Annotated in this window: 52 protein-coding genes and 1 pseudogene (1 of these 53 cut by a window edge); 32 read left to right on the top strand and 21 right to left on the bottom strand. The window is 70.3% G+C overall.

Going from position 1 to position 56,955, the window contains the following annotated elements; translation table 11 throughout:
* Positions 1-224 carry the beginning of a GntR family transcriptional regulator gene (locus JYK17_RS14655; protein WP_108010780.1) on the bottom strand. Its footprint begins 478 nt before the window's first position, so the window shows 224 of its 702 coding nt (coding positions 1-224); it begins with the start codon at positions 222-224; the stop codon falls past the left edge of the window.
* 164 nt (positions 225-388) lie between these two features.
* Positions 389-1,744 carry an aspartate aminotransferase family protein gene (locus tag JYK17_RS14650; RefSeq protein ID WP_128802497.1) on the bottom strand — a complete coding sequence of 452 codons (1,356 nt, stop codon included), beginning with the start codon at positions 1,742-1,744 and terminating at the stop codon, positions 389-391.
* Between the two features lie 235 nt (positions 1,745-1,979).
* Between JYK17_RS14650 and JYK17_RS14645 the strand changes: the two genes are divergently transcribed.
* The gene (locus JYK17_RS14645) at positions 1,980-3,968 is read left to right on the top strand and encodes a serine/threonine-protein kinase (protein ID WP_128802498.1); all 1,989 of its coding nucleotides are present in this window, start codon (positions 1,980-1,982) and stop codon (positions 3,966-3,968) included.
* Positions 3,969-3,986: 18 nt separating this feature from the next.
* Here JYK17_RS14645 and JYK17_RS14640 read toward each other — a convergent pair whose 3' ends face one another.
* Positions 3,987-4,766: a hypothetical protein gene (locus JYK17_RS14640; RefSeq protein ID WP_146191719.1), complete on the bottom strand. Its 780-nt coding sequence runs from the start codon at positions 4,764-4,766 to the stop codon at positions 3,987-3,989.
* 100 nt (positions 4,767-4,866) lie between these two features.
* On the opposite strand from JYK17_RS14640, the gene JYK17_RS14635 reads away from it, so the two are divergent.
* Complete coding sequence (locus JYK17_RS14635) at positions 4,867-6,414, top strand: PstS family phosphate ABC transporter substrate-binding protein (protein ID WP_128802500.1); 1,548 nt, start codon at positions 4,867-4,869, stop codon at positions 6,412-6,414.
* A 309-nt stretch (positions 6,415-6,723) separates the two neighbouring features.
* Here the strand turns inward: JYK17_RS14635 and JYK17_RS14630 are convergent, their stop codons facing one another.
* Complete coding sequence (locus JYK17_RS14630) at positions 6,724-7,473, bottom strand: SLATT domain-containing protein (RefSeq protein WP_108010789.1); 750 nt, start codon at positions 7,471-7,473, stop codon at positions 6,724-6,726.
* A 267-nt stretch (positions 7,474-7,740) separates the two neighbouring features.
* Between JYK17_RS14630 and JYK17_RS14625 the strand changes: the two genes are divergently transcribed.
* The 3 genes from JYK17_RS14625 to JYK17_RS14615 are packed head-to-tail and all read left to right on the top strand — an operon-like array spanning position 7,741 to position 9,396.
* Positions 7,741-8,085 (top strand): YbaB/EbfC family nucleoid-associated protein, encoded by a 345-nt coding sequence (locus JYK17_RS14625; RefSeq protein WP_108010791.1) that lies wholly within the window; start codon positions 7,741-7,743, stop codon positions 8,083-8,085.
* Positions 8,086-8,144: 59 nt separating this feature from the next.
* On the top strand, positions 8,145-8,744 hold the full coding sequence (gene recR / locus JYK17_RS14620; protein ID WP_108010793.1) for a recombination mediator RecR: 600 nt from the start codon (positions 8,145-8,147) through the stop codon (positions 8,742-8,744).
* A complete protein-coding gene (locus JYK17_RS14615; RefSeq protein WP_108010795.1) occupies positions 8,737-9,396 on the top strand; it encodes a DUF5063 domain-containing protein in 660 nt (219 codons plus the stop codon). Before recR ends, JYK17_RS14615 begins: the two co-directional genes overlap by 8 nt.
* Before the next feature lie 195 nt (positions 9,397-9,591).
* Here the strand turns inward: JYK17_RS14615 and JYK17_RS14610 are convergent, their stop codons facing one another.
* Positions 9,592-10,311 carry a sulfite exporter TauE/SafE family protein gene (locus tag JYK17_RS14610; RefSeq protein WP_234547991.1) on the bottom strand — a complete coding sequence of 240 codons (720 nt, stop codon included), beginning with the start codon at positions 10,309-10,311 and terminating at the stop codon, positions 9,592-9,594.
* Positions 10,312-10,582: 271 nt separating this feature from the next.
* Here JYK17_RS14610 and JYK17_RS14605 point away from each other — a divergent pair, with 271 nt between their 5' ends.
* The 4 genes from JYK17_RS14605 to JYK17_RS14590 all read left to right on the top strand — a co-directional run bounded on the left by JYK17_RS14605 (position 10,583) and on the right by JYK17_RS14590 (position 15,199).
* Positions 10,583-11,875: an aspartate kinase gene (locus tag JYK17_RS14605; RefSeq protein ID WP_108010797.1), complete on the top strand. Its 1,293-nt coding sequence runs from the start codon at positions 10,583-10,585 to the stop codon at positions 11,873-11,875.
* Positions 11,876-11,900: 25 nt separating this feature from the next.
* Positions 11,901-12,959, top strand: a complete 1,059-nt coding sequence (locus JYK17_RS14600; protein ID WP_108010799.1) for an aspartate-semialdehyde dehydrogenase — start codon at positions 11,901-11,903, stop codon at positions 12,957-12,959.
* Positions 12,960-13,475: 516 nt separating this feature from the next.
* Positions 13,476-14,081, top strand: coding sequence for a SigE family RNA polymerase sigma factor (locus JYK17_RS14595; protein ID WP_234547990.1), 606 nt, complete (start codon positions 13,476-13,478; stop codon positions 14,079-14,081).
* Positions 14,078-15,199: a hypothetical protein gene (locus tag JYK17_RS14590; protein WP_128802501.1), complete on the top strand. Its 1,122-nt coding sequence runs from the start codon at positions 14,078-14,080 to the stop codon at positions 15,197-15,199. Before JYK17_RS14595 ends, JYK17_RS14590 begins: the two co-directional genes overlap by 4 nt.
* Positions 15,200-15,269: 70 nt before the next feature.
* Here the strand turns inward: JYK17_RS14590 and JYK17_RS14585 are convergent, their stop codons facing one another.
* The 4 genes from JYK17_RS14585 to JYK17_RS14570 form a co-directional block, all read right to left on the bottom strand.
* Positions 15,270-16,052, bottom strand: coding sequence for an SURF1 family protein (locus JYK17_RS14585; RefSeq protein ID WP_128802502.1), 783 nt, complete (start codon positions 16,050-16,052; stop codon positions 15,270-15,272).
* Between the two features lie 44 nt (positions 16,053-16,096).
* Positions 16,097-16,465, bottom strand: a complete 369-nt coding sequence (locus JYK17_RS14580) for a nuclear transport factor 2 family protein (protein WP_108010807.1) — start codon at positions 16,463-16,465, stop codon at positions 16,097-16,099.
* 108 nt (positions 16,466-16,573) lie between these two features.
* On the bottom strand, positions 16,574-16,951 hold the full coding sequence (locus JYK17_RS14575; protein WP_108010809.1) for a nuclear transport factor 2 family protein: 378 nt from the start codon (positions 16,949-16,951) through the stop codon (positions 16,574-16,576).
* Positions 16,948-17,946 carry an alpha/beta hydrolase family protein gene (locus JYK17_RS14570; RefSeq protein WP_222810510.1) on the bottom strand — a complete coding sequence of 333 codons (999 nt, stop codon included), beginning with the start codon at positions 17,944-17,946 and terminating at the stop codon, positions 16,948-16,950. Before JYK17_RS14570 ends, JYK17_RS14575 begins: the two co-directional genes overlap by 4 nt.
* A 90-nt stretch (positions 17,947-18,036) precedes the next feature.
* On the opposite strand from JYK17_RS14570, the gene JYK17_RS14565 reads away from it, so the two are divergent.
* Both JYK17_RS14565 and JYK17_RS14560 read left to right on the top strand, forming a co-directional pair.
* A complete protein-coding gene (locus tag JYK17_RS14565; protein WP_234547989.1) occupies positions 18,037-18,648 on the top strand; it encodes a TetR/AcrR family transcriptional regulator in 612 nt (203 codons plus the stop codon).
* Between the two features lie 60 nt (positions 18,649-18,708).
* The gene (locus JYK17_RS14560) at positions 18,709-20,526 is read left to right on the top strand and encodes a S9 family peptidase (protein ID WP_108010813.1); all 1,818 of its coding nucleotides are present in this window, start codon (positions 18,709-18,711) and stop codon (positions 20,524-20,526) included.
* 57 nt (positions 20,527-20,583) lie between these two features.
* On the opposite strand, the gene JYK17_RS14555 is transcribed toward JYK17_RS14560, so the two are convergent.
* On the bottom strand, positions 20,584-22,461 hold the full coding sequence (locus JYK17_RS14555; RefSeq protein WP_108010815.1) for a potassium channel family protein: 1,878 nt from the start codon (positions 22,459-22,461) through the stop codon (positions 20,584-20,586).
* A 187-nt stretch (positions 22,462-22,648) separates the two neighbouring features.
* Here JYK17_RS14555 and JYK17_RS14550 point away from each other — a divergent pair, with 187 nt between their 5' ends.
* The 3 genes from JYK17_RS14550 to JYK17_RS14540 all read left to right on the top strand — a co-directional run bounded on the left by JYK17_RS14550 (position 22,649) and on the right by JYK17_RS14540 (position 25,078).
* Positions 22,649-23,713: a permease gene (locus JYK17_RS14550; RefSeq protein ID WP_128802506.1), complete on the top strand. Its 1,065-nt coding sequence runs from the start codon at positions 22,649-22,651 to the stop codon at positions 23,711-23,713.
* Positions 23,710-24,465 (top strand): TIGR03943 family putative permease subunit, encoded by a 756-nt coding sequence (locus tag JYK17_RS14545; RefSeq protein WP_128802507.1) that lies wholly within the window; start codon positions 23,710-23,712, stop codon positions 24,463-24,465. The genes JYK17_RS14550 and JYK17_RS14545 overlap by 4 nt, the downstream gene beginning before the upstream one ends.
* Before the next feature lie 130 nt (positions 24,466-24,595).
* Complete coding sequence (locus tag JYK17_RS14540; protein ID WP_234547988.1) at positions 24,596-25,078, top strand: hypothetical protein; 483 nt, start codon at positions 24,596-24,598, stop codon at positions 25,076-25,078.
* A 223-nt stretch (positions 25,079-25,301) separates the two neighbouring features.
* Here the strand turns inward: JYK17_RS14540 and JYK17_RS14535 are convergent, their stop codons facing one another.
* Both JYK17_RS14535 and JYK17_RS14530 read right to left on the bottom strand, forming a co-directional pair.
* Positions 25,302-29,339 (bottom strand): nSTAND1 domain-containing NTPase, encoded by a 4,038-nt coding sequence (locus JYK17_RS14535; RefSeq protein ID WP_222810508.1) that lies wholly within the window; start codon positions 29,337-29,339, stop codon positions 25,302-25,304.
* 349 nt (positions 29,340-29,688) lie between these two features.
* Positions 29,689-30,366, bottom strand: a complete 678-nt coding sequence (locus JYK17_RS14530) for a DUF4232 domain-containing protein (protein ID WP_222810507.1) — start codon at positions 30,364-30,366, stop codon at positions 29,689-29,691.
* Between the two features lie 221 nt (positions 30,367-30,587).
* On the opposite strand from JYK17_RS14530, the gene JYK17_RS14525 reads away from it, so the two are divergent.
* Complete coding sequence (locus tag JYK17_RS14525) at positions 30,588-30,821, top strand: DUF8825 domain-containing protein (RefSeq protein ID WP_108010825.1); 234 nt, start codon at positions 30,588-30,590, stop codon at positions 30,819-30,821.
* 44 nt (positions 30,822-30,865) lie between these two features.
* Entirely contained in the window at positions 30,866-31,090 is a 225-nt protein-coding gene (locus JYK17_RS14520) for a hypothetical protein (protein ID WP_222810506.1), read from the top strand.
* Positions 31,091-31,137: 47 nt separating this feature from the next.
* On the opposite strand, the gene JYK17_RS14515 is transcribed toward JYK17_RS14520, so the two are convergent.
* From JYK17_RS14515 to JYK17_RS41000, 6 genes and pseudogenes are all read right to left on the bottom strand, one after another.
* Positions 31,138-31,575: a M23 family metallopeptidase gene (locus JYK17_RS14515; protein WP_222810505.1), complete on the bottom strand. Its 438-nt coding sequence runs from the start codon at positions 31,573-31,575 to the stop codon at positions 31,138-31,140.
* A 249-nt stretch (positions 31,576-31,824) separates the two neighbouring features.
* Positions 31,825-32,601, bottom strand: coding sequence for a hypothetical protein (locus JYK17_RS14510; protein WP_108010830.1), 777 nt, complete (start codon positions 32,599-32,601; stop codon positions 31,825-31,827).
* Between the two features lie 167 nt (positions 32,602-32,768).
* The gene (locus tag JYK17_RS14505) at positions 32,769-33,473 is read right to left on the bottom strand and encodes a nucleotidyltransferase domain-containing protein (protein ID WP_222810504.1); all 705 of its coding nucleotides are present in this window, start codon (positions 33,471-33,473) and stop codon (positions 32,769-32,771) included.
* Positions 33,474-33,564: 91 nt separating this feature from the next.
* Positions 33,565-36,231, bottom strand: a complete 2,667-nt coding sequence (locus tag JYK17_RS14500) for a hypothetical protein (RefSeq protein ID WP_222810503.1) — start codon at positions 36,229-36,231, stop codon at positions 33,565-33,567.
* Positions 36,224-37,747: a hypothetical protein gene (locus JYK17_RS14495; RefSeq protein ID WP_222810502.1), complete on the bottom strand. Its 1,524-nt coding sequence runs from the start codon at positions 37,745-37,747 to the stop codon at positions 36,224-36,226. The genes JYK17_RS14500 and JYK17_RS14495 overlap by 8 nt, the downstream gene beginning before the upstream one ends.
* A gap of 256 nt (positions 37,748-38,003) precedes the next feature.
* Positions 38,004-38,516, bottom strand: a pseudogene (locus tag JYK17_RS41000) (choice-of-anchor P family protein); the annotation flags it as partial.
* A gap of 121 nt (positions 38,517-38,637) precedes the next feature.
* On the opposite strand from JYK17_RS41000, the gene JYK17_RS14485 reads away from it, so the two are divergent.
* The 3 genes from JYK17_RS14485 (at position 38,638) to JYK17_RS14475 (ending at position 42,173) form a co-directional block, all read left to right on the top strand.
* Complete coding sequence (locus tag JYK17_RS14485; protein WP_128802512.1) at positions 38,638-40,737, top strand: nuclease-related domain-containing DEAD/DEAH box helicase; 2,100 nt, start codon at positions 38,638-38,640, stop codon at positions 40,735-40,737.
* Positions 40,738-40,920: 183 nt separating this feature from the next.
* Positions 40,921-41,466 (top strand): SigE family RNA polymerase sigma factor, encoded by a 546-nt coding sequence (locus tag JYK17_RS14480; protein ID WP_128802513.1) that lies wholly within the window; start codon positions 40,921-40,923, stop codon positions 41,464-41,466.
* Positions 41,463-42,173, top strand: a complete 711-nt coding sequence (locus JYK17_RS14475; RefSeq protein ID WP_128802514.1) for a SecDF P1 head subdomain-containing protein — start codon at positions 41,463-41,465, stop codon at positions 42,171-42,173. The genes JYK17_RS14480 and JYK17_RS14475 overlap by 4 nt, the downstream gene beginning before the upstream one ends.
* A 153-nt stretch (positions 42,174-42,326) precedes the next feature.
* Here JYK17_RS14475 and JYK17_RS14470 read toward each other — a convergent pair whose 3' ends face one another.
* Positions 42,327-43,109, bottom strand: a complete 783-nt coding sequence (locus tag JYK17_RS14470) for a phosphotransferase enzyme family protein (protein WP_222810501.1) — start codon at positions 43,107-43,109, stop codon at positions 42,327-42,329.
* 1,221 nt (positions 43,110-44,330) lie between these two features.
* On the opposite strand from JYK17_RS14470, the gene JYK17_RS14465 reads away from it, so the two are divergent.
* A complete protein-coding gene (locus tag JYK17_RS14465; protein WP_222810500.1) occupies positions 44,331-45,095 on the top strand; it encodes a hypothetical protein in 765 nt (254 codons plus the stop codon).
* Positions 45,096-45,141: 46 nt separating this feature from the next.
* Here JYK17_RS14465 and JYK17_RS14460 read toward each other — a convergent pair whose 3' ends face one another.
* Together JYK17_RS14460 and JYK17_RS14455 are read right to left on the bottom strand one after the other, a co-directional pair.
* A complete protein-coding gene (locus JYK17_RS14460; RefSeq protein ID WP_222810499.1) occupies positions 45,142-46,389 on the bottom strand; it encodes an NsdA family TPR-like regulatory protein in 1,248 nt (415 codons plus the stop codon).
* 158 nt (positions 46,390-46,547) lie between these two features.
* Positions 46,548-46,883 (bottom strand): GntR family transcriptional regulator, encoded by a 336-nt coding sequence (locus tag JYK17_RS14455; RefSeq protein WP_234547985.1) that lies wholly within the window; start codon positions 46,881-46,883, stop codon positions 46,548-46,550.
* Positions 46,884-47,391: 508 nt separating this feature from the next.
* Here JYK17_RS14455 and JYK17_RS14450 point away from each other — a divergent pair.
* From JYK17_RS14450 to JYK17_RS14395, 12 genes are all read left to right on the top strand, one after another.
* The gene (locus tag JYK17_RS14450) at positions 47,392-47,679 is read left to right on the top strand and encodes a hypothetical protein (RefSeq protein ID WP_222810498.1); all 288 of its coding nucleotides are present in this window, start codon (positions 47,392-47,394) and stop codon (positions 47,677-47,679) included.
* Positions 47,676-48,680, top strand: a complete 1,005-nt coding sequence (locus tag JYK17_RS14445) for a DUF2637 domain-containing protein (RefSeq protein WP_234547984.1) — start codon at positions 47,676-47,678, stop codon at positions 48,678-48,680. The genes JYK17_RS14450 and JYK17_RS14445 overlap by 4 nt, the downstream gene beginning before the upstream one ends.
* On the top strand, positions 48,680-49,051 hold the full coding sequence (locus tag JYK17_RS14440) for an RRQRL motif-containing zinc-binding protein (protein WP_141206197.1): 372 nt from the start codon (positions 48,680-48,682) through the stop codon (positions 49,049-49,051). The genes JYK17_RS14445 and JYK17_RS14440 overlap by 1 nt, the downstream gene beginning before the upstream one ends.
* Positions 49,052-49,140: 89 nt before the next feature.
* Positions 49,141-51,366: a cell division protein FtsK gene (locus JYK17_RS14435; RefSeq protein WP_222810497.1), complete on the top strand. Its 2,226-nt coding sequence runs from the start codon at positions 49,141-49,143 to the stop codon at positions 51,364-51,366.
* Positions 51,367-51,507: 141 nt separating this feature from the next.
* Positions 51,508-51,762: a hypothetical protein gene (locus JYK17_RS14430; protein ID WP_222810496.1), complete on the top strand. Its 255-nt coding sequence runs from the start codon at positions 51,508-51,510 to the stop codon at positions 51,760-51,762.
* 158 nt (positions 51,763-51,920) lie between these two features.
* The gene (locus JYK17_RS14425; protein WP_222810495.1) at positions 51,921-52,115 is read left to right on the top strand and encodes a hypothetical protein; all 195 of its coding nucleotides are present in this window, start codon (positions 51,921-51,923) and stop codon (positions 52,113-52,115) included.
* Between the two features lie 11 nt (positions 52,116-52,126).
* Positions 52,127-52,606, top strand: coding sequence for a hypothetical protein (locus JYK17_RS14420; protein ID WP_372465117.1), 480 nt, complete (start codon positions 52,127-52,129; stop codon positions 52,604-52,606).
* Positions 52,607-52,766: 160 nt separating this feature from the next.
* On the top strand, positions 52,767-53,657 hold the full coding sequence (locus tag JYK17_RS14415) for a bifunctional DNA primase/polymerase (protein WP_222810494.1): 891 nt from the start codon (positions 52,767-52,769) through the stop codon (positions 53,655-53,657).
* Positions 53,654-54,010, top strand: a complete 357-nt coding sequence (locus tag JYK17_RS40520) for a hypothetical protein (RefSeq protein ID WP_261995726.1) — start codon at positions 53,654-53,656, stop codon at positions 54,008-54,010. Before JYK17_RS14415 ends, JYK17_RS40520 begins: the two co-directional genes overlap by 4 nt.
* Positions 54,007-55,182, top strand: a complete 1,176-nt coding sequence (locus JYK17_RS14405; protein ID WP_222810493.1) for a DUF3631 domain-containing protein — start codon at positions 54,007-54,009, stop codon at positions 55,180-55,182. Before JYK17_RS40520 ends, JYK17_RS14405 begins: the two co-directional genes overlap by 4 nt.
* Positions 55,183-55,399: 217 nt before the next feature.
* Positions 55,400-55,609, top strand: a complete 210-nt coding sequence (locus tag JYK17_RS14400) for a helix-turn-helix domain-containing protein (protein ID WP_222810492.1) — start codon at positions 55,400-55,402, stop codon at positions 55,607-55,609.
* A gap of 73 nt (positions 55,610-55,682) precedes the next feature.
* Positions 55,683-56,888: a site-specific integrase gene (locus JYK17_RS14395; protein WP_222810491.1), complete on the top strand. Its 1,206-nt coding sequence runs from the start codon at positions 55,683-55,685 to the stop codon at positions 56,886-56,888.
* Positions 56,889-56,955 lie beyond the last annotated feature (67 nt).

The raw sequence follows: 56,955 nt of genomic DNA, 5'->3' as shown, positions 1-56,955 counted from the left end.
AAGCCGCGGTGCTGGTCGGCGTCGAGGAGGCCCTGCGCGGACAGGTCGACCAGCGCCTCGCGCACCGGTGTGGCGGAGACGCCGTACTGCTCGGCGATCTCCTTGACCGTGAACTCCTGCCCGGGTTGCAGCCGCCCGGCCAGCACCTCGTCGCGAAGGGCGTCGGCGATCTGCTGCCGCAGGGTGCTGCGGGTCACGGAGCCGTTGCGACTGCTGCCGGGCATGGGTCGGGCGTCTCCTCGTGGCGGTCGAGTGGCGTGCACGTCCATATCTACGAGCACGCCACCTTACGCGTTCGGGTTCCCCGCGATGACCCGTGCGGCGGTGACCGGCCACGAGGCCGCCGCGGGGCGGCTACGCCGTGTACTCGCCCCGCCGTGTACTCGCCCTACGCCGTGTACTCGTCCGCCACGAAGAGCGCGGCGTCCAGGGCCGCGAGCCCCTCCTTCAGCTCGGCCTCGCTCACATTGCACGGGGGCACCACATGGGTGCGGTTCATGTTGATGAAGGGCCACAGGCCGTGCTTCTTCGCGGCGGCGCCGAAGGCGGCCATCGGGGCGTTCGCCTCGCCGGTCGCGTTGTAGGGGACCAGCGGTTCGCGGGTCTCCCTGTCCTTCACCAGCTCCAGCGCCCAGAACATGCCGACGCCGCGCACCTCGCCGATGCTCGGGTGCCGCTCGGCCAGCTCGTGCAGCGCGGGCGCGACGACGCTCTCGCCGAGCCGCCGCGCGTGCTCGACGACGCCCTCCTCCGCCATCACCCGCAGCGTGGCGACGGCGGCGGCGCAGGCGAGCGGGTGCCCGGAGTAGGTCAGGCCGCCGGGGTAGGGGCGGCGGGCGAAGGTCTCGGCGATCGCGCCGGAGATGGCGACGCCGCCCAGCGGTACGTATCCGCTGTTCACGCCCTTGGCGAAGGTCATCAGGTCCGGTACGACGCCGGACAGGTCGGCCGCGAACCACTCACCGGTGCGCCCGAACCCCGCCATCACCTCGTCCAGCACGAAGACGATGCCGTACTTGTCGCAGATCTCCCGCACCCCGGCGAGATAGCCGGGCGGCGGCACCATGATCCCGGCGGTTCCCGGGATGGTCTCCAGGACGATCGCGGCGATCGTGCCGGGCCCCTCGAAGGCGATCGTCGTCTCCAGGTGCTCCAGCGCCCGCGCGCACTCCTGCTCCTCGGTCTCGGCGTAGAAGCGGGAGCGGTACAGGAACGGCGCCCAGAAGTGCACGACACCGGCGGCACCGGTGTCGGAGGCCCAACGCCTGGGATCGCCGGTGACGTTGACGGCCTGCTGCGTACCGCCGTGGTACGAGCGGTACGCCGACAGCACCTTGGCCCGCCCGGTGTGCAGCCGCGCCATCCGCACGGCGTGCTCGACGGCGTCGGCGCCGCCGTTGGTGAAGAAGATCTTGTCCAGGTCCCCGGGCGTCCGCTCGGCGATCAGCCGGGCCGCCTCCGAGCGCGCCTCGATCGCGAAGGCGGGCGCGAACGTCGTCAGGTGTGCGGCCTGCTCCTGTATCGCCGCGACGACCTTCGGGTGCTGGTAGCCGATGTTGGTGTAGACGAGCCCGCTGGAGAAGTCCAGGTAACGCCCGCCGTCGTAGTCCCAGAAGTACGACCCCTCCGCGCCGGCGACGGCGAGCGGGTCGATGAGTTCCTGCGCGGACCAGGAGTGGAACACATGGGCACGGTCCGCGGCCTTCACGGCGGCGCCGGCCTCGGGGTGTGGCTGAGGGGTCATGGCCGCGAGCGTAGAAGCCCGCGCCGGACCCGCGGTATGGGCGTCCTGTCTGCGCTCGTGGGGTTTTAGCGACAGGTTGTCGCATCCAGGTACTGGAACGGCTGTCCAAGATGCTGGACCAGCCGGGTCCGCCTGTTACGGAACCGTAGACACCGCTCCGCCCCTCCCCGCCCTGCGCCCGCACTATCGTTGGGCCGTTGCACAGTGCGTATCGGGGGATTTCGGGGGACCTGCGATGGAGAAGCTCGGGGCCGGTGATCCGCAGCGGATCGGCGCGTACCGGCTGCTGGCCCGGCTCGGCGCCGGCGGCATGGGGAACGTCTATCTCGCCCGGTCGGAGCGCGGCCGTACCGTCGCCGTGAAGCTGGTGCGCGAGGAGCTGGCCGCGCAGGAGGAGTTCCGGGCCCGGTTCCGGCAGGAGGTGCAGGCCGCGCGGCAGGTCGGCGGGCACTGGACGGCGCCCGTCCTGGACGCCGACACCGAGGCCGCCGTGCCCTGGGTCGCCACCGGGTACGTCGCCGGGCCGAGCCTGCAGCAGGTCGTCGGGCACGACCACGGGGCGCTGCCCGAGCGGTCGGTGCGCATTCTCGCGGCCGGGCTCGCCCACGCGCTCAAGGACATCCACGCCGCCGGGATCATCCACCGCGACCTCAAGCCGTCCAACGTCCTCGTCACCATCGACGGGCCGCGGGTCATCGACTTCGGCATCGCGCGGGCGCTGGAGACCGTGACGGACGGCGGGCTGACCCGCGCGGGCGCGCTGGTCGGATCGCCCGGGTTCATGGCCCCCGAGCAGGTGCGCGGCGACCGGATCACCCCCGCGTGCGACGTCTTCTGCCTGGGCTCGGTGCTGGCGTACGCCGCGACCGGCGCCCTCCCCTTCGGCACCGCCAACAGCGGTGTGCACGCGCTGATGTTCCGTATCGCCCAGGAGGAGCCCGATCTGGAGGGGGTGCCGGAGGGCATCGCCGACCTGGTGAGCGATTGCCTGAAGAAGGACCCGGCGGTCCGGCCGACGCTGGAGCAGGTCCTTGAGCGCACGGGCGCCGAGGACACCGTGCTGGGCGGACGCTCGCGCGACCCGTGGCTGCCGAGCGCCCTGGTGGCCCAACTCGGCCGCCACGCCGTGCAGTTGCTGGACACCGAGAACCCCGACAACTCCGAACCGTCGGGCGAGATCTCCCTGCGGAAACCGGCCCCCACGGCCCCCGCGGCCACCCCGGAGCACGCCCCCGCCGCCGAGGCGGGCAACGACGCCTCCGCCGGTCCGCCGCCGCCCGGACAGCCGGGTACGGGACAGTTGGGGGCGGGTCAGTCGGGGACGGGCCAGCCGGGTACGGGCCAGTCCGGTTCCGGAGCCCCGCTGAACCATCTGCCGACCATGGTCCCGGGCCACGGCACCCCGCCGCCCGCCCCCGCCCAGACACCTCCGTCCGGCCCTCCCCAGACACCCCCGTCCGGCCACCCGGCCTACGGCTATCCGCAGCAGCACCCCCCGCAGCAGCCCGGCTACGGCTACCCCCAGCAGCATCAGCCGCCGCAGCCCGGCCCCTACGGCCCGCCCCAGCAGCCCGGACCGTACGGCGCCCTCGGCGCCACCCCGCCCTACGGCCCGCCGTACCAGGGCCCTGTCCCCGGCGCGCCCCAGCCACCCCGCCGCGACAGCCGCTCCACCGCGCTGCTGGTCGGCGTCGCCCTGATCGTCGCGCTGGGCGCGGGCGGTTCGGTCTACGCCCTCATGAACGGCGGCGGAGGCTCCTCGGACGACAAGGCCGGCTCCGACCCCTCCACCAGCGCGCCGGTGACCTCCGGACCGACGACGCCCGCCCCCGATCCGACGACCGCGCGGCCCAGCACCTCGACGCCCTCAAACGGAGCGATCCCGGCCGGCTACCTCGGCACCTGGACCACCACCATCACCAACGCCGACGGTGACAACACCCGCAGCCTCACCATCCAGCAGGGCAAGGTGGGCGACACCGTCATGTCACTGGTCGCCGACGGACCCACCAGCAACGGTTCCTACCACTGCGTCTTCCAGGCCCGGTTGACCTCGGCACCGAGCGACGGCGGCAGCGTGGAGCTCGGTCCGTCCACCGTGACCTCGGGCGACGCCGGGTACTGCAAACCGGGCGACCCCACCGAGATCACCCTGCTGCCGGACGGCAGCCTGCAGCGCGTGAACACCAGCAACGGCGAGAAGCTGACGTACACCAAGCAGTGATCTCACCAAGCAGTGATCTCAGCGGCCGGAGGCGGCCGCCCTCGGCGGGTCCCGGCGGTAGATCACCACGGCCGCGACCGCGACGATCAGCGTGCTCAGCCCCGGCGTCAGCCACCAGGCCACACCCGTCCACACACAGATCAGGCCGACGACGAAGCACACGGTCAGGACGGTGGTCAGCAGCCTCATGCCGTAGGGCCGCCAGCGCACGGCGGCCTGCAGCCGCGATCCGCCGACGCCGGTCAGCACGATCGCGCCGAACACGAACGTGAGGACGGCGAGCAGGGCGGCGAACGTGCCCGCGACGGCCACCATCTGGGGTTCGTCGCGCGGCTCGTCGATGCTGCTCTGCCGGGCCCCGCCCCTGGCGAGCGTCATGACCGAGCCGTGCCAGACCGTGCCGGTGACCCGGTCGCCCTTGTGCAGGGCGGTCAGCAGCGGATCCCAGTCGCCGAAGTCGACGGTGCCGTTCCAGAAGGGCGAGCCGGTGACGGTCGCCGAGTGGTCGCCCTTCGACCCGGCGTTGGCGTGCACGTCCGTGACGGTGAACCGGACGGTGCGCACACAGTCCTCGTACGCGTGCGTGGGCGGACCGGCGGGGCAGGGCGGCGCCGCCTCGTAGTCCTGGTACCGCCCGATCTCGCGGGGCAGCCAGGTGCTGAACGCGCTGCGGCAGCCCAGCACCGCGGCGCACGACACGGCGATCAACACCAGACCCGTCAGCACCCGTCGCAACGGCCGCAGGACGGACGGCCCGTCCACCGCAAGCCCCGCCGTCGCAAGCGTCCTGTTGGCCATCTCGCATCCCCCCGTTCACCCCGACGCACCAGTATCGGACACCTGATCGTCCGTATGGTGTTCGCCCAGTCGAACTGCGGGAGTGGCGGGGGCGCCCACGGTGCAGTGGTTCAGCGCAGAGAACGTCGTGGCCGTCGGTACCGCGGTCCTCGGCATCGTCGCGTCCGGCGTCATGGTCTGGTACGAACGCCGGGTGCCGCGCCGCAAGAGGATCGGCTACCGCGTCCAGATGGACAACCCGATCGGCGACGACGTACGGCTGGGGCGGGCCAACGTACGGCTGGGCCTGTTCGACGAGGCACCCGGCATGACCGACGCCACCCTCGTGCTGCTGCGCATCGAGAACGACGGCTCCCAGGGCATCGACCGCGACGACTACACCAGCCCCGAAGTCCACGGCCTGACCGCGGTGTTCGGCGCCCGCACCATCCGCGGCGTCTCGGTCACCCAGCCGTCCGACACCGACCATCTGATGGACCACTTCACCGCCACCCGCGGCTTCGGCTACGACGGCAACACGCTGCGCATCCCGCGTGTCCCGCTCAACCGCGGTGAGCACTACAAGCTGCTGGTGCTGCTGTCCGGCGGCGACGTGGGCACGCCGATACGGCTGCGGGGCGGCATCCGCGAGGGCGAGGTGCACCCCAACCGCAGTGCCACACCGGACGACAAGCCGCCGCTGTTCAGCCGCGCGGCCCGGCTGATCACGCTGATGCTCACCCTGAGCGTCCTCACGCTCGCGGTGATCGTCGTGGCCCGCGACGACAGCCCGCCCCCGATCGAGTGCGAGCAGGGCAGGCTGAGGGTCGTGGGGTCGACGGCGTTCAAGCCGGTGGTGCAGGAACTGGCGAAGCAGTACGAGCGGAAGTGCCCGGACGCCTCGATCGCCGTGGACGCACGGGGCAGTTCGGCCGGGGTGAACGAACTCGGCTCGCTGGGCGGCCGGTCGAAGAAGGCCGCCCGCAATGTGATCGCCTTCTCCGACGGCCCCGCCGTCGGCGGTCCGGGCGACCTGGTCGGCGACCGTGTGGCGCTCTCGGTCTTCACCCTGGTCGTCAACGACGGCATCCGGCTGCCGGCCGGCGGGCTGTCCCTCAAGGAGGTGCGCCGGATCTACCGCGGCGAGGTGACGCGCTGGAAGCAGCTCGATCCCTCCCTCCCCGACGTCCCGATCGTCCTCGTCAGCCGCAACGCCGACTCCGGGACCCGGCAGATCTTCCAGGACCGGGTGCTCGGAAGCTGGGAGCGGGTGCCCAGCACCTCGCTGGACTGCGTCCACAAGGACGACGTGTCGGCGCCCGTCATGCGCTGCGAACTCGACGCCACCGAGGACGTACTCGCCAAGGTGGCCGACATCCCGGGCGCCATCGGCTACTCCGAACTCACCCTCGCCAAGGGCCACCGGGGCCTGCGCACCGTCGCCCTCGACGGCGCGGCCCCCTCGGCCGGGGACATCGAGTTCGGCCGCAGCGAGTACCCCTACCGCGGGGTGGAGTACGCCTACACCTACGACCACCCACCCACCGGCTCCCTGACCTCCTCCTTCCTGGCCTTCATCGCCAAGGGCGAGAGCGAGAACGTCATCCGGGAACACGGCCACCTACCGTGCTCGGCGGCGGGGGCGTCGGGACTGTGCGCGGGGGAGTGACGACGGTCCTCACCGCTGCCGGAGTCGTAGCCGCCGCTACTGGGCCCGGGCCCCGGTCTTCATTTGGGCTCGGGTGGTGCTGGCGCGGCATGTTCGGGCGAGCTCCCGCGCTCGGGGAGTGATGGCCGACTCCGGGCTGTCGCAGTCGTAGCCGCCGCTACCGGCCCGGGTCCCGGTCCTCACCTCTGCCCGGGTGGGCGCTGGCGGGCATGTTCGGGCGGGCGCCCGCGCTCGGGGGCGCGGGAATCGCCTCCGCATGCCGCCGCAGTCGCAGCCGCCGCTACCGGGCGCCGGGCCCTGGTCCGACCCTCACCTCGGCTCCGGTGGGCGCTGGCGCGGCATGTTCGGGCGGGTGCCTGGGGCCGGGGGGAGTGGGAAGCGGCCCTGGGCGTTTGTGATCTCCGGTCGGCCGGGGGCGGAGCCGGTGGAGTGGATGCCCATGGGTGCCGAGCCCGTGCGGAACTCCACCATCCAGTCCGCAGTCTCCGTGCGCACCAGCTCGGTGACGTCCTCGGAGAAGCGGCGCAGCACGCCCAGGCAGCGCTCGGCGGCCTCGCTCGCGGTTCCCTCCGTGGGGCCCAGCACCTCGCGCACGCTCTCCGAGGCCCACTCGAACTGCAGCACCTGCAGCCGGCGCTGCACGGCCTGCGCGGTGGCCACGTCCCTTATCCAGCCGGAGGTCACGCCGAAGAACCGGTCGACGGCCACGCAGGCCACCGCGAGCAGCAGCGCCAGATACCCCCACGCGGCCAGCCCGGCGGCCACGTCGGTCAGATCCAGCAGGGGCAGCGCGGCCGCGGCGACGGCTCCCGCCGCGGCCCCCGTACGCAGCACCCGGGCGCCCCGCCGCTTCCACACCCGGTCCGAGAGATACCAGGCGGCCGTCTCCAGCGCCCCGTCCTCCACCCACCGGTACAGCTCGTGCAGCCGCTCGGCCGGCTCGCCCCAGTCGCCGAGCGGGAACGTGCGCCCGGTCAGATCGCCCGGCCGGAGCCCGGCGGCACCCTCGTCCCGCCCGTCCTGAGGCGGACCCTCGGGCTGCATCTCCGGCTGACCCACCCGCACTCCTTCTGATCACGACCGTTCACGTTGCGTGACACCTGATGCTGATGTGCCCGCCCCTTCCTACCGCCCAATGGGTGGCGAAGCCCATGGATTCACCTCTTTTCCGCCCGGAAGGGGGTCTTGATCAGGTATAGGACTCGGCGAAGCCTCACTCGAAAGAGTGGCGGGGCGATGGCCGACGCGACCACGTAGGCTCGTGCCAGGCGGGAAAACCTCGCCGACGAAGCCCTACCCGTAGCCGTACGAAACCAGGAGCTGATCGTGATTCCCGGTGGTGGCCAGCCCAATATGCAGCAGCTGCTCCAGCAGGCCCAGAAGATGCAGCAGGACCTGCAGCAGGCACAGGAGGAGCTGGCGCAGACGGAGGTCGACGGACAGGCGGGCGGCGGCCTGGTGAGGGCCACCGTCACCGGCTCCGGCGAGCTGCGCGCGCTGAAGATCGACCCGAAGGCGGTGGACCCGGAGGACACCGACACCCTCGCGGACCTGATCGTCGCGGCGGTCCAGGCGGCCAACGAGAACGCGCAGACCCTCCAGCAGCAGAAGCTCGGCCCGCTCGCGCAGGGCCTGGGCGGCGGCAGCGGTATCCCCGGTCTGCCTTTCTAAGACGGGCGTCGGCCAACTACCGTACGTACTGAAGGAACCCCAGGAAGGACGGCAGTCCGTTGTACGAAGGCGTGGTGCAGGACCTCATCGACGAACTGGGGCGGCTCCCCGGCGTCGGTCCCAAGAGCGCCCAGCGGATCGCCTTCCACATCCTGCAGGCGGAACCGACGGACGTACGGCGGCTGGCGCAGGCCCTGATGGAGGTCAAGGCCAAGGTCAGGTTCTGTGCGACCTGCGGCAACGTCGCGCAGGAGGAGCTGTGCAACATCTGCCGCGACGCACGCCGCGACCCCGCCGTCATCTGTGTGGTGGAGGAGCCCAAGGACGTGGTCGCCGTCGAGCGCACCCGTGAGTTCCGCGGCCGCTATCACGTCCTGGGCGGAGCGATCAGCCCGATCGAGGGTGTCGGACCGGACGACCTGCGTATACGAGAACTTCTCGCGAGGTTGGCCGACGGTACGGTCACGGAACTGATCCTGGCCACGGACCCGAATCTGGAGGGCGAGGCCACCGCTACCTACCTCGCCCGCATGATCAAGCCCATGGGCCTCAAGGTCACCCGCCTGGCCAGCGGCCTCCCGGTGGGTGGCGACCTGGAATACGCGGACGAGGTCACCCTCGGCCGCGCCTTCGAGGGGAGACGACTCCTAGATGTCTGACGCCAAGCTGCACGCCACGTCCCCGGACCCGGACGACTTCGCGGTTCAGATCGCGGACCAGGTGGAGAGTTTTCTCGTGTCCGTGAGTGAGGTGGCCAAGGGCGACGAGCCGGACTCGGCGGTCCCCTTCCTCCTCCTGGAGGTCTCCCAGCTGCTGCTGGCCGGCGGCCGCCTCGGCGCGCACGAGGACATCGTCCCGGACGAGCGCTACGAGGCCGACACGGGCCCCGACCCCGACGTGGACGAACTGCGCGAGAACCTCGCCCGGCTCCTCGAGCCGATCGACGTCTACTCCGAGGTCTTCGACCCCTACGAGGTGCGCAAGGCCCCGGTCCCGGCGCGCATCTCCGACGACCTGACCGACGTCATCACCGACCTGCGCCACGGCATGGCCCACTACCGCGCGGGCCGCACCACGGAGGCCCTGTGGTGGTGGCAGTTCTCCTACTTCTCCAACTGGGGCTCCACCGCCTCCGCAACCCTGCGCGCCCTCCAGTCGGTCGTCGCCCACGTCCGCCTCAACCAGCCCCTCGCCGAACTCGACGGCCTCGACACCGACCAGGGCATGGGAGACGAGACCCTCGAGTTCGAGGCGGGCAAGGTCATGCAGGAGGAGATCGCGGGACCGCTCGGGGTCCAGACGAGCAACTAGCGATCCCCCCCCGCTCAAACAGCCGCCCTCGGAAACCGCCCGGTCTGCCCCAGCAACGGGAAGAGCTGCAACTGCCCTGCCCCGTAGGCATTGTTGGAGGGGCTGTCGTCGACCCAGAGCAAGCTGTGCAGCTCATCTGGAACAAGACGCCTCATTGGCAGAGGAGTTGGCGGATCCCGACCGTACGTGGCGGCCTCACAGGCCCCAAATACCCTTGCCCAACGCCGTGATACCCCCCGCCAGTGCCAGTGTCAGCACCAGTAGGCGGGCCCGTTTCTCGGGGATTCGGGTGGACAGGGTGCGGCCGGTGAGGGCTCCTGCTGTCAGGGCTGTGGCGATCCAGGTCCAGCGGGTGGCGGTGAGGTGGGGCAGGCCGTTGGCTGTTATCGAGAAGGCGTTCACTACGACGCCGTAGAACTGGGCGTTGGGGACGAACTCCCGGATCGTCCAGTCCGCGTTGACGGCGTAGAGGGAGATCGGCGGGCCGCCCACCCCGGCGGCGGAGTTCATGAAGCCGCCGACCGCGCCCGCCGCGACCGCCCCCCTCGTGCCGCGAAGGGCGGGCACCCGGGTGCCGCGCATGACCAGCAGTACGGCGAGCGTCACCAGCGTGCCCATCACCAGCATCAGGTCGGGCTCGGGGAGCCGCCGGGTCAGCCACACCCCCGCCGGCACCGTGCACGCCGCGGCCACACACAGCGGCACCATCGCGCCCGGCCGCACGCGCCGCCAGCCGCCGCTCAGCCCGACGAAACTGATCGCCCCCGCAGCGCAGTTGGCGAGCACGACCCCCTCGGCCGGACCGAGCAGCAGCACGAGCGCGGGGACGCAGACCAGCGCGAACCCCATCCCGGTCAGCCACTGCACACAGGAGCCGAGCAGCACGATCCCCGCCAGCAGTACGTCCGTCGTCACGTAGGCAGCCTGCACGCTCCGGCCCGCCAGGGGGAGTGATGCGGCGACGGCGACTCCACGTCACCACGCCGCTACGCAGAACGGCAGCGGGTGACCTGGCGCACTTTACGGAGTGATCACCGGCAGGGCGGGCAGGGACCGTGCTGAGCGCCGGATCTCACCATGTGGTTCCACTCGGGTCGATTTCGGGCGCTCGATAGACTGAAGCGACCGCGGTGCGCATGCGTATCGACGGTCTCCGAGAGCACAGACGGACGAGCGAGGAGCGCACGTGGGCCTTGTCGTGCAGAAGTACGGAGGCTCCTCCGTAGCCGATGCCGAGGGCATCAAGCGCGTCGCCAAGCGGATCGTGGAAGCGAAGAAGAACGGCCACCAGGTGGTCGTCGTCGTTTCCGCGATGGGCGACACTACGGACGAGCTGATCGATCTCGCCGAGCAGGTATCCCCGATGCCTGCCGGGCGCGAGTTCGACATGCTGCTGACCGCCGGAGAGCGGATCTCGATGGCCCTGCTGGCCATGGCGATCAAGAACCTGGGCCACGAGGCCCAGTCGTTCACCGGCAGCCAGGCCGGCGTCATCACCGACTCGGTCCACAACAAAGCCCGGATCATCGACGTCACGCCGGGCCGGATCCGGCAGTCGCTGGACGCGGGCAACATCGCCATCGTCGCCGGCTTCCAGGGCGTCAGCCAGGACAAGAAGGACATCACGACCCTGGGCCGTGGCGGCTCGGACACCACCGCCGTGGCGCTCGCCGCGGCCCTCGACGCCGAGGTGTGCGAGATCTACACCGACGTCGACGGTGTGTTCACCGCCGACCCGCGGGTGGTGAAGAAGGCGAAGAAGATCGACTGGATCGCCTTCGAGGACATGCTGGAGCTCGCCGCGTCCGGCTCCAAGGTGCTGCTCCACCGCTGTGTGGAGTACGCCCGCCGCTACGACATCCCGATCCATGTGCGCTCGTCCTTCTCGGGACTGCAGGGCACCTGGGTCAGCAGCACACCACTCGTCCGCAAGACGCAGCAGCAAGGGGAACAGCAGGTGGAGCAGGCCATCATCTCGGGTGTCGCCCATGACACCTCCGAGGCCAAGGTGACGGTCGTCGGCGTCCCGGACAAGCCGGGCGAGGCCGCCTCGATCTTCCGCGCCATCGCGGACGCGGAGATCAACATCGACATGGTCGTGCAGAACGTGTCCGCCGCCTCCACCGGGCTGACGGACATTTCCTTCACCCTCCCCAAGACCGAGGGCCGCAAGGCCATCGACGCTCTGGAGCGGGCGCGGACGGCCATCGGCTTCGACTCCCTGCGCTACGACGACCAGATCGGCAAGATCTCGCTCGTCGGCGCCGGGATGAAGACCAACCCGGGCGTCACGGCCTCCTTCTTCGAGGCCCTCAGCGACGCCGGCGTGAACATCGAGCTGATCTCGACCTCCGAGATCCGTATCTCGGTGGTCACCCGCGCCGACGACGTGCCCGACGCCGTGCGCGCCGTGCACAGCGCCTTCGGTCTCGACTCCGACAGCGACGAGGCCGTGGTCTACGGAGGCACCGGGCGATGACCGGCACCGCGGGGCGGGCCGGAAGGTGACGGCCGGCGCTGGGCCGACGCTCGCGGTCGTGGGTGCGACCGGAGCCGTCGGCACGGTGATGCTCCAGATCCTGTCCCAGCACGCGGACATCTGGGGCGAGATCCGGCTGCTCGCCTCACCGCGCTCGGCCGGCCGCAAGCTGGCCGTGCGCGGCGAGGAGGTCGAGGTGGCGGCCCTCACGGAGGACGCCCTCGACGGTGTCGACGTCGCCATGTTCGACGTGCCCGACGAGGTCTCCGCGCACTGGGCGCCCATCGCCGCCGCCAAGGGCGCGGTCGTGGTGGACAACTCGGGCGCCTTCCGGATGGACCCCGAGGTGCCGCTCGTGGTGCCCGAGGTCAACCCGCACACGGCGCGGCTGCGACCTCGCGGGATCATCGCCAACCCCAACTGCACGACGCTGTCCATGATCGTGGCCATGGGCGCGCTGCACGCCGAGTTCGGGCTGCGTGAGCTGGTGGTCTCCTCGTACCAGGCGGTGAGCGGGGCCGGACGGGCCGGCGTCGAGACCCTGCGCCGGCAGCTGTCGCTGGTGGCGGGCACGGAGCTGGGCACCAGCCCCGGTGACGTACGCCGGGCCGTGGGCGACGACACCGGGCCGTTCCCGGAGCCGGTCGCGCTGAACGTGGTGCCGTGGGCCGGGTCGCTGCGCGAGGACGGCTGGTCCTCGGAGGAGATGAAGGTGCGGGACGAGTCCCGCAAGATCCTCGGCCTGCCCGACCTGCCGGTCGCCGTGACCTGCGTACGGGTTCCGGTGGTCACCACGCACTCCCTCACCGTCCACGCCCGCTTCCAGGGCGAGGTCACGGTCGACCGGGCCCGTGAGATCCTCGCCACAGCTCCCGGTGTGGTCCTGTGCGACGACCCGGCGGCCGGGGAGTTCCCCACCCCCGCCGACGTCGTGGGCACCGACCCCACCTGGGTGGGCCGGGTGCGGCGCGCGCTCGACGATCCGACGGCGCTCGAACTCTTCGTATGCGGCGACAATCTGCGCAAGGGCGCGGCCCTGAACACCGCTCAGATCGCGGAGTTGGTGGCGACCGAGTTCCGGTGACACCTCGTGTCCGTGGTCGCGCTCCCATCACGCGGCGTGTCAGGTTCGTCACACCCGCGGGTAAGGGGTTACTGCCGGATATCCCCTGGCCAAGGCTGGTGTGGTTTGTAGAATCTGTGAAGAGCATGTGACCCGGTTGATGGTCCGTACCACTTGCCCCGGGACCGTTCGGCATTCGAAGATTTCCCTCCCCGTTCTCCGCAACCGCGCGGAGGGCGGGGAGCGTCTTTGCGAACACCCTCCGGGGGTGCGGGGATGCGTGACGAGACGTGGGGACGTCTCGAACATTCAGGACATAGGGGAAGAGCGGGTAGGCATGAGGGCGTTTGACGCACGGTCGATGATGGTGCCCGACGCGAGACGGCCGGTGGCACCACGCGACGCAAAAGTGACGCCCGGCACGTACAACCCTGACGGGGGTAAACGTGTCCAACTGGCGTGGCTGAGGTACTCGACTTCCCTGCGGCAGGGCGCGGCGCGGCTCTACGCCCGCCCCGTCCGCCCCTTCGACCCCGCATGCCCGGCGCGCCCGGTGGCATGCCGGTGATCGCGCCCATGCCCGCAGCGCGACCCACCCGCATCCCGAGCCAGCGCGACGGCGCCGAGTACGCCGAAGACGCCGCGGCCGCCGGGACCACCGTCGACCACCTCACCGAGACCTACCGCGCGCACTACCGCTCGCTGCTGGGCCTGGCCGCCCTGCTGCTCGACGACACCGCCTCCTGCGAGGACGTCGTCCAGGAGGCCTTCATCCGGGTGCACTCGGCCCGCAAGCGGGTCCGCGACCCCGAGAAGACGCTCGCGTACCTGCGCCAGACGGTCGTCAACCTCTCCCGCTCCGCGCTGCGCCGCCGCATCCTGGGCCTGAAGCTGCTCTCCAAGCCGATGCCCGACATGGCGAGCGCCGAGGAGGGCGCCTACGACCAGCTGGAGCGCGACTCCCTGATCAAGGCGATGAAGGGCCTGCAGCGCCGCCAGCGCGAGGTGTTGGTGCTGCGCTACTTCGCGGACATGACCGAGGCGCAGGTCGCCGAGACGCTCGGGATATCGCTGGGCTCGGTGAAGGCGTACGGGTCCCGCGGCATCGCGGCGCTCCGTATCGCGATGGAGGCGCCGGCATGAGCAAGGACGTCCCGGGACGCGAGTCCCACGAGCGCCACGAGCAAGAGCACACGCAACCGCACGCTGGGAACGGAACTGTGAACGACGGCCCCGACGACCAGAGCCCCGACAGCGGGTTCGACTCGGACGAGCTGGCCCTGCGCAGGATGTTGCACCAAGCGGTGCAGACGGTCGAGCCGCGGGACGGCACGCTGGACCACCTGCGGCGGGCCGTGCCCGCCAGGCGCGCCCGCAAGCGGCAGGCAGCCGTCGGCATGGCGGCCGCCGCCCTGTTCATCGGCACCGCCGTCCCGGCCCTGCTGCATGTCTCCGGTGCCACCGGTTCCGACGTCAACCCGTCCGTGGCCGGGCAGGCCTCGCAGGCACAGGGCGGGGCGAGCCAGGGAAAAGCCGACGGCAGTGAGGGCACCGCCGCGGGCGGTTCGGGCAAGGCCACGGGCAAGGGCAAGGGCGACCACAAGGGCGACGGTCAGGGCAAGGGCAGCTCCCCGGGCACGGGCAGCGGCGCGGGCACCGGCCCGGCGGCCAGCAGTGCGGCGGGCGCCTCCGTGTGCGCCGCCGAGCAGCTCGGCTCGCCCACGCGGACCGTCGACGCCCCCGACTCCGGCGGCACGGTCTACGGCACCTTCCGGGTCGTCAACATCTCCACCACCCCGTGCAGCGTCGGCGGACCCGGGTCCGTGAGCGTGCTCGCACAGGGCAGTGCCGACGCCACCAAGATCGGTGCGCAGCGGCATGTGTCGGGCGACGCGGCGGCCGGACTGCCCGACCCGTCCACCGAGGTCACCGGTCTGCTGCTGCAGCCGGGCGCGGCGTACGAGGTGAAGTTCGCCTGGGTCCCCTCGGCGTCCTGCACTCCCGCGGGCGGCGACGGCGGCACCGGCGACGGCGGCCCCACCAGCTCACCGACCCCGACCGAGGGCACCGGCAGCACGGCAGGCTCCACCTCCACCGGCACCGACAACGGCGTCACCACGCAACTGATCCGGGAGGACGGCGCGGACGGCAGCGTGGTCGTCTCCCACACAACCGAGGCGGGCTCCCCCACGGTCTCGGCCCAGATCTCCGGAGCGTGCGCGGGGACGGTCTACTACACCGGGGTACTGGCCGGGGCTTGAGCCCCGACGGCCGACCCCTGGCGCCGGCGTGACCAGGCCCGGCCCGGCGCCAGCCGGGCCTCAGGCACCGTCAGACGGTGACGTTCTCCGGTTCCTCTGGCACCAACCCCATTTCGGCGTCCCGGGCGAACTCGACCTCGCGGCGCAGCAGGCGGAACCACATGAACACCACGAAGCCGGCGAAGACGAACCACTCGCCGGTGTAGCCGAGGTTCTGGAACGCCTTCAGGTCGAGGCCGGAGTTCGCGGGTGCCGTGGCGGGGACGGCCTTCATTCCGCTGTCGGCCTTGTCCAGCGTGATCCAGGCGTCGTACAGGTCGTACGGCACGAGGTTCACCAGGGACGCCGTGCTGATCGCCGCGGTCTGCCCGGCCGGCAGGCCGCCCTCGGCGCTGACCCCGTTGTCCCCGGGGGTCTCGGAGGCCTGCAGCGCGCCCGTGACGGTGACGTCACCGGTGGGCGGGGCGGGCGCCTTCGCGGCGTCGGCGGAACCGGGCAGCCAGCCGCGCACCACGGGCAGCGCCTTGCCGCCGTCGGTGCGCAGCAGCGTCAGGACGTAGAACCCGTGCCGGTCGTCGAGTTCGCGGCCCGGGACGAGCAGCTGCTTGCCGTAGTGCCCGGTGGCGGTGACCTGGCTGCCGGAGGTGGCCTTGTCGACCGGCAGCATCTCGCGCAGCGGACGGGCCGCCTCGTGCCGGTCGGTGGTGACCTGGTCGTCGGCCTTGCGGTGGTCCTGCACCCGGCCCTCGAACCGGCTCAGCTGCCAGGTCCCCATGAAGATGCAGAAGGGGATGGCGAGCAGCACGAAGACGTTGATCCCCCACCAGCGGCGCGTCAGCAGAAACCGGTACACACCAACAAAGGTACGGCGCGCCCCCGCGCGGGCGGCCCGCGGGGTCAGTACCGCTCGGTGAGGTGGTCCCGGCCCGCCGGGGGCTCGTACGGCTCCGGCCAGAAGTCGGTTATGGACGTGATCCGGTCCTCGCCGGTGAAGAACGAGATCCCGTACATCTCCTCCAGCCCGACCGTGAAGTGGACCCAGCTGACCACCTGGCCCGGCTCGGCGACCATGCGCTCGATCCTCAGGTGCCAGTCGCCCGGATACTCGCGGTTGAACTCCACATACCGCTCACGGCCGGTGATCCGCTCGCGCGTCTGCGGCAGGGTGTAGACGACGTCCTCGGCCAGCGTGTCCGCGAAGGTGCTCCAGTCCCGGGCCTCGGCGGCGGCCCAGAACCTCTCGACTGTCTTGCGCAGATCGGTCATGTCGCCAAAGTCTGCACCCCACCACTGACAATCGGCTCCCACCACCACTGACAATCGGCTCCCACCAGGCATCGGCCCGGCCCAGGACGTCGGCGGGGCCCTGGCCGTCTACGGGCGGGGCATCGCGTAGTCACGGATGTGGGAGACCCGCCCGTTCTTGTGGGTGATGAACCAGACGTAGGCGAGCCGCAGTGGCTCGTCGCCGGGGATGCGGGTGCCGGTGCCGGTGAACTCGGCGATCAGTACGTCCTCGCTGACATGCGTGCGCACGTCGGTGAAGACGTCGAAGCGGGCGACACGGGGCAGCTGGGCCGTGTACTGCGTGATCGCGTCCTTTCCGGCCAGGACGCTGGGGCGCCCCTTGGGGGCGAGGGGTACTTCGTGGACCGCGTCGGTCGTGTACATCGACATGAAGGCGTCGGTGTCGCCGCGGCGCAGCGCGTCGAGCGCGTCGGTGAACCAGGCCGGAGCGGGCGATCCGGTCACTTGCTCTCCAGGCGGCCGATGGCCTGGAGGTCACCGAAGGCGGATGCGGCCGACCTCCACGCCTCGCTGTCACCGGCGAGGGCACCGCGGAGGAAGGCCCAGGTCATCCGCTGGATGACGGCAACACGTTCGGGGTTCTCGTCGGTGGTCTCGGTGGTGTCGTAACCGGTGATGCCACCGAGCATGTGCTCGCCGCCGTGGAGGGTGAGCAGCGACTTAGGGCCGGGGGCCTGATGGTAGGCGTCGGCGTGGTAGGCCGCGCCGCGAGAGGTCAGCTCGGGCGCGTGGTCCTGGTCGCCGACAACGACGAGCGTGGGTGTCGCCATCTCGTCGAAACGAGCGGTGCGCAGTGCCGTGAAGCGTGCGGCCATCTCGGTGAGGTGGTCGCCTCCGGCGCCGGTCGCCGCGAGGAGGACTCCGGCTTTGATCCGATCGTCGACGCGTCGCACCTTCTCGCCGTTCTCCTCGACGCCGGCGCCCAGGAGCATGCTCGCGCTCTGGCCGCCCATGGAGTGCCCGGCGACGGCGACCCGGCTGAGGTCGGCGCGTCCGGCAAGGCCCGGTACGGCAGCCTCCACTCGGTCGAAGTGGTCGAGGACGGCCGTGAGGTCCTCGACGCGGGACTCCCAGTAGGCGCGGGCGTCGGGAGCGGTGCGCGGCAGGCCCAGGGACTTCGAGCTGAGGTGGGTGGGCTGGACGACCACGAATCCGTGGGCCGCCCAGAAGTCCGCCAGGGGCGAGAAGCCCCGGTTCGAGGCGATGTAGTTCGTGAAGCCGCCCCCGTGCGAGAACAGGACGATCGGCAGTTCTTCGCCCGTGGTCGGGGCGGACACGCGTACGTGGAGGGGGGCGGGGCGTCCGGGTGCCGGCAGCACGACGGGGTTCACCGACATGAAAGGTGTCGCCTCGGCGACCGGGATGGTGCGCGCCGAGCCCTGGAGCGCGTCGGCCTCGTCCCACAGGTCGTGGGGGGCGGTGGTGGAGTGATCGGTCATCGCGGGGATCCGCCTTCGCTATGTGGAATCCGATTCCATTTCGTCGTCCCATAGTATGGAACCCGATTCCGTTTAGCCGAGGGGGTGCTCATGGACGGCAGGCAGGGCGGCGGGCGCGAGCCTCGGACACCGATGCGGGCGGACGCCCGCCGCAGCGTGGACGCGCTGGTCGAAGGCGCCCGCGCCGTCTTCGCCCGCGACGGCGTGGACGCGCACGTCAAAGCCATAGCCCTACAGGCCGGTGTCGGAGTCGCGACTCTCTACCGGCACTTCCCCAGGCGGTCCGACCTGATCCTCGCGGTGCTCGAGAGCGACGTGGACGCGTGCGTGGAAGCGGCCCACGAGCTGGCCGCCGCGCACCCGCCCATGGACGCTCTCGACCTGTGGCTCGACCGTTACTGCGCCTTCGTCCTGACCAAGCACGGCCTGGCGGCGGCGCTGCACTCCGACGCGGAAACCTTCGCCGGCCTCGGCGAGCAACTGCTCGAACGGCTGGAACCCGCACTGGACGCACTGCTGCAGGCCACCCGGGCCGCCGGAATGACGACAGATGCGGCGAGCGCGATGGATCTCCTGCGCGCCGTCGCGCACTTGTGCACCCCCGGGCCCGCCCATGCCGCGTACACCCGCCGGATGATCGGGCTCCTTCTTGCCGGACTGCGGTACGGCCCCCTCCCGCGACCTCGACGGACCTCCCCATGACCGGCTTTGTCGGGTCACCGACTGTGCGTGGCAGGTCACCCGATCAGGTTGGATAGGGGCATGACGACTGACGCAGCCATGCCCGACTGGGAGAAGCGGTTCCGCGCACCTCGCGTCTCGCTGCCCGACTGGGCGGAGGACGCCCCCGACCGTTCGTTGTTCACGTCGAACGCGACCGGCACGTACGAGCTGTACGCGTGGGACCGGAAGACCGGTGACCAGCGACAGGTCACGAACCGCCCGGACGGGACCACGGACGGGGTCCTCTCACCCGACGGTGAGTGGATCTGGTGGTTCGATGACGGCCGTAGCTCCTCCGATCCGGACGCGCCGTCCTACGGCGACGAGTTCGGCGTCTGGCGCAGGCAGCCCTTCGAGGGCGGCGCCGACGACCTCGCCGTTCCCGGCCTGGACGCCTCCTACCCGGCGGGCCTGGCGCTCTCCCGGGACGGCCGCACGGCGATCGTGGGCCGCTCCACCGACGAGGACGGCACGACGATCTATCTCGCCCACGCCGGCGAGGACCCGGTGGAGATCTACCGCCACCGCGAGTCCGCGGGCGTCGGCGACCTCTCCCGCGACGGCTCGCTGATCGCGATCGAGCACACGGAGCACGGCGACGCGATGCACTCCGCGCTGCGCGTCCTGCGCCCGGACGGCACGACGGTCGCCGAGCTGGACGACACCGAGGGCGGCAAGGAGGAACTGGGCCTGGAGGTCCTGGGCTTCGCACCCGTCGACGGCGACACGCGTCTGCTCATCGGCCACCAGCGCCGCGGCCGCTGGGAGCCCCTGGTGTGGGACGTGGCCACGGGCGAGGAGACCGACCTCGCCCTGGACCTGCCCGGCGACGTGAGCGCCGAGTGGTACCCGGACGGCTCCGGCCTGCTCGTCGTGCACAGCTTCGAGGCCCGCAGCGAGCTCTTCCGCTACGACATCGCAGGGCGCGCCCTGGAGAAGGTCCCCACCCCGCCCGGCTCGGTCTCCGGCGCCACGGCCCGCCCCGACGGCAGCGTGGAGTACCTGTGGTCCTCGGCCGCCGAGCCGTCGGCGGTGCGCTCCACGACCGGCGTGGTCGTCCTCGACCCGCCCGGCATGAAGTCCCCCGGCTCGGTGCCGGTCGAGGACGTCTGGGTGCAGGGCCCCGGCGGCCGTATCCACGCCCTGGTGCAGAAGCCGGCCGGTGCGAGTGGCCCGCTGCCGACGGTCTTCGACATCCACGGCGGCCCGACCTGGCACGACAGCGACTCCTTCGCCGCGGGCCCGGCCGCCTGGGTCGACCACGGGTACGCGGTGGTGCGCGTCAACTACCGCGGCTCCACGGGCTACGGCCGCGCCTGGACCGACGCCCTCAAGCACCGCGTCGGCCTCATCGAGCTGGAGGACATCGCGGCGGTACGGGAATGGGCGGTGGACTCGGGCCTCGCCGATCCCTCCCGGCTGATCCTCACCGGCGGTTCCTGGGGCGGCTACCTCACCCTCCTCGGCCTCGGCGTCCAGCCGCAGGCGTGGACCCTGGGCATCGCGGCGGTCCCGGTCGCGGACTACGTCACGGCGTACCACGACGAGATGGAGGCCCTGAAGGCGATGGACCGCACCCTCCTGGGCGGCACCCCGGAGGAGGTCCCCGACCGTTTCGCGGCCTCCTCCCCGCTGACCTACGTCGACGAGGTCACGGCCCCGGTCTACATCTCCGCCGGTGTCAACGACCCCCGCTGCCCCATCCGCCAGATCGAGAACTACGTCAAGCGCCTCGAGGCCCGCGGCGCGACCCACGAGGTCTACCGCTACGACGCGGGACACGGCTCACTGGTCGTGGACGAGCGGATCAAGCAGGTGCGGCTTGAACTGGAGTTCGCGGAGCGGCACTTGGGGTGAGGTTTTGGCGCCGGGCGGGCTTGTGGTTCCGGCCCGCCCGTTGAAAGCACCGCAGGCTCAAGCCCCGGCCCGCGTCCGGGGCCTGTGCCCCAGCAGCTCCGCCAGTCCTGTCCGCGTGGCGGCCAGCACCACGCGGTCGGAGCCGCGCAGCACATACGAGTCCGGCAGATCCCACACCAGGCCCGACCCCGGCGCGTCCTCGTACGCCTCCTCCGTGGCGGGCTCGCCCGGCCGGTTGCCGGAGGCCGCCGTGTCGAGGGCCAGCACCCGCCAGGCCCCGGCGCGGAACGCCTCCGCGACCGTCCTGCCCTCCAGCTGCGCATGCCCGCTCACCTGCACGGCGGCGAACAGCAGCACCCGCCGCTCCACCGGGATCGCGCCCAGGATCTGGCGGCCCATCATCGCCCCGGCGAACGCGGGCGCGGCCAGATGGGAGACGCTGCGGCTGCGGGTGGACGCCCGGGGGTGGGCGGCGCGCAGCGTGCGGTACACGGCGGTGGCGAAGTCGTCGTCGTACAGCCGCAGTACGACCCGCAGATCGGGCCGTACGGAGCGGGCGTAGAGCGCGGCTTCGAGGTTCGTCGTGTCGGCGCTGGTCACCGCGAGCAGTGCGTGCGCCCGGTTGATCTTGGCGGCCTCCAGGACGCCCTCCTGGGTGACGTCGCCGAGCACGACCGGCACCCGCAGCCGCCGCGCCACGGCCAGTCCCCGCGCGTCGGGGTCGGACTCGACGCAGACCACGGGGATCTTCAGTTCGCGCAGCCGGGTCAGCACGCGCGTCCCGATCTTGCCGAGCCCGAGGAGGACCACATGCCCGCCCAGTCCGCGCGGCGGCTTGCGCAGGGCGGACGTGGTGCGGAAGGTGCCCAGCGCCTCGAGCACCGCGGCCAGCAGGACCGGCAGCAGCAGCAACCCCATGAGCCCGGACAGGAGTTGCAGGACCTTGCGCCCGACGGACGCCCCGATCGCGGGGTCGTCGATGGCGAACAGATCGAGCAGCGTCAGATAGAACGCGCTCAGCGGATGCATCCCCGTCACCAGCCACAGGGCCACCGCGAGCGCGAGCACGCATCCCGCGACACCGGCCAGCGACCAGCGCAGCCGCCGCGAGAACAGTGAGGCGAAGGCCACCGCGCCGCGCGCGGGCGGCAGTTCGGGGCCGGCGTAGGACACCTGCTCCAGGACGACGGTCCCGCGGCCGGTCGCGGCCCGCACCGCCGCCGCGTCGGGCAGCAGATCAGGGCCCTGCTCCGGGCCGTTCTCGGCGCTGTCCGCGGACAGCAGCGCCAGCGTGGCCAGCCCCGGCCGGGCCAACTGGCCCACCATCGGCGTCCGTTCCACCGCGCGCAGCATCAGCCCGTCGGTCTGGACGACCTTGCTGGTACCGGCGACGGCGGTGGCGACGAGCGCGGGCGCGGCCGTGTCGGCGTCGGACAGCACGGTCGTGGAGGCGTCGGTGCCCGCGCCGTCCGTACCGTCCCCGTCGCCCGCGGCCAACGCCGCTGCCTGGTCGAGAAGTTCCTCGATGTGCTGGCCGAGCCGGCGATTGTAGAGCCGCAGGACCAGCCGCAGGCGGGGGTTGAGCCGGCGGGCGGTGAGGGCGGCGCGGATGTTGGTCTCGTCGTCGTCGTACACCAGCGCCAGCGCGGCGGCCCGCCCCACGCCCGCCGCCCCGAGCACCTCCTCGGTCGGCTCGGCGGCCGCCATGACCTGGGCGGTTCCCACGGGTTCGGTGGTGGTGCCGCTCGCGCGGTTGACGGCCGCGCTCACCACCCGGTCGAGCAGCGCCGCGGTCGTCGCACGGGCCCGCCCGACCACCGGCGTGCGCACCCCGCGCTCCGAGGGCGGTACGACGAGCGTGACCTGTTCGCCGTAGACGCCGCGCAGTTCGGCGGCGAGCCGGTGCGCCAGTCCGTCGTCGCCGCACACGATCATGCGCGCGGAACCGTCGTCGCCCGGCTGCCCTTGATTCGGAACGCTCCCCACGAGGGAGAAGACTGCCCCACTGGGACAGGTGGTTCCAGCGACCGGGCTGCAGGGTCACTGAACGTTCACGGCGGTCCCGTCGTACTGAAGGGGAGGGAAAGCAGCGCCCTTCCGTACCACCGGAGGTACCTCGCACGTGGCCATCACCAAAGCAGCCCCGCCGACGGCGGACAGCCCCGAACCGGTGGCCACCCCACCCCAAGGCGAGCCTGTCGACGCGAAGTCCGCGGACGCGAAGTCCGTCGACGCGAGGTCCGCCGACAGCAAGTCCCTCGCCCTGATCGTGCTGCTCCTCCTGCTGGTCGTGCTGCAGGGCCCCATCCGCAGCGCGCTCTCCGTGCCTGTCATGCAGAGCTGGATGACGGTGTTCGTGGCCGTGCTCGTGCAGGCGCTGCCCTTCCTCGTGCTCGGTGTGCTGCTCTCGGCGGCGATCGCCGTGTTCGTACCGGCGTCGTTCTTCGCCCGCGCCCTGCCCAAGCGCCCCGCTCTCGCGATCCCGGTCGCCGGGATGGCGGGCGCGGTGCTGCCCGGCTGCGAGTGCGCGTCCGTGCCGGTGGCCGGGGCGCTGGTCCGGCGGGGCGTCACACCGGCCGCCGCGCTGGCCTTCCTGCTCTCCGCCCCGGCGATCAACCCGATCGTGCTGACGGCCACCGCGGTCGCCTTCCCGCGCAACCCGGAGATGGTCCTCGCCCGGTTCGTCGCCAGCCTGCTGGTGGCCTGCGTGATGGGCTGGCTGTGGCAGCGCCTCGGCCGCACCGACTGGCTGCGCCCGCCCGAGCGCCCGCACTACGAGGGCCAGAGCAAGGGCGCCGCCTTCTGGGGCTCGGTCAGCCACGACGTGATGCACGCGGGCGGCTTCCTGGTCATCGGGGCGATGGCCGCCGCGACGCTCAAGGCGGTCGCCCCGGCCGGCTGGCTGCGTACGGCCGCGGACAACCCGCTGGTCGCGATCCTGGCGCTGGCCGTCCTCGCCGTACTGCTGTCGATCTGCTCGGAGGCGGACGCGTTCGTGGCGGCGTCGCTGACGCAGTTCTCGCTCACGGCCAAGCTGGCGTTCCTGGTCGTCGGGCCGATGATCGACCTGAAGCTGTTCGCGATGCAGGCGGGCACCTTCGGCCGCGGCTTCGCCCTGCGGTTCGCGCCCGCCACCTTCGTCCTGGCGATCGCGGGCGCGGTCCTGACCGGGGCGGTGCTCCTGTGAACCGCCAGGCACAGGCGGCCGTCCTGTTCCTGCTCGGCGCGGCCCTGCTGCACGCGGGCTTCACCAACCTCTATCTGCGCTACGTCAAGGCGGGACTGCAGCCCCTGTTGCTGCTGTCCGGCGCGGTGCTGATCGCGGCCTCGCTGGCGACGGTCTGGTACGAGTGGCGGGGCCGTAGGAAGGCCGACGACGCGGTCGAGCACGGTCACGACGCGGGCGACGACCACGGCGACGGTCACGTCCACCGCGAACCCCGGGTCTCCTGGCTCCTGGTGCTTCCGCTCCTCGCGCTCATCCTGGTCGCCCCGCCGGCCCTCGGCTCGTACAGCGCGATGCGCACGGGGACGGCGCTGCAGCAGCCATACGGCTACAACAAGCTGCCCACCGGCGATCCGCTGCCCCTCACCGTGGTCGACTACGCGACCCGCGCGGTCTACGACCACGGCCGTTTGATCAAGGGCCGCCCGCTCGACGTCACCGGCTTCGTCGCGCTGGACGGCGCCGGGCACCCCTATCTGGTCCGTATGGCCCTCAACTGCTGTGCCGCGGACGCCCAGCCGGTGAAGATCGCCCTGACCGGGAAGATCCCTCCGGTCCTGCAGCCGGACAAGTGGCTCGAGGTGACCGGGACGTACACCGCCCGCCGCACCAAGGACCCCGTCAACAACGGCCCGATCCCGTATCTGCGCGTCACCGAGGCCAAACCGGTCCCTGTGCCGAAGGACCCGTACGACGAGTCCTGGAACAACTGACGACGGCCGGTACCCTGTGCGCCTCTGGACATCTACACCTCTGGATATCTGACAGGCCGTCAGCTAGCGTGCCCTGCTGTGCGGCTTCCGGCTGTGCGGCTTCCGACAGGTGAACGAAGGGGTGAACGCGGTGGAGAAGACGACGGTACGTCCCCCCGGTCCGCAGCCGGCCGGGGCTCCCCGCTGGGTCGCGCTGTACCACCGGCCCTCCTCGGACTCCTGGCAGGTGTGCGCCGAGTCGCCGCATCGGGCTCCCGTGCAGTACGCGCTCGGCGAGATGGCCCAGACCGTCAGGGCGCGCGGCGGGGATCTCGCGGTGAGTCTGTGGGGTCCGAAGGACGGTGAGTGGCAGCGCTTCGACGCGTCGCTCACCCGCGCGGAGACCGCCGCGTCCGTCCCGGCGGAGCCGTCGGCCGACGGCCCCAAGGAGCCCAGCGTGCTCGCGGAACGCATGGACTCCCGCCGCCGGCAGGTCCTGCTCGCCGGGCTGGGCAAGGCGGGCCTGTTCGATCTCGCGCCGGACGACGAGGCGGCCGTACGGGCCCTGGTCGAGCGGCTCGACGAGACCACCGTGCGCAAGGTCGCGCAGTGGCTGGCCGCGGCCGGGAGCTGAGGTTTTGCGGGGGCGCGGCGTCCATGCGAAGGCCCGACCGCTGGCGACGGGGGATGCACCAGCGATCGGGCTGATGCCAGCGTAACAAGGCCGGAGGCCCGGCGGGAGCCGACCGCCCGGTCCGCCCCGCGGTTGTGGCCGTTCTCACGCCCCGGACAATGGTCAACTCGCCCTCGCCGTAGGTCAGTTGACTGGCCCAGGCGCTCCACGGGCGTCCGGTTCTCTAGTCACCGCACGGAGACTTGTACGAAAGTCTCGGCAGGTACTCGTGCCACTTCTGTGGCGTCAGCACCTTGTGTGTCGCCGAGCAGATGCGCCGGACGGCGTCGTCGGTGTCGAGATTCCACAGCCGTACGGTGTCGGTGCCGCTGGACACCCCCAGCATGTGGCTCCTGGGGCTGAAGGACAGGAAGTTGCCGGTCTTGGCGTTGGGGCTCATCGACTGGCCGATCGGGCCCGCGTCGGAGGGGTCGGACACGTTCCACAGCCGGACCGTGTTGTCGTTGCCGCCGCTGGCCAGGGTGCGGCCGTCCGGGCTGTACGTCAGCGACACGACCGCCTCGGTGTGGCCGGTGAGCGGCGAGCCCAGCCGGGTCGTCCTGGAGGGGGTGGTGATGTTCCACAGCCGGACCGTGTCGTCGTCGCCCCCGCTGGCCAGGGTGTGGCCGTCCGGGCTGTAGGCGAGGGCGTTGACGGGGCCGGAGTGCCGGCTGAGCGGCGCGCCGACCGGCCTCGTGCGCGCCGGGTCGGTCACGTTCCACAGCCGGATGGTGCCGTCGGCGCTGCCGCTGGCGAGCGTATGGCCGTCCGGGCTGAAGTCGAGGGCGTTGATGTAGCCCTTGTGGCCGGTCAGCGGTGCGCCGTACGCGCTGACATGGGAGGGATCAGTGACGTTCCACAGCTGGAAGGTGTGGTCGGTGTAGGCGGTGGCCAGGGTGCGCCCGTCCGGGCTGAAGGCCAGCGCGTCGGGTCCCATGAACCGCGTCTGCAGCACGACGGGGGGGCCGTGGACGACCGGCCGGCGCGGGTCGGCGACGTTCCACAGATAGACCTTGCGGTTGCCGGTGAGCACCGCGAGCGTGCGGCCGTCGGGGGAGAACACCGTCTCCTCACCGGCGTCCGCGCTCTTGAACGGCTTGCTCAGCGCCACCGGCCGGCTGGGCGTCTGCACGTCCCACAGCCGGGTCGCGCCGTCGCGCCCGACGGTGGCGAGCACCTTGCCGTCCGGACGGAACCGCCCGGTGCGGCCGATCATGTCCGACGTCGGGAGCGACCACAGGCGGACCTTGCCGTCCCCGCTGCCCGTCGCGAGAGTCTTGCCGTCGGGGCTGAAGCCGAGCGCGTACATCTCCCCGCTGCTGCCCGCCAGCGGCTCGCCGACCTGCGAGGGATACTCCGGATCGCTCACGTTCCACAAACTCGCCGTGCTGTCCGCGCTCGCCGCGGCCAGCTGCTCCCCGTCGGGGCTGAAGGCCACCGACCAGATGGGGCCGGTGTGCCCCGTCAGCGGCGAGCCGATCGGCGCGGCGTGCGCCCGGTCGCGCACGTTCCACAGCCGTACGGTGTCGTCCGCGCTGCCGCTGGCGAGCGTGTCGCCGTCGGGGCTGAAGGCCACGGAGTGCACCAGATCCATGTGCCCCTTGAGCGGGGAGCCGAGCCGGGTGGCGTGCGCGGGGTCGGACACGTTCCACAGCCGTACGGTGTCGTCGTCGCCGCCCGTCGCCAGCGTCCGGCCGTCGGGGCTGAACGCGACGGAGCGCACGGCGGCGGCGTGGCCCCTGAGGGTGTCGAGCGCCGTGGGCCGGGCCGGGTCGGTCACGTTCCACAGGCGCGCGGTGTGGTCCTCGCCGACGGAGGCCAGGGTGTGCCCGTCCGGGCTGAAGGCGATCAGATAGATCGTGCCCTTGTGGCCGGTCAGGGGCTTGCCGCGGGGCACCGGATGCGCCGGGTCGGTCACGTCCCACAGCCGGATCGTGCCGTCGTCGCCGGCGCTGGCGAGCGTGCGGCCGTCCGGGCTGAAGACGGCGCTGCTCACCCAGCTGGTGTGTCCGGTGAGCGGCTTGCCGAGCGGCTTCGAGTGGCTGCGGTCGCTGACGTCCCACAGCCGGACCGTGCGGTCGTAGCTGGCGGTGGCCAGGAGCTTTCCGTCGGGGCTGAACGAGGTGAGGTAGACGGCGCCGGTGTGGCCGTACAGCGGGGTGGCCAGCGGCGCGTTCACGATCGAGATCAGCCGGCTGCCGGCGTCCTTGTCGTCCGGCCGCAGCCGGTGCGCCACCAGGTCGAGCTGGGCGGACATCGACGGATCGCTGTACTGCACCCGGTCGGCCTCGGCGACCACCTGCTCGAACTCGGCGTCGTTGCGCTGCTCCCAGGCGACGACCGCCGCGCCGACGGCCAGGATCGCCAGCACGACCAGGGCGGAGACCGCGGCGCGGCTGATCCACACCGTGCGCCTGCGCAGCCTGACCGCGGCGGCCAGGAACTCCACCGCGCTGCGGGTCAGGAAGGTGTCGACGCCCTCGCCCGCGGACTTCGCCCAGGTGTGCGCCTGCTCCAGCCGCGAACCCCGGTACAGCAGCGAGGAGTCGCGCTCCGAGCCCTCCCAGGCCCGGCCGTCCTCCTCGAGGCGCTGGCGCAGCAGATTGCCGTTGCGGTCCTCGTCGATCCAGTCCCGCAGCCGCGGCCAGGCATGGAGCAGCGCCTCGTGGGTGATCTCCACGGTCTCCGCGTCCAGCGTCACCAGCCGGGCGCGGACCAGCGCCTCCAGCGACTCCTCCGTCTTGTCGGGGTTGGTGGACTCGTCCGCCAGCTGACGCCGAGTCCCCCTGCGCCGGGTGGCCTGGGTGTCCTCGCCCAGCCGGACCAGCCGCAGCAGGAGCAGCCGCGCGGCCGTACGCGCGGGCGGGTCCAGGCTGGACCAGGCACGCTCGGCGGTCGCGGCCACCGCGCCCTGTATCCCGCCCGCGGCCCGGTACCCGGCCAGCGTCAGCCGCCCCGCCTTGCGCCGCTGCCAGGTGGCGAGGAGCGCGTGGGACAGCAGCGGCAGCACGCCGGCGTCGTGCGTCCCGCGAGGCCCGTCGGCGCTGACCTCCCGGACGATCAGCTCCGCGAGCCCGGGTTCGAGCTCCAGCCCTACGGCCTTGGCGGGGCCGGTAACCGCCTCGCGCAGCTCCGCCGTGGTCAGCGGCCCCAGCACCATGTGGCGGTGCTGCAGCGCGTCGGCCAGTTCGGGGTGGGCGAGGCACTGCTCGTAGAAGTCGGCGCGGATGCCGAGGACGACGAGCACGGGGGGTGGTTCGCCCGCCTCCACGGGAGTGCACGCGGCGTGCAGCACCTGGACGAAGCGCCGCCTGAGCGTTTCGTCGCCACAGAGGGTGAAGGCCTCCTCGAACTGGTCCACGATGACGACCGGGCGCGCGCCGGAGGGGGTCTCGCCGGTGGCCCACTCGGTGAAGGCGTGCTGTACGGCGCCGGTGAACTGGTGGGCGTCGGACCCCCCTTGTGCCGCTTCGCCCGCTTCACCCGCTTCGCCCTCGAGCGCGGACAGGACGGGAGCGAGCGGGGGTATCCGCCGGGCCAGCTCCTTGACCGGGTCCGCTCCCGGTACGAGCTGCAGCACGGCCCTCGGCTTGGAGTCGTCGCCCAGCGCCCCGTCCTGCACCGCCGTGACCAGGCCGGCGTTCAGCAGGGAGGACTTGCCCGCTCCGGAGGCGCCGACGAGCATGACCAGGCCGCCGGTGCGCTCGGCCGCGAGGATCTGCTCCACCAGGGCGTTGGTGCTGCGCTCCCGGCCGAAGAACCAGCGGGCGTCCTCCTGCCGGTAGGACGCGAGGCCGCGGTACGGGCACACGCTGGGGACGGCCGGGAGCTCGCTCGGCGGTGTCTCCTCCGGGTCCGCGGCCGCCGCGGGACGCTCGCCCGCCGGGTCGGCCACGGCAAGCTCCCACAGCCGCTGCCAGTGCCCCATGTCGTACAGTCCGGCCGACACGGGCGCGGGCTGCGCGCGCCGGGCCTGGGGGATCAGTACGTGCAGCACGGCGGCGAGGGCGGCGAAGTGCGCCGGTACGTTCTTGGCCCGGCGCCAGTCGCTGATCCGCTGGGCCGACACCCGTACGGGCCGCCCCCGCTCGTCCACCCGCTGAAGCTGTACGACGGCCTCGGCCACGCGCGCGAGGGGCGGGTTGCCGGCCTCCTTGTACAGCAGCGCGAGGCGCTCCGCGAAGGCCGTACGTGCCCCAGAGTCGGAACCCACGGCCTGCACTCCCCACTTCCCCCGCACTGAACATCCGGACCGGAAAACTCACCTTATACGGCTGACCTGCGCATTAAGTCTCCGGACCGGAGCCGCGATCTCCTCAGCGGGGGCCTCAGCTGGCAGGATCACGACGCACGGGGCGTACCGCCGCCCGCCGTCCGCGCAGGCCACCGGCTCAGCGCCCGCAGACACAGTCCATGACGCCGACGGTTCTCGGTCAGCTTCTGCGGGAGCCGCCGAACACCCGGCGCCGGTGTCTTCGCAACATCGCTCGAGTCCGACAGGCCGCCCGCAACGTTCGGCGCCGGTCCCCACGAGGGGAGGGACCGGAGCCGAACGCCGCGGTGCGGAACGGTCAGCCGCCGTCGCCCGCCCGGAAGACCGTGATCTTCGCGGCCTCGGACACGGGAACCTCGCCGGCCGTCCAGTCGACCTTCACCGATTCCCGCTCGTCCGGCGGCGTGATCTTGATCCCGGCGGGCGTCGCCGTCCTTGCCCCGCTGATCTCGGGATTGCCGAAGCTCAGACCGGCCCAGGCGCTCTTGCCGGGCGCCAGCGTGATCCTCGCCGGGCCCCCGGAGACCCGTGCCGGATCCGGTCCCAGCTGCTTGCCGGAGCCGTCCACGAAGGCGGCGCCCGGGTAGCCGTACAGGGTGCAGGTACGCCCGGAGAAGTTGGTCACGACGAGCGGGAAGTTCTCCTGCCCGGCACCGGGGTCGTTCCGCCCGACGTGCCCGCGCAGCTCGGAGGCTTTGCAGCGGGTGCCGGCGGCGGGGGAGCCGCCGGATGCGGAGGCGTGGTTGCCGGTGGTGGGGGATGCGGTGCGGGTGCCGGAGTCGGTGGGCGGGTCGGAGGAGTCGGAACCGGTCTGCCGGCTGCTGTTGCCGCCGCCGTTGCTGTCACCGCTGCCGCTGCCGCTTCCGCTGCCGTCACCGCAGGCGGTGAGCAGGCTCAGGGCGGCAACCGCCCCGATCGCGACGACGGCATGCCGTGCCGTCTTGAAGCCGCCGGTGCCGCGCCGGAAGGTCGCCATGTGCATGTGCTCCTCAGATCGTGCCGCCCCAGGGGGGCGTGTGTGCGTGGTCGGGCCGGTGTGCCCGTTGCCCAGTGCGATGCACGGGAGGCCGAAAGAGTTCGCGGAAGGGCGAAAGGCGAAGGGTGCAAGGTGAGACGTGGCAGGTGACAGGTGAGGGGTGACAGGTGAGGGGTGATGGCCGATGGACTAAAAAATCGAACACATGCTTGAATTCAGTCATGCGATCGTTCCCCGCAGACCTCACCCGGACCCAGCAGGAATGGAACGCCACCTACCGGCAGCTCGCCGAGCGCCCCGGCCGCACCGAACTGCGCCGGCGCCTTTACCGACTGTCGTCGCGGCTCTTCTTCCACCCCTACTGGCAGCATCGCCGCCCCAACCCCGCGGCCTGGTGGGAACTGCGCGCCCTGGAGCGACCGGCCACCGACCTGCCCGAACGGTCGCACCGATGACGCGCGGGACTGCGGGACCACATGCCCCGGACGACCCTGAGGACATGCCCGGCCCGATCCACGTAACCGTCCTCCCGCCGTCCCCCTCCGGCGGCCGCCGCGTACGGGTCGACGGCGAGATCCTCGGCCTGGCCCACAACCTCACCGACATAGCAGAATTCCTCCGCCGCGCGGGCCTGGACGTCGACCCGTCGGAGCTGGCGAACTCCCCTTGGATCGAGTGGCGGGGGGTGGGGGCGGAGCAGTGGGGGTCGGAAGGGCTGAGCTGACACAGTGCACACCGTCTTCGTGAGTCAGGTGAAGGGCACCCGTCGTCTCAGGCGCGGATCTTTCGCCCCCGGTGCAGTCGTCCGGACAGACCGGTGAACTCCAGATCCAGGCCGACGCCGTCGCGTTCGGCGTGGGTGTCGCCCTTGGCCACCGTCACCGAGCCGGGGCGCAGATGGGCCTGCTTGACGAGCTCCCGGCCCGTGTCGATGAACACGTGGTTGCCGTAGGGCGGTTGGTAGCGGATCTCACCGGGCTTCTGGTCCTGGAGCGTGTCGGCGGCGGAGATCACTCGGCCGTCGCAGGGGGAGCGGACGGGGCGTCCGTAGGCGGCGTAGGCGGTCAGGTCACGGCCGGGCCGGACTCGGGTGCCGTGTCGGCCGAGCCCTACCAGGTCGAGGGCACCGCGTTGCTCCGGTACCTGGGCATGGTGGTTCAGCACGCGGCCGCCGCCCTGCACGACGTACCACGACCGGGCAGTCGCCATACAGAGGCGGGGGCTGCGACAGCGCCTGCTTCGACCGTGTGGCGCACTACGCCCGCGCCGATCTCGTCCGTCACGCGCGGGGCGAGACTGGGCCACTCCTCCGGCTTCGCGGCCAGGAACCGAGAGAGAGCTTGCACTTCCGGTAAGCGGGGCGGCAGTTGCGGCCCGGGCGTCAAACCGCGCACGTGCGCTCCCTTCCGGACGCTGCGTCCCAGTGCGAGACGGTCAGCACAGGACAGCCCTCCCCAACTACGCCGGCAGCCGACGCACCACGTCGTCGTCCGACACCGCGTACACGTCGATGCGCAACAGTTCGCGAACATGCGCCGGAACGCGCTCGACCGCCTTCACGGATGAGGACGGCACCACCAGCGCGTACCGCGTGCGGGGTTCCTGGTTCGTCATCCGCCGCAGCAACTGCCCGTAGGCGATGTCGGCGTCGATTCCTTTCTCACTGGTGCGGCCCTTGGCTTCGCAGATCAGCCGCTCATCGCCGCGCACGGCTTCGAGATCTGTCCAACGGTCCGTGGGATCGACCGGTGTCCAGCCCTCGGCAAGAAGCCAGGTACGGAAGGCGTCGGTGACCCGGTCCTCGTCGCTGTGGCGTGCCAGGATCCTCTTAAGCGCGGCCAGGTCCGTCTCCCGGTTCCGGCGCAGTCGCCCGCGACCGTCCGCATCCAGGTCGGCCGGCCGGATCACGATCAGCCGCAGTCCGTGCGCGGGGATCTCCGTATCACGCCGGGCGTCGTACAACGCCCGCTGCTCGCCCCGGTGGACGCCGCTGACGGTGAGAGTGTCCGGCTTGTCGAAGTGGGGCGTCGGCTGGTCGTGCTGGAGTTCCCGGTACTCGACCACGAGTCGGTGACCGGGCCAGTAGGCGTCGACGGGCAGCTTGGCACGTCGGCCACCCCTCCCGGGGTCGCCCAGCAACCAGTCGAACTTGTGCTGGGCCAAGGCCGTCTCGCCGAGCACCTGGTTGCACAAGCCGACGACGTACGCCTCGTCACTGTCGTCCCTCGTCCCCATGAACGCGCATCATGCCAGCGTTCGCAGGCATCGAGGCGTGACTTTCGATGCGGCGGCTGTCCCGCGCGCACGGACGCATTTCCAGGTCGTCATCACCGACGGGTTCGGGTTCGCGCCGGATCCTCAGGTCGAGGAATGGACGGGACGACGTCCGCGCGCGGGATCTTTCAGGGAGTCCCAGCACGCTCGTAGCCGACCCACAGCCGGCCGCCGGCCTGCCCGAGCACCTCGTCCACGACGGCCACGAGGGGCTCTACTGTCCCGCCCAGTACCTCCCGTAGCCCGTGGTGGAGGCGTGCGCTGAGCCCTGGCGCGGTCGTCTCAAGACGGCGTGCCAACCACTTCCCACCGCCATCCCAGGAACCGCCAACGGCCAATGCCAGCTCACCGGTTCGTCGAACCAGTTCGGTCGCGATGAAGAGAAGCTCGCTATGGTCGTGGCTTCCCGCAAGGTCGTCCAGGAGGTCGGTGATCGCGTAGCGACGGTCTTCGATCTCTTCCGCCGGCACCGGGGGTGGTCCTGCGGCGGTCAGCTGCCGGGCCTGCGCGGCGAGGCGTGCTCCGAGTCCATCGGTGTCGAAGAGCAGCAAACCGTCGGCGCACATCCACAGCAGCGGTGACCTGCGCTTGCGCAGCTCCCGTTCGACATATGCCTGCCACGTCGTCTCGGTCTGCACGAACATCTCCACTGGCCAGTCGGCGTACTGGAGGCTCGTGCGGTACGGGGCTGGGGCTCCGCGGAGGAGCACCACGATGTCGAGGTCCGACGTGGCCGTGCGGCGACCTGTCACGGCACTGCCGCCCAGGAAGGCGGCGCGCGCTTCGGGGTGTTGTGCAGCTACGACGGCGCGTGCGGCCTCGATTGCATCCATGCGGTAACTACTAACACTGGCCCCACCACGCGCACGCCAGCACTGACGTGCACATTGCATCAATGTCGTGAGGACCTTGGCCACGACCAGGCTACGGCCCACACCGGGGTGGCCGTGGCTCGGTCAGACGGAGGTCCGACAGGACTTGGCGAGCCAGATCGAAGGACTGGTTGCGGGGGCCGTGGGGTACGGAGGCGGCGGATTCGAAGCTGCGCTGTGCGGCGAGGGCTCTGGGCCCGACCAGGCCGGTGAGCCGGTGGTGCCTCCAGAGGGGGGTGGATCCGCGGGCATCGACCACGATGAGGTCCGGCCTACGCCAGATCACCAGAGCCCAGGCTCCCCCGCCGGAGTCGGAGCTCGCGTCTGCCCAGGCTCCGACCAGGGGCGCGTCCTCCGCGGCGCCGACTGCTTCGAGTGCCACCAGCGCGGGGTTGCTGAAGCGGCCGGTGATGTGGAGCAGGAGCTGTCCGTGGCGGTGTACGTCGCGTCCCTTCTCGGTGAGGGACCATACGGCGTCGGCGAGGGGATCGTCCTGGACGACGTCCGACGCGACATCGAGTACAGCGTCCTGGTCGACGGCGGGACCGAAGGCTGTGTCGAGCAGCGCCGTGTATTCCGTGACGTACGCGGGATCCACTGCGGGAAGCAAGTGGCCTACTGCCTGGGAAGCTTCGTTGAAGGCGAGGGTCTCAGGGGTGATCTCGTAGCGCGGGGCATGGCTTCGGAGCACGGCGAGGGCGACTGCGGCGAGGCTGCCGACCTGGGGCTCGATCCGCTGGGGGAGATCGTTCCGGTCCAGTGCGCGGACAGCACGGGAGAGCAATGGCAGCCAGTCGGTGTGTGCCGGAGCCCAGGCGCCCGCTGCGACGGTCCACAGGGTCAGCCGGACGACGAGCATGCGTTCCGGAGGACCCAGGTGGGGAGCGAGGGCGACCAGGCGTTCCACCCAGCGCCGGTATCTGCGGCGGACTTCCTGGTCGGCCTGGTGGAGGTCGGGCAGGGCGGCTGTACCCGCTTCGGCACCGGCTGCCTCAGGGGCGTGCTCCGCTGCCACGGCCTCGGCGTCGTCCTCGTCGAGGGCGGCTTCGATGTCGTCGGTGAACCGCTCGTCCCAGGAGACGGGCAGCAGGTCCTGAAAGGGCGTGCCGGTGTCGATGGAGAGGGGGAGCCCCAGTGCGAAGCGTGTGAGAGGGTGCCCGACGCGCCCGGCGCACTCGTCCAGATAGCGTTCCCACCCGTCCTCGTCGCCGTCCCGTGGGGCCGTCGCGACCGCACCGCCAGTGCTGCTGCTCGCGGATACGCCCGCTGAGGTGGAGGTCAGAGTCGTACGAAGGGTCTCCAAATCGCCCAGGAAACGTTCGGCGAGCCGGGGGTCCGCGAACAGGTCGGGTGGCCGTGTCGCGGGAGTCCGGGACTGGGCCGGGGTCATTCGGCGCAGCGCGCGGTCCGGGTCGACGACGAACACGATGTTGCCGAAGCTCGGTACCCCGTCGCTGCCGACGACGACCAGGCGCACGCGGCTGCCCGCATCCGCCGCAGCCGTCACGGTTTGAGTGGCCTGGCCGGGCGGGACGTCGGCGATGCGCTCCCAGGTCTCCGGCGGTGCGGCCGCCTGAGACAACTCCAGGTGAGCGGTGTCGGAGAGGGGCCGGGCCATGCTGATTTCCAGGCCGTCCGATACGCGTACGGCGCCGAGCAACAGCGGTCCACTGCCGACGGTGGGGCGGGGGAGGGGCGCGGCCGCGTGCAGCCGAGCGGCCGGTTCCTCGGTGCCGACAGGAAGGAGGGTGGAGGCGATGGGGGTGATGACGCCGAGTTCGCAATTGCCGCCCTCGCCCTGGGAAAGCAGCAGGGCTCCGGCGGAAAGGTTCGGGCTGCCGGTCAAGGCCCACCGTTGCCCGTCGGCGGCCCACTCGACGAGTTTCCCGTGGCGGTAGCGCTGATCGTTGTCGCTGATGACGCGTCCGTCGTACTCCTTCACCAGCGCGGCGACCGACGGGCCGTCGAGATCGCTGAGGCCGGGCTGGTAGAAGAGGGTGAACCGGCTAGGACGGAAGCGCTCGAGCAGCCTGCCCAGTGCCGTGGAGCGCTGGTCGTAGAAGGGCGCGAACACGGCCAGTTCGTCGACGGGCCCGTGCGGCAGCTGATCGATGATGGGCGAACGCAGGCTGCTGACGACGCGGACCTGTGGCTCCGTGGGTGTCCTGTCGCGATGGAGCCGGTCCAGCAGTGCCGAGACCCGACCCAGTGCCTGTGGCACGCCGGCGGAGAACCTCACCCTTTCCGGCAGGTCGCGCAGCCATGCCGCGAGGTCCGGTATCGCGGCGGGACTCTGGTCGCCGTCCACCCGAAGTACCGTCCACAGCTCGGCGTTGGCCTGCCAGCCTGCCAGGGTGGTGTTGCCGGAGCCGAGGGCGATGGTGGCGTGCTCCGGTCCGGCCAGAACCATCAGCTTGGGGTGGAACGCGGCACCGTCCGCGTACGCCAGACCGGCGAGGTAGCTGCGACCGGCGCGCCGGACGGACCGGGGATCGTTCCGGGCCATGGAGACATCTCCGGCCACGGTGACGCGTGCGCCGGTGGCCTGGGTGACGCCGAGGGCGACCTCCTCGAAGAAGCCGAGATCGGCGGTGAAGCTGAGGAAGAGCGCTTCTTCCAGGCCGTGTCCGCTGGTGCGCTCCTCGTCGAGGATGAGGCTCAGAGGAGAGGCGAATGCGGTCGGTGGCTTCACTCCGGGCGCCGGTGCCGTCTCAGTCAACGAGAGCCCTCCCGCTCCTGGTCACCGACCAGTGCTGGTCGTCGTAGTGCAGTACGCCGCAGGTGGCCAGGACGGTCCCGAGCTGGTCCAGCCGCAGGCCGACGTCACCGCGCCCTTCCTGGCTGGTCCGGTACAGCAGGCCGCCGCGCTCGTGCAGCCGGGTCGGCAGCCACAGAGTGCCGTCGGTGCGTCGGCGGGCCTTGGCCAGTGCGATCCGCTGCGATCTCGCCACCAGGTCGTAGGTGAGTCGGCGGGCGACATCGCGCAGCTTCATGGGCCGTGCTTCGTCAAGCCGTCGCTGTACCCATTCCGGGCCGAGCTCGACACCACGTCGGCCGAGGAACGCGTCCCGCACCCGGCCGCTGAGTTCGTCCACCCGACGGGCGCCGGCGGCGAGCACCCGCAGCTCTCTGAGGGGCAAGGGATCGCCCGCCCACCGCAGGTCGTGCTCGGCGGGCAACGGCGCTCCGGTCGTGCTCTGCGTCGCCGGAAGTGAGGACAGGAACGCGTCCACCGTCATGTCGGGCAGCTCCGCGGCGAAGCGGTCGGCCACTTCCTCGATCGGCAGCAGTCCGTCGACCTGCTCCACGAGCCAGGACCACAGGCGGCGCCACGCTCCGACGGAGTAGTTCCTCAGCACCACCCCGCGCCAGGCACCGGCCGCGTCGATGCCACTGGTCACGGCATCGGTGGTCAGGAAGTCGCCGAAAGCGAGCACGTGCCCGATGTCGCGGGTGAAGCGGCGGACAGGATGCGTAGCGACCACACGGGTCAGAAGCTGAATCGTCTGTCGACGTGTCGTCGAGCGGGCGCCTTGCCCGGCCTGCGCATCGGGCTCGCACAACAGGTTCGCCAGCCACGCCCCGTCAGGACGCTCGCCGCCCACGCACACGCACAGCCGGTCGCCGAAAGAGGCGAGATCATCCACGTTCAGCGTGTCCTCGGCGGCCAGCTGGAGCAGCCCGCCCAGTCCGGCTCGTAGCGTCGCCGTGTCGAGCCGCGGTCCCGGGACCGGCAAGGGACCTGTGCCGAGGATGCCGAGCGTGATCTCGGATCCGGCGTAGGGCCCCCAGAACCCCCAGGAGTTGCGTACGTACCCGTCCTTGCCCGGAACCTCGGCTTCGGACATGGTGACCGTCCCGGCGTGCAGTCGCCGGGCCAGGGCATCGACCCCGTGAGCACGCGGCAGCCACTCCAGAGCCTGTGGATGATGCGCGAACGACACGGCGGCCAAGGCCACTTCCGAGCGGCGCAGCAGAGTCTGGGCGGCTGGGACCGTCAGATCCTCCGCAGCTGCCTGCGCAGCGATCAGCCCGTGCAGAGCGTAGTAACGCGCGTGCGGTGTCACCGCGGTCACCCCGGGCACCAGGTGATCGACCATGCGCATCACGTGCCGCTCCACCGAGAGCGGATAACGGCCCGCCGCGACGTCCAGCCCAGGGCGGCTCCAGCCCGGCCCGTCCACGAGTTCCGGTGCCCGCCCCTGCCCGTCGACGGCGACCGTGTGCTCAACCATTTCCCGCTCCCACCCCCTGAGCGCCTTTCAGCCGGGAAACTGATCCGTCATTCTGGCGTATCTCCGCGCGGACAGCGGCACTTCGGATGGGAGTCACGCAACCGGATGAATCAGCTCGGTGGGGCTGTGACGCCACGGCTGTGACGCCACGGCGGTGAGTGGCTGTTCTGCGGGAAGAGTCCCCCTTTCCGGCATTGGCTCTCGGCAGCCGGAGCGCACACGGGCCGCGCGTTGCACCGACGTTCGCCGGCGCGCCTCAGAGGTCTACTGGCGACGTCACGTCGCCGAGCTGTGGGATCTCGCGTGTCAGCAGGCGCTCTTCCAGGACGGACGCATAGATGGCGGCTCGGGTGTCGGCGGGGTGGCTCGGTGGCCAGATCCCGCGACGGAAGACGCAGCGTCGGCCGCGGAAGAGCACCACGGTCGTGGCGGCCACCACGGCGTCCGTGTCGCCGGATACGACTTCGCAGGTGAGTGACTCCAGTTCCCCGCCCCGTCGTTCGCAAAGATCCTCGACAGCCCGGCGGGCGGACCGCAGGAATGCGTCCGTGTACTCCTGAGGCCCGCCCCAGCCGACGGGAAGTACGAGGTGGTTGCCGTTCGCCTTGAGGTCTTCGTCCGTGCCGGCCGAAGGCAGTTGTTCGTTCACGGTGAGCCGGCCACCTCCGACGAGCGAAATCTCCTGGTTCGGATCTCCCGACACCGTAGTCGGAACTCCCGTGATCTTCAGGGTGAGCGTGGTGCTACCTGTGGCCTTGCCACAGGCGCCGCCGCAACCCCGGTGGTGGCTGAAGTCGTTCGGCGGGGACGAACCTGGTCAGTCATGCGCCCTGCCCAGGCCATAGCTGATCGTCATACGATCACTACTCTCCGTACGAGGGGAGCGTGGCATGGCGGCTGGTGGATCGGCATCGAGGCGGGCGCAGGAGGCGCGGCGGCAGGAGCGGTTGCTCAGGGAGCAGTGGCAGAGGGCCCGGCGGCAGGCGGTTCGTTGGGAAGCCGCCGGCGAGGGCGAACGCAGGGTCGCCGCCCAGCTGTTGGTCCTGACGGCGCGCGGATGGCGATTATTGGTCGACCGCAGGTGGCCGGGGACGAGGGCGGCCAACGTGGACATGCTGCTGGTCGGTCCCGGCGGTGTGTTCGTTCTCGACGTCAAGAACTGGCGCTCCGCACCGGAGGTTTCGCAGGGCAAGCTGTTCGCCGGAGGCGAGCCCCGCGGTGAGCACGCAGCCAAGCTGCTGGCCGTGACGAGGGTGGCCGAGTCGGCGGTGGCGTCCTTGGGGATGTCCCCGGTCGCGGTCCAGCCCGTGATGGTTTTCGCGGGGCACCGCATCGATGCCGGGCTGGGCAGGATCCGGCTGCTGGGGGAGCAGGAGGTCGGACCGGCTCTGCTGTCGCAGCGCAGTCGACTTCCCGCCGAATCCGTACGTGCCATCGCCGACCATCTGGAGCGGGTCTTCCCCGAGCACGAGGGATCGTCCGTGTCGCAGACGGCACCGTCCCCGCCTCAGGTGCGGCCCCGAGCGGACCTGTCCGACGGTCTGTTCAACATCGAGGAACTGCGCGAGGCGGCTCTGGAAGAAGCGCTGCGGGCCCCGATCGAGCAGTGGATGACCTTCCTGCACCCGGATCAGGTGGCCCTGGTGCGCCGCAACTGGGCCGGCCCCGCACGAATCAGCGGTCCGGCAGGCACGGGCAAGACCGTGGTCGGCCTGCACCGCGCGGCGCACCTCGCCCAGCGCACCACCGGCCGGCTCCTGTACGTCACCTACGCCAACAACCTCCCGCGTGTGCAGGCGACCTTCCTCAGGACCATGTCCCCCGCCGTGGCCGACAGGGTCGACTTCCGAAGCCTGCACTCCTGGGCCCAGGAGTTCCTGCGCGACAGCGGTGTCCCCGTCCGGTTGCACGGAGAAAAGGCCCAGACCGCTTTCAGCCTTGCCTGGAAGCACGTCGGCCGTGACAGCTGCCTGACCGAGATCGACCCGGCCTGGGGGTACTGGAAGGAGGAGATAGACCGCGTCATCAAGGGGCGCGGCATCACGTCCTTCGAGGAGTACGCCACGGTGCCCCGCCGACGCCGTCGCGCGAGTCTGCGGCGTACGCATCGGAAGGCCGTCTGGGCTCTGTACGAGGCGTACGAAGCGCTCCGCGTCGAGCGCGGCGTGCACGACTTCAACGACGTCCTCTCCCTCGCCCTGGCAGAAGCGCGGCGCGGCACAGCGCACCACCGCTATACGGCAGTGATCGTCGACGAGGTCCAGGACCTGACCCTGGTCGGAGTACGGCTCGTTCACGCTCTCGTCGGCGATGCGCCCAACGGACTGCTGCTGGTCGGCGACGGCCAACAGGCCGTCTACCCAGGCGGTTTCCGCCTGTCGGACGCGGGCATCGACATTCGCGGGGACCGCGGGCAAGTCCTGCGCACCAACTACCGCAACAGCAAGGAGATCCTTGACGCGGCACTCGCTGTCGTCGCCGAGGACTCCTTCGAGGACATCGACGGGCTCCCGACGCCGGGCCGCCGAGACGTCGAACTCACCTATCACGACGGCAACGTGATCCGCGTATCGAAGCCGACACCGGCCGAGCACGACCAGGCCCTCCTGGAGGCCCTGCGCGACCTGCCGCCCGGCGCCCGCCCGGACACCGCGGTGCTGTGCCCATCCATGCGCGCCATCGACCACTACCAACGGCTCCTCGAACGGGCGGGCATCTCCGTATGCCTGCTGGAGCACTATGACGGCCGCCCCGTCGACGCCGTCAAACTCGGCAGTTATCGCCGGGCCAAGGGCTTGGAGTTCAAGCGCGTCTACCTCCCCGAGCACGATACGGCCCTGACGAACGGCTCCCGCACACCCGACGCGGAAGCCTGGGAAACCGAACGTGAGCGCAACGAGCTGGCGCGAAGCCGACTCTTCGTGGCCATGACCCGGGCGCGTGACGTGCTGTGGCTGGGCAGCGTGAATCGGCAGCCAGAAGGGCGATGACAGACAAGACTCCTGCAGCCCCTGCCACTACGGCGAGACGGAGATGCGCCGCCACGACACGCACCAGCACTGACGCGTTCTCTCGCGAGGTACTCGGCGGCGTCCCGGTCGAGAAAGTCCGGCAGGCAAGGCAGTCGAACCTCCTTCCGCGCCCGTCTTTAACTGGGAACGAGGGAGGGCGCTTTGAATGCCGACGAGGAACGCCAGTTCCGTGAGTTCGTGGCGGCGCGGTCGAGATCGCTGCTGCACACGGCATACCTGCTGACCGGGGACTGGGAGCAGGGCCGGGACCTGCTCCAGACCGCGCTTGCCTCCACGGCTCGGCGTTGGTCGAAGCTGCGAGACCGGGAGCAGCCGGAGATCTACGTGCGCCGGGCGCTCTACCACGCGCAGGTGGATCGCTTCCGGCTCCTCAGCTGGGGGCGGGAGACGGTCACGGACACCCTGCCGGACCAGTTGTCCGCCCGGGTCGACTGGGCCGACACCGTGGTCCAGCGGCAGGACATCATGGCCGCGCTGCGGCGGCTGCCCAAGCGCCAGCGTGCGGTGATCGTGCTGCGCTACTTCGAGGACCGGCCGGACCACGAGATCGCCACGATCCTGGGCGTTGCTCAGGGCACGGTCCGCAGCCAGACCCACAAGGCGCTCGCCTCTCTTCGCACCACCCTGGCCGGGGCAGGGCCGTCGTCCTCCTCTTCCACTGCCTCCGGAAGGGGCGTCATCGCATGAACAGCCCGAACCAACACCCGCAGTACGAAACGCTGCTGCACGATGCCCTGCACGCGCATGTCCGGGAGAGCGGCGGTGACGCAGCGGGCACCCATCTGGCCGGCCTGGCCGACGGTGCGTTGCGGGTCGCCCGGCGACGGCAACGGCTGGCCCGCACCGGGGTCGGCGTCGCTGCCGTCGCCGTGGTCGCCACCGCCTGGGTCGCCGTCGCGGACGGCGCGCCCTTCCGCGCGCACACGGTTCAGCCCGCGGCGGAGGGCGGCACCGGGAGGGCGGCCGCGGTCTCCCTCCTGCCGGTCACCTCGTCCACGGAGCGGGCCTGCACCCCTGGCAGCGGCGGCTACACCGTGCACGCCACGGCGACCGGACCGGCGCTCTGCGTCCGCGCCGACCGGGCCAGGGGCATGACCGACGTTCATGTCACCTCCGCGAAGGCGGAGAAGAGCGCCAGCGACGGTGCCTGGCAGGTCGAGGTGACCCTCAGCCCCGCCGACCGGACCCGCTTCGCCGCCTTCACCGGCTCCCTCGCGGGATCCCCGGCCCCGCGCAACGAATTCGCCATCGTCATCGACGGCAAGCTCTGGGGCAGGCCCTATGTGGCCTCCTCGATCACCGGCGGCCGTTTCGAAATCGTCGGCGCCTACGTCGGAGACCTCACCAGCACCACCGCCCACGACCTCGCCCGCAGACTGGATCCCGGCAGGTGAGTAGTAGTCAACTACAGCTACGACGTTGACGAACCGGTGCGGAGGAACCGGGGGGAGTCCCTACCGCACAAGCCACGTGAGGTCCACCGGCGAGGTCTCCGTGCTGGGTCAGGCCGTCGGGACCGCCGGGGGCCAGGCACGGGCGCTGATCCGTCAGCCGGCGAGCAGGGCCTGCATCCACTGGTCTTCGCGTAGCTCGACGTATTCGGCGTCGTTTCGCCAGGCGTCACCGTGGCCTTCGGCCCACAGCCTTGCCCAGGGCTGGGCTCCTTGGGCTGCCTGGTCGCGCAGGAAGTCGTGCATGGAACGTGTACGGCGCCCCAGCACAGGGACCAACCGACGGCGTTCGGACTCAGCCAGACCGTAGGCGTCGGCGAAGACTCGCAGTCGGTCCGCCGCGTCCGGGCTCTGCCAGTCCGGATGCGCGGACAGCGGGATGAACCCGTGCATGGCGTATGCGACATCCCACAGGCACGAGCCGGGACCCGCACCGTCCCAGTCGATGAAGGCCCACCGCGCCTCGTCTGCGACCACGAGGTTCCAGGGGGCGAGGTCGTGATGGGCGATGATGTCACTGCCCTCAGCGGGGATCAGCGTCTGCCATCGCGCATCGGACGGCGGCGTGAAGTCCTGTACGGCGTCGTGAAAGTCCCGGATCAGCCGCGCCACGCGCGCCAGTTGTCGAGCGGGTTCCATCAGCGAGAACCGGTCGGGCCAGACCACATCTCCCGGCATGAAGGTCAGGACCTCACGCCCCTGATCGTCAATACCGAGCGGGCGAGGCGCCGCGCCGAATCCCACCTCATGCAGGTGGGCAAGCAGGGCATGTACAGCGGGAGTCCATGGTCCGGCCGGACGGCGAACGGTGTCCCCGACGCGCACAACACCATCACTGACGTTGCCACCGGACAAAGGCTGTTCATCATCGTGCCGCATCGAACCAGTGTGTCGGAACAGCTCGTCACGATCGCCCATCAAGAGGGGAGCGTCAGACACGCACACAGCGGACGTGGCATGGGCTTCAGTCGCCCGCGAACCACAGACAACTCCCTGGGGCGGCCGCGCACTCTTCCAGCATCATGGCGAGGTCGTCCAATGCGGCGAGCTGACATACATCGCCACACCTCTACCGTAGGCCGGGAGTCTCGCGGAGGGCGACGGCATCCGTTGCTCGTTCATCAACGTGGCTCCGTAAGCCGTGGAACACATAGCCCGCCTCAACCGACGGACGCGGCCCGCCATTGTGCGGTGACGCACCCCTCTCCCTTCACGAATGGGCCCTCGGGGTTCGTCATAACGCTCAGAATGCACAGCCCTGCCCCGCATCCGGGGCGCTGGTCATGCAGTCACGCAGATAGGCACGCACGCAGAAACAGGTCAGGCACCTACGCGAGTGCGTAGGTGCCTGACCTGGTGTTTCGGCTGTCGGGGTGGCGGGATTTGAACCCACGACCTCTTCGTCCCGAACGCGATCAGGTGCTTTCGGGCCTTGCCGTTGGGGCGCTGACTTGCATGTTCGCATCCGGCAGGGTCCATTACCGTCCGGGACCGTCTAGGTGGGGCCTCCTCGTTTGGCCCCCCGTTTGGCCCCCTGCGGGGTCCGCCGGACCGTGCGACCCCGGGGTTCATGCGGAGGCGCGTCAATCAAGACGACAGCGTGCCCGAACGCGGAACCGAGGGGTAAGTGACTACGTTCGCTTACTCGTCAGCATCCACAACCTGACGGGCCCTTGGCTGTCTAACATAGAGCCACACTGTCGGATGTGGTCAAGGATGCCGGATGCCGGATGAGTTGCAGGTCCAAGTCCCTGGCTGCGATGGGCTGGATCCCTCAACAAAACGGGCACTTCTCGATAAGATATCAGATTTCGGGCAAACCCTCCTTCAAGAGGCCCAGCGACTCGAAGCGGCAAATCGCGATCACAACGGTCCTGCCCAGGTGACCGTGACAGACGTCAATGACGCCAATACGCTTGTTAGGCGCGGGAGGGTTCACCAGAAGAAAGACATGGTGGCCGCATTCTTGTATGGAGCGTCGGCAGTAACCGGTGTTGCGGCTGGATACTTCACGAACCATACAGATCAGCCCTGGGGTGTCCTCGGTCTAGTTTTTTGTGCGACCACGACTGTAAGTTGCGGAGTTGCGGGGTTGATGCGGTGAGTAACGAAGAGGGTCAGACTCCCGCCCCCCTGTCCCCGGCGGCACGGCTAGCGCTTGAGGAGGCAGTAGAGGAATTTCGGGCGGAGCTTGAGGCTCGCACACTGCTGACTTCGTCATCGCAAGGAACGGTGTCGCAGTCGGCCACGGCTCGGGATGTCACTGAGGCGTTCAACGAGCTAATGCGGGATGCTGCAGATCCTGCTGAGCAAGGAGCGTATAGGGAACGCTTCATGCGTTTCCTGTGGACGCTTACGACAACGTATTTCTTCCTTGGTTCGGGAATATTTATTGCGTCTGTCTGGGACCGAAAGATGGAATTTCGTGATTACTCTCTCACGTTTTCAGGCGCACTTATGGGTACCATCGTCACGATGGTGCTTTTGCGTCTGCAGAAGCCAATCCTTCAGTTTCTCGTTCGCTCTCCAGGACTCTATCGCAATCCACCACCTGTACGGGGGGAACGTGGTTCCCGAGCTGGTCTCATCATTAGGTGGATGGAAATAGAGGAAACTATGCACGCGAGGCTGTCGGATGAGATCGGAGAGTCTCGCGTGCCAAAGGATCCGCGATCCCTGATGGACCAGTTCTCGCGTGCCGCTAATTTGTCACCCGTCGACAAGGCTGATCTGCGTTTCGTGCTGCAGGTCAGAAATCAAGCCGCTCACATGCGCGACGTCGAACCTTCGGAAATCGCTAAGGCGGCGCACAAGGCAGGTCGGCTTCTGGAGAAATTCAGAACCGTTAATCTGACGGTCAGGTAACTGTTGTCGATCGTTTAATCGGGGACCTTAGGGTAGCCACAAACGCTTATTGCGGAAGGAATCCTGGCCTTTCTTGTCCCAGTGTTTGCAGCCTTGCGAGATACTCGCGTGCCGCGGACTCGGAGGCGTAGCGGCGCCGCATCTCAGCAGCAAGCTCCCTACTGGTCATGATGAGTGACGGGACCGACTGCCGGTCACCATCGAGGGCCCGCTCACCCATGAGGAGTGCCTGCTCCAAGTCGCCCTCACGCGCCGCCGTGACTCCGAGCGTGACCCGCGCTTCCGCGTTGCGCATCGGTGAACGCTCAGTGCCGTCGAAGTCTGTTCCCGCCCTCAGCACCTCTTCGGCGAGCGTGCGCGCGAGCTTGTCCTCACCGACCAGGCGATAGCAGTCCATCGCGTAGAAGTCGAACTTGGCTGGGTCCACCACGAAGTGGTTGTCCAGGTTCTCGGGATACGGCATCCCTTCGAGCAACCGCCGACCCTTGTCCAAGGCCACCTCGACCTGCCGGCGGTCCCCGATCCGCGCCCATGCCTTGGCCTCCTGGGCTGCGAGCTGCACGGCCACACCGTGGTGCGCCGCCGTCTCGGCTCCGGCCCGCGCAGCGGCGATGACGCCGCGGTAGTCGCCGGTCGTGAGGGCGAACCACGCCCGCATCTCATGTGCCCACCCGGCGACCTCCGCATGGTCAGCCTCGGTCGCGAGCGAAAGCGCCGCCTGTCGTGTCGACTCAGCGGCATGCCGTGCGCCCGTGTCGTACTCGACACAGCCGACCAGGAGGGCGAGCCAACCAGACAGCGCGAGCACCTCGCGGTGCTGCGCGAGCGTGAGGCTCTTCGTGTGGAGTTCGACCACGCGGCGCAGCCATTGCCGCCCCTCGATGAGAAGCTGCTCGCTCGGCATGAATGGGTACTCCGAGGCGAGCCGGTCAGCGGTGATCCGCAGGGCGTCAAGGGTGGCGTTGTCGACGTCGGACCGGTTGAGACGGCTCACGATCTCCAGCGTCTCCATGCCGGACGCTGCCAGGATCTCCTTGTCTCCGTCCCGCCGTGAGGGCGCCGGGAAGAGCGCGTGTGTCACGGTGCCGAAGAGGGCCGCGATGATCGGTTGGTAGAAGTCGTTCGGCATCTGGCCTGACTCCCAGCGCTTCCACTGGCGAATCATGCTGTCTTCCGCGGGCAGCTCCGTGGGAGCGTGCGCCCGCAGCGCCCTTACCGCGTCACGCTGCGACCAGTCACGGGCCGCTCGTTCGGCAGCGATGCGCCGCGCCCATGCGGGCCTGTCGTCGGTCATGCGCCCTCCCTCGAGTGCCTACTCCGAGTCTCGCGCGTGAGCAGGGGGGACAGGGAAGGGGACAAGGGGGTGTCACTGGACATGTCCCCACCTCCGTTTCGTCGTCCCCTGGCTGTCACTTACTTCAGACCCCCTGTTCCTTGCACGCTGGTTGCAGATCACGCACCACCCGGGGCGGAGCGCTCTTCGAGTGCTGCGACCCGTTCAGCCAACGCCTGAATCTGGGAGCGGATTTCCGTGATGTCGTCGCGTACGTCGCTGCTGGGGGAAGTCCCGTCGCTGACGAAGTTGCCGAGGTTTCCGGCCGACACGATCAACCCTTCGGCCCGGAGTGCGGCCAAACCGTTCTGGATGGTCTGGCTCGCGAACCCGAACCGGTCGATCAACTCGCGCTGTGACGGGAGTTTGTCCCCCGGCTCCATCTTCTTGATGTCCTCGCGAAGTGCGTCCGCGACCTGCACCGCTTTCGGCTTCGGCCCTCCTGTGACAGTCATGCTCTGAGAGTACCCACCACAGCGAACTAGTGCGCATCACCTCGCGGGGGTTGTGCACCACAGCAGACTAGTGCAAGCTAGTTAGCGAACGGCCTCCCAAAAACTTCGGGATGGCAACCGCTTGACCTGCACGAATGGCTCGGGATTGCCCGTATGGCTGCCGCTTGCGGCGGCCGGAAGGCGGCTTTTGCCGCGCGCCGCGGGCCCCGCGCTGATCGCACCTTGAGAACTCAACAGTGGACCGAGGATCTACCGCCTGTCCTCAGCTCCAAGAAGGCGGCCCGCGCGGAGAAAGACCCGCGCACCTGATCTCGCGAGCGGGTCCGACCTGGCGTTCATGCCGTCGGCCCCGCTCGCTCCAGAACTGCCCCGATGGTCGTAGGCGGGTTCGACTCCCGCCGGGGCGCTATCCCCTGCCGCAACTTGCGGTTGGGGCTTCCGGAGTGGTCGCCGTCTCACCAACACGCCTGCACCGCTCCGGTTCCTGTCCCTCCCATCAGGAGCCCTCATGCGTACCTACATTGGTCCCCACCAGGCCGTCACGACTGATGAGTTCGTGGAACTCGCGCTCGGCACCCCGGTTGAACTGTGGCTCGGGGTTGAGGGCGAGACCGAGGAGGAGCGCGCGGCCCGCTTGGATGCGGCTCGCGACATCCTCGCGGACACCCCGAGCCTTGCCGACGATGTGGCCCGGATCGCTGCCGAGGTCATCGACACGCACCCGGAGCTGTTCGACGTCGTTCCGCTGCCACGCCCCACCCGGCGCCGTGCGCCGCGCAAGGTGGTGGCGGCATGACGAGGCAGCCCATCGAGCGTCCGGCCGTGCCGCCGCTGACCCGCCCGGAAATGGGCCTTGCCGGACTCGGGGCGCTCGCCGCCGCCGGAGTCGGCGCGCTGGGCCTGATCTCCTCCTTCGACGCCGTGTCCGCTGCTGCGACCCGGTGGGGCTTCGGCGAACCGTGGATGCTGCCGGTCGGGATCGACGTGGCCATCCCTGTGTTCACCGTGGCCAACCTGCTGCTGATCCGCATGGATATGGCGCTCGCGTGGGTGCGGTTCGTGCCGTGGGCGCTCACACTGATCACGTGCGGGCTGAACATCGCGGCCGGACACTCCCTGTCGGCCAAGGTCGCCCACGGCACGATGCCGCTGCTATGGGTGGTGTTCTCCGAGATCGGAGCGCACATCTACGCCGTGCGGATCGGCGCGGCCACTGGTCGGCGCATGGAGAAGATCCGGTTCTCTCGCTGGCTGCTTGCCTTCCCCTCCACCTTCGCGCTGTGGCGCCGCATGACGCTGTGGGAGGTCACTTCCTACTCCGAGGCGCTGGCGCGAGAGAAGGAACGGCAGTTGGCCCGCGCGGACCTGCGCGAGCGCTACGGCCGCAAGTGGCGCTCGAAGACCCCGCGGCGCGAGCGCGTGATGCTGCGCATGGGCGAACTCGCCCCTGCCACCGAGCAGGAGACGCCCGCGCCGCCCCCGGTGGAAAATCCGCCGGCACGCCCGGCTGAGCCCAAGCCGCGTCCGCGTCGCCGGACGACCACCAAGGCCAAGGGCAAGGCTCAGCGCACCTTCGAGGAGGCGCTGACCGAGGCGCGCACGGTCACCGCTGAGTGGACCGAGGCGGAGCTGACCGCGGACCGTCTGCGCACCACGCTGCACGTCTCGCAGGCCAACGCCCGCAAGTTGCGGGAGCAGTTGAAGGACGAGCGCGCCGACGGCCGTCCGCTGCACGCGGTCGACGAATACGCCGTTACCGATTCGCGTCAGGATGACGCATCGGCTGAGGCTGCCTGATGTTCGCCAAGTGCTTCGACCCGACCGGCGCGAGGCACGGACTGCCCACCTACCCGTGGCGCTATGCCCCCGACGGACTCGCCACCAAACGGCAGCTACGGGCCCGCGGCTTACGGCCCGGTGGGCAGTCCATCGCGGCGCAGATCATGCGCCCGCGCTACCGGCGCGGCCCGCTGGTCGCCTACCTCTACCGCGTCGACCGCGCCAAGCCCGTCCGGCCGATGACGCCGGGCAAGTGGGCCGCGCTCGCCAAGGCGAACCGCGCCCGCCGCACATGCCCCGCCTGCCGACAGGACGCCGGATACGTCATCCCCACGTCGCTCGGCATGTGCGTGCCCTGCGCCTACCCCGAGGAACAGCGCGCTGCCTGACTGCACATCACGATCCGGCGGGGTCCGTCCGCCCACCTCCTACAGCGACGGCTGGACCCCGCCTTTCCTCCCCTTGGAAGGGACTTTCAGTGAAGCACCCCGACGACGACAACGAACTGTTCAACCGACTCGAAGCGGAGATGAGCGCCGACTCCGGGGGCGAGGTAGTCGACCTCGACAAGGCGCGGTCGGCCCGTACCGAGTCGGCCGACCCGACCGCCCGACCCGACTCCGAACCGTCGGCCGACTCGGAGACCGGTCGGTCGGGTGCCGAGTCGGGCGACCCGACCGCGCGCGTGATGGTCGACCTGCCGACCCCGACGGCCGCCGGTCCGGGCTACCTCGGTCGGCTGCTCGGTGCCCAGCGCCGTGCGGTCGTTCCCGTGTGGCTGCGGTCGGTGGCGGAACTGCGGACTGCCACGGCGTGGGTGGCCCGTCACTACGCCCACGCTGCCGGGTATCACGCGCTGCGTGCCCCGGTCTACGCCGCCCGGCTCGCAGTGCAAGCCCCGACCGGCGCCGCCCGATTCGTGGGCGGCACGATGCGATGGGTGGCCGACCGTGAGGGCGAACCGGTCCGACTCGCCGCGGTCCGACGTGAGGACGCCGCGGAGTACCTGAAGCTGTCGCGGCAGCGCGATGGACGGGTCCGACTGCGCACCCTCGTTGCCGTGCTCGCTATGTTCGTCGGGCTTGGCTCCGCGCTCGCCATCTACGTGCTCGCCCCCGACTGGCTTCAGGCGGTGTCGGTGAGCGCGGTCGTGATGGCGCTCGGGTTCGCCGGACGCCGCGCGGATGCCCCGGTCATCCACCGTGCGGTGGAACTGCCCAAGGCAGTCAAGCTCACCAGTGACATCGTGCTGCGGGCACTGGGCGCACTCGGCATCCCTGCCATCAACCAGGCGCAGGCCAAGGGGCGCGACGGGTTCGAGTTCACCGCCCCGATCACCCGTGACGGCCCCGGTTGGCGCGCGGAGGGCAACCTCCCGTACGGCGTCACGGTGACTGACGTCATCGAGCGTCGCGACCGGCTCGCTTCCGGCCTGCGCCGCCCGCTCGGCTGTGTGTGGCCCGAGGCGGTACCGGATGAGCACACCGGTCACCTCGTGCTGTGGGTGGGGGATCAGGACATGTCCCGCGCCAATCAGCCCAAGTGGCCGTTGCTCAAGGCGGGTTCGGTGGACCTGTTCAAGCCGGTCGCCTACGGAACTGACCAGCGCGGACGGTGGGTCGAAGCGACGCTCATGTACATCGCGGGCGTCATCGGCGCCATCCCGCGCATGGGCAAGACCTTCCTGCTCCGCCTGCTGCTGCTCATCGCCGCCCTCGACCCGCGGGCAGAGCTGCACACCTACGACATGAAGGGCACGGGCGACCTCGACCCGGTCGGCGACGCCGTCTCGCACCGCCACGCCGCGGGTGACGACGACGAGTCCATCGAGTACTGCCTGAACGACTTCCGGGCGCTGCGCGAGGAACTGCGGCGCCGCACCAAGGTGATCCGCTCGCTTCCGCGGGATGTCTGCCCGGAGTCGAAGGTGACCAGCGCCCTTGCCGACAAGCGCTCCCTGGGACTGCACCCGATCGTGATCGGGGTGGATGAGTGCCAGGTGCTGTTCGAGCACCCGGAGCACGCCAAGGAGTTCGAGGAGATCGCAACTGACCTGGTCAAGCGTGGTCCGGCCACCGGCATCGTGCTGCTGCTCGCCACGCAGCGCCCGGACGCCAAGGCGTTGCCTACCGGCATCAGCGCGAACGCGTCGGCCCGGTGGTGCCTGAAGGTCATGGGTCAGCTCGAAAACGACATGGTTCTTGGCACGTCCGCGTACAAGCGCGGGGTGCGGGCGACCATGTTCGCCTGGGGTGACAAGGGCATTCACTACTTCGTCGGTGAAGGCTCGGACGCCAGGATCGTGCGGTCCGTCTACGTCGACGGACGGGGCGCCGAAGCCATCAGCGCCCGCGCTCGCCGCCTGCGCGAGGAAGCGGGCACCCTGTCTGGGCACGCGCTCGGGGAGGCACCCGAGCCGGTCACCAGCGCGTATGACCTGCTGCGCGACATCCTCGCCGTAGTGCCGGCCGATGAGCCCAAGGTGTGGTCCGAGACCGTCGTCGCCCGGCTCGCAGAGCTGCGCGAGGAGGTCTACGACGGCTGGGACCCCGAAGGACTCGCCGCGGCCCTCAAGCCGCACGGCGTCTCCACCATCCAGGTGGGCCGTCGCGTCAAGGGCAAGGTCGTCAACCGGCGCGGAATCGACCGCCCCCACATCGTCGCTGCGATTGCGGAGCGTGACGGAAACCGGGACGCGGGCTGACGCTCCGGGGCCGCTAGCGCTAGCGGCACACCCCGCTAACGTTAGCGGCCCCGCTAGCGCCCCAAACCCGCTCTGATCAGGACGCTAGCGGATAGCGGCCCACCTGCGGAAACCCCTGAAACCCGCCTGGAAGGGCCCGTCATGACCCCTGTCCTGCTCGCTATCACCCTGATTCTCGGCGTAACGCTGTGTTACTTCGCCGTGTGTGCTGCCTCGCCGTTCGGCAACTGCCGCAAGTGCAACGGCTGGGGCTTCGCGATGAAGACCGACCGCAAGGGCCGCATGAAGCGCGGCCAGGACTGCCGCCGCTGCAAGGCCACCGGCAAGCGCATACGGGTCGGCCGCTGGCTCTACAACCGCTGGGCCCGCATCTACCGCGCAGGCACCGCCGACTAGCGCTCACGGAATGGGACCGGCGGTCACCCGCTACAGCGGAGTCGCACGAGGCAAATGCTCGCCAGCGCGACCGCCGATCCATGTCCCCAAGCTTGCGAGCACCTGGGGCCCGCGCAGCATATCCACCCGTCGATCTCGCCTGAAAGCGAGTTTCTCCCGTGATCCTCAACATCTCCGCCGTGCTGCTTTTCGGCGCCGCCTCCGCCCTGGCCGTCAAGACCAAGTCCTCCGGAGGGGGTTCGGCCATCGTGCTGTTCCTCTTCGGGTTCTTCGCCGCCGGTACCGGCGCGTACGAGCCCATCCACAACCTCGTGCAGGCGGGCGCCGAAGCCCTGTCCGCCCTCGGCAACTGACAGGAGAACCCGTGACGAACGAACACGTTCCCGCCCTGCGACCGGATGCGCCGACCGCCCGCGCGTACGACCCGGCATCGCTGGACCTGTACGCGCCCGCACCGTCGGTCGTTGAACTGGCCGGCGAAGGCGGCCCCGTGGTGTGGGTGCCCGACGCCTACGGGCGCATGGTCCCCATGCCCAAGCACCTTGCCCCGCCGCCCATGCCCATGCCGGAGCCGCGCGACCTCACCCCGCTGCCCCTTGTGGACCCGATCGCTCAGCGCTTTCTCGGGGCCGGTCTCGGGGGTGGCGCGCTCGCGGCTGGAGTCGGCTACGGCATCGGCGAGGTCATCAGCGCCGCTGCCGGTTTCACCTCCGGCGCCGCGATGTGGATCGCCGTCGCCGTGCTCGCCTGGCGCATCCCCGTCCGGGCCGTCGCCGACAGCCGACGCGGCAGCACGGTCAACATCCGCAAGGCCGTGATCAAACGCAACCACTTCTACGGCTAGCTACGCCCGGGGCGGGCGCCGTCTCACCACAAGCCTGCGCCCGCCCCGGTTCTCCAGTCCCTCCTAGAGAGCAGGAGACATCCAGCATGACCCAACCAGCGTCATTCGGCGAGGGCCGTCCGGCCTATGCCACCCCATCGAGCATGACGGGGGTGTCGGCATGAACCGTCACCTTCTGTTCGCCGCCCTGGACGCCGCAGAGCGGGGATGGGCGGTGCTGCCGCTCCGTCCCGGCGACAAGCGTCCGGCCTTGCACGGTGAGGACGTCTGCCCCGGCATCGGGGACTGTGCGGGCGGTCACCGCAAGTGGGAAGAGCGCGCCACCATCGACCCCGACCGCATCCGCCGCGCGTGGGGCGACCTGCCGTTCAACGTCGGCATCGCGACCGGCCCGTCCGCGCTGGTCGTCGTCGACCTCGACGTGCCCAAGCGGAAGAGCAGTGCGGACACGCCTAACGGCGTGACGACCTTCACAGCGCTCTGCGAGCGCGCCGAGCAGGCCGTGCCCACCACCCGCACGGTGCGGACCGCGAGCGGCGGGGTTCACCTGTACTTCACCGCTCCGCCCGGCGTTCGGCTCAGCAACACGGCCGGACGGCTCGGAAAGCGCATCGACACCCGCGCGTGGGGTGGCTACGTCGTCGCCCCCGGCAGCCTCACGCCCACGGGCGCCTATGCGGTCGTCAATGACATGCCGCCCGCGCCCATGCCGGACTGGCTGTGCGCTCATCTGACGACCCGTCAGGCTTCGCGGGCACTGACGGCTGCACCGTCGTCCGTGCGGGCGTCCAGCTATGCCGCAGCGGGCTTGAACGCGGAAACCGCGTCCGTGCGGCAGGCGCCGGAGGGCGAGCGCAACGCCACGTTGCTGCGGGCGGCGCGAGCCTTGGGGCGCTTCATCGCGTGGGGCGACCTTCCCAGGGGGCAGGTTGAGGAGGCTCTTCAGTGGGCGGGGGAGCAGGCCGGTCTGTCGCCGCGGTCGTGTGAGGCGACCATTCGCAGCGGTCTGAACTGGTCGATTGCCCGCAACGGTCAGCGGAGGGCGGCATGAGTGCCCTGCCCCGCCCCCAACTGAAGAGCCTTCCCGTCACCCCGACAGGCCCGCACGCCGCCGTACGGGCTGCCCCCGTTCCGGCTGTGGGCGAGCCGAAAGGCGCCGCCCGCAAGGGCGTCCGAACTGCTCTTCGTCCTGACCCGCACCGGGGCGACGGCCGGTATCCGATCGCGTGGCTGTGCATCTGCGCACCGCGCGGCGCCGTGCCTACCGCCACCTCGAAGTGCCAGTGCGGCAGGGACCGCAGCGCCGTCGGCCGCACGAAGGTGCTTGCCCTGATCGAAGACCACACCGCCCACCGCGACGTATGCCCGCTCCGCACCAACCAGGAAGGGAGGCAGGCGGCATGAGCACCAACCCGCCGGCGCCCGCCATGGATGGCTCCGCACTGCTCGATGAGGTCGAAGCCTTCCACCGTCGTTTCAACCTCTTCCCCCTCGAAGCCGCGTATGTCGCCGTGACGCTGTGGGACGCGCACGCGCACCTGCTCGATTGCTTCGACTCCACACCCCGGCTCGCGTTCCTGTCGCCGGAGCCGGGTTCAGGCAAGTCCCGTGCGCTGGAGATCGTGGAAACCCTCGTGCCGCAACCGATGGTGGCGGTCAACGCCTCGGCCTCCGCGCTCTTCCGGGCGGTGTCCGGGATGGAGGGACGGCCGACCATCCTGTTCGACGAGATCGACACCGTTTTTGGCCCCAAGGCCGGAGAGAACGAACAGCTCCGCGGGTTCCTGAACGCCGGGCACCGCCGTTCCGGCGTCATGTGGCGTTGCGTGGGCGACGGCTCCAATCAACAGGTACAGGAGTTCCCGTCGTTCTGCGGGGTCGCGGTCGCCGGTCTCGGCTCGCTGCCGGACACGATCCTGACCCGCTCGGTCATCGTCCGCATGCGCCGCCGCGCACCGAACGAGCGGGTTGAGCCGTTCCGGCAGCGCATCCACGAGAAGGAGGGGCACGCGCTGCGCGACCGGCTCGCCGAATGGGCACAGTCCGTCCGTCACCTGGTCGACGGGGTGTTCCCGGCACTACCGGAGGGCATCAGTGACCGGCCCGCGGACGTGTGGGAGCCCCTGCTCGCCATCGCGGACGCCGCGGGCGGCGCCTGGCCGGAGCGCGCCCGCATCGCGTGCATCGAGCTGGTGAACGCTGCCAAGACCAGCGACAAGGGCAGCATCGGTATCCGCCTGCTCACCGACCTGCGCGACTATGTGTTCAACGGCATCGACCGCCTGCCTACCGTCGCCATCCTCGACAGGCTGCACAGCTTCGAAGAGGCGCCGTGGGCGGACATGAGCGGCAAGCCGCTCGATGCCCGCGGGCTGTCGCGGATGCTGCGGGAGTACATGACCGCGGACAACACACCCATCGCGGCCCGCAACATCAAGGCAGGGGGGAGCGTCATGAAGGGCTACTACGCGAGCGATCTGCACGACGCGTGGCAGCGCTACTGCCCACCCCCCGCGGAAAGTGCGCTACTTCCGCTACCTCCGCTACCGGGCAGCTCAGAGGCGGTTTCCGGGTAGCGGCAAGCCCTTCCGCATCCGCTACCGCAACACCCCATCCGCTACCCGCCCCGCGGCCACGAACCCGGGGCCGGTAGCGGCTCCATCCGCTACCGCTACCTCTATCCGCTACCTGGATCATGCCCCTGACCAGGGCGGTAGCGGAGGTAGCGGAAGTAGCGGACCTGACAGGAAGGGGGCCACCGCCCCCGGAACCCTGCCGAGGAGGCACCGCCGGATGGCCACCGCTGTTGAACCTGCCGAACAGCTCCTCTACCGCCCCGAAGAGGCGGCCAAGGCTCTCAGGATCGGACGCTCGATGGTCTACGAGGAAATCCGCCTCGGACGCCTTCAGACCGTCCGCATCGGCCGTCGCCGACTCGTGCCGCCGGAGTACATCGCGCAGTACGTCGAACTCCTCAAGCGCGAGGCAGAGGCCACCGCCTGAATCCCCATCACTCAAGTTCCGCAGGGCCGCGCCCATCAGGGCGCGGCCCTGTCCTATGGAGGAACAACAGAAAATGACCGAGACCCCGAAGCGCGCCCAACGGGCTGGCCACGGTGCGGACACGATCTATTGGGACCCCGCCAAGAAGAGTTACGTGGGAGCCGTCTCCCTGGGATACGCCCCGAACGGCAAGCGCCGTCGGCCGAAGGTGTACGGCAAAACGAAGACCGAAGTCCGCCAGAAGATCCGGGACTTGAAGAAGGAGATGCAGACCGGCGTCAAGGCGCCGGCCAACTACACCGTGGCCGACGCGGTGAACGACTGGTTGGAGCGCGGACTGAAGGGGCGCGATGAGAAGGGCACCATCGGCAAGAACCGCTCGATGGCGAACAAGCACCTGATCCCGTTCATCGGCAAGGCCAAGCTGAGAGAACTCAGCGCGGACGACGTCGACGACTGGTTGGACGACAGGGCTGAATTCCTCGCGACGCGAAGTCTGCGCGACCTGCTCGCCATCCTGCGCCGCTCCATCGCGCACGCTCAGCGCAGAGACAAGGCCGCGCGGAACGTCGCCCTACTCGTCACCGCACCGGAGGGGCGCCCCGGTCGACCGAGCAAGGCGTTGAACTTGGAGCAGGCGAAAGCCGTACTGACCGCCGCGCGTCCGTCACGGCTGTACGCCTATCTCGTGCTCTCACTCCTCAGCGGTGTGCGTACGGAAGAGGCGCGGCCCCTTACCTGGGATCACGTCTTCCTGGAGACGACGGACGGCATCCCGCCTCACGTCGCGGTGTGGCGTTCGGTGCGCAAGCACGGTGAGACCAAGACCAGGAAGAGCCGCCGGACCATCGCTCTGCCGAAGCAGGTGGTCGACGTCCTCGAAGAGCACATGCGATGGCAGAAGCAGGAACGGGCATCGAGAGGGATGGAGTGGAGCCCGACCGGCCGTGTCTTCACGACCCGGAGCGGCGAGCCGCTTGACGCGGCCAACGTCCGGCGCGACTTCAAGGCGATCGTGAAGAAGGCCGGACTGAAGCCGGAGTGGACGCCGCGGGAACTCCGGCACAGCTTCGTGTCTCTGCTCTCAGACCACGGCATCCCCTTGGAGCGGATCGCGCTCCTGGTCGGTCACAGCAGCCAGGCGACCACAGAGGCGGTCTACCGCAAACAGCTCCGGCCCGTGATCACGCAGGGCGCAGAAGCGATGGACGACATCTTCGCCGAAGATCAGGAAAGGGAGGACGCGGAGGGCCAGGAAGAGGGCGACGCGGTGGCCTGATCAAATTCGTTTGGCCCCCTGTTTGGCCCCCAGGGCATGAAAGAGGCCCATTCGCGATCAAGCGAAT

The sequence above is a fragment of the Streptomyces plumbidurans genome (assembly GCF_019857225.1).
GTDB lineage: Bacteria > Actinomycetota > Actinomycetes > Streptomycetales > Streptomycetaceae > Streptomyces > Streptomyces plumbidurans.
The sequence above is the reverse complement of the archived record's forward strand: the minus strand, read 5'-3'. Positions and strand labels throughout refer to the sequence as shown.

Excerpts from the sequence above, each read along its gene's own strand:
- JYK17_RS14475 (WP_128802514.1), top strand. The coding sequence starts at position 41,463 with ATGAACAGCCCGAACCAACACCCGCAGTACGAAACGCTGCTGCACGAT.
- JYK17_RS14455 (WP_234547985.1), bottom strand. The coding sequence starts at position 46,883 with ATGACTGTCACAGGAGGGCCGAAGCCGAAAGCGGTGCAGGTCGCGGAC.
- JYK17_RS14580 (WP_108010807.1), bottom strand. The coding sequence starts at position 16,465 with ATGACCGATCTGCGCAAGACAGTCGAGAGGTTCTGGGCCGCCGCCGAG.
- JYK17_RS14640 (WP_146191719.1), bottom strand. The coding sequence starts at position 4,766 with ATGGCCAACAGGACGCTTGCGACGGCGGGGCTTGCGGTGGACGGGCCG.
- JYK17_RS14645 (WP_128802498.1), top strand. The coding sequence starts at position 1,980 with ATGGAGAAGCTCGGGGCCGGTGATCCGCAGCGGATCGGCGCGTACCGG.
- JYK17_RS14595 (WP_234547990.1), top strand. The coding sequence starts at position 13,476 with ATGCCCGGCGCGCCCGGTGGCATGCCGGTGATCGCGCCCATGCCCGCA.
- JYK17_RS14470 (WP_222810501.1), bottom strand. The coding sequence starts at position 43,109 with ATGCGGCACGATGATGAACAGCCTTTGTCCGGTGGCAACGTCAGTGAT.
- JYK17_RS14515 (WP_222810505.1), bottom strand. The coding sequence starts at position 31,575 with ATGGCGACTGCCCGGTCGTGGTACGTCGTGCAGGGCGGCGGCCGCGTG.
- JYK17_RS14415 (WP_222810494.1), top strand. The coding sequence starts at position 52,767 with ATGAACCGTCACCTTCTGTTCGCCGCCCTGGACGCCGCAGAGCGGGGA.
- JYK17_RS14570 (WP_222810510.1), bottom strand. The coding sequence starts at position 17,946 with ATGACCGATCACTCCACCACCGCCCCCCACGACCTGTGGGACGAGGCC.
- JYK17_RS40520 (WP_261995726.1), top strand. The coding sequence starts at position 53,654 with ATGAGTGCCCTGCCCCGCCCCCAACTGAAGAGCCTTCCCGTCACCCCG.
- JYK17_RS14590 (WP_128802501.1), top strand. The coding sequence starts at position 14,078 with ATGAGCAAGGACGTCCCGGGACGCGAGTCCCACGAGCGCCACGAGCAA.
- JYK17_RS14485 (WP_128802512.1), top strand. The coding sequence starts at position 38,638 with ATGGCGGCTGGTGGATCGGCATCGAGGCGGGCGCAGGAGGCGCGGCGG.
- JYK17_RS14510 (WP_108010830.1), bottom strand. The coding sequence starts at position 32,601 with ATGGGGACGAGGGACGACAGTGACGAGGCGTACGTCGTCGGCTTGTGC.
- JYK17_RS14495 (WP_222810502.1), bottom strand. The coding sequence starts at position 37,747 with ATGGTTGAGCACACGGTCGCCGTCGACGGGCAGGGGCGGGCACCGGAA.
- JYK17_RS14650 (WP_128802497.1), bottom strand. The coding sequence starts at position 1,744 with ATGACCCCTCAGCCACACCCCGAGGCCGGCGCCGCCGTGAAGGCCGCG.
- JYK17_RS14460 (WP_222810499.1), bottom strand. The coding sequence starts at position 46,389 with ATGACCGACGACAGGCCCGCATGGGCGCGGCGCATCGCTGCCGAACGA.
- JYK17_RS14530 (WP_222810507.1), bottom strand. The coding sequence starts at position 30,366 with ATGGCGACCTTCCGGCGCGGCACCGGCGGCTTCAAGACGGCACGGCAT.
- JYK17_RS14505 (WP_222810504.1), bottom strand. The coding sequence starts at position 33,473 with ATGGATGCAATCGAGGCCGCACGCGCCGTCGTAGCTGCACAACACCCC.
- JYK17_RS14405 (WP_222810493.1), top strand. The coding sequence starts at position 54,007 with ATGAGCACCAACCCGCCGGCGCCCGCCATGGATGGCTCCGCACTGCTC.
- JYK17_RS14450 (WP_222810498.1), top strand. The coding sequence starts at position 47,392 with ATGCGTACCTACATTGGTCCCCACCAGGCCGTCACGACTGATGAGTTC.
- JYK17_RS14565 (WP_234547989.1), top strand. The coding sequence starts at position 18,037 with ATGGACGGCAGGCAGGGCGGCGGGCGCGAGCCTCGGACACCGATGCGG.
- JYK17_RS14400 (WP_222810492.1), top strand. The coding sequence starts at position 55,400 with ATGGCCACCGCTGTTGAACCTGCCGAACAGCTCCTCTACCGCCCCGAA.
- JYK17_RS14440 (WP_141206197.1), top strand. The coding sequence starts at position 48,680 with ATGTTCGCCAAGTGCTTCGACCCGACCGGCGCGAGGCACGGACTGCCC.
- JYK17_RS14560 (WP_108010813.1), top strand. The coding sequence starts at position 18,709 with ATGACGACTGACGCAGCCATGCCCGACTGGGAGAAGCGGTTCCGCGCA.
- JYK17_RS14615 (WP_108010795.1), top strand. The coding sequence starts at position 8,737 with ATGTCTGACGCCAAGCTGCACGCCACGTCCCCGGACCCGGACGACTTC.
- JYK17_RS14430 (WP_222810496.1), top strand. The coding sequence starts at position 51,508 with ATGACCCCTGTCCTGCTCGCTATCACCCTGATTCTCGGCGTAACGCTG.
- JYK17_RS14555 (WP_108010815.1), bottom strand. The coding sequence starts at position 22,461 with ATGATCGTGTGCGGCGACGACGGACTGGCGCACCGGCTCGCCGCCGAA.
- JYK17_RS14520 (WP_222810506.1), top strand. The coding sequence starts at position 30,866 with ATGCCCGGCCCGATCCACGTAACCGTCCTCCCGCCGTCCCCCTCCGGC.
- JYK17_RS14525 (WP_108010825.1), top strand. The coding sequence starts at position 30,588 with ATGCGATCGTTCCCCGCAGACCTCACCCGGACCCAGCAGGAATGGAAC.
- JYK17_RS14395 (WP_222810491.1), top strand. The coding sequence starts at position 55,683 with ATGACCGAGACCCCGAAGCGCGCCCAACGGGCTGGCCACGGTGCGGAC.
- JYK17_RS14445 (WP_234547984.1), top strand. The coding sequence starts at position 47,676 with ATGACGAGGCAGCCCATCGAGCGTCCGGCCGTGCCGCCGCTGACCCGC.